This is a genomic window from Flavobacterium bizetiae (assembly GCF_902804475.1).
Lineage (GTDB): Bacteria > Bacteroidota > Bacteroidia > Flavobacteriales > Flavobacteriaceae > Flavobacterium > Flavobacterium bizetiae.
The window spans coordinates 1-57,671 of the sequence record NZ_CADCSU010000065.1; the positions used below are offsets into that span (position 1 = coordinate 1).

36 protein-coding genes (1 of these 36 running past the window's edge) are annotated in these 57,671 nt (G+C 36.2%); 33 read left to right on the forward strand and 3 right to left on the reverse strand.

Translation table 11 applies throughout. The annotated features are described in order from the left end of the window. Positions 1-224 precede the first annotated feature (224 nt). The 15 genes from rhaT (at position 225) to FLACOL7796_RS06900 (ending at position 25,089) form a co-directional block, all read left to right on the forward strand. The gene (rhaT, locus tag FLACOL7796_RS06830) at positions 225-1,274 is read left to right on the forward strand and encodes an L-rhamnose/proton symporter RhaT (protein WP_173970065.1); all 1,050 of its coding nucleotides are present in this window, start codon (positions 225-227) and stop codon (positions 1,272-1,274) included. A gap of 24 nt (positions 1,275-1,298) precedes the next feature. After that, entirely contained in the window at positions 1,299-3,440 is a 2,142-nt protein-coding gene (locus FLACOL7796_RS06835; protein ID WP_173970066.1) for a bifunctional aldolase/short-chain dehydrogenase, read from the forward strand. A gap of 284 nt (positions 3,441-3,724) precedes the next feature. Continuing rightward, the gene (locus FLACOL7796_RS06840; protein ID WP_173970067.1) at positions 3,725-4,999 is read left to right on the forward strand and encodes a TIM barrel protein; all 1,275 of its coding nucleotides are present in this window, start codon (positions 3,725-3,727) and stop codon (positions 4,997-4,999) included. Positions 5,000-5,119: 120 nt separating this feature from the next. Continuing rightward, complete coding sequence (locus FLACOL7796_RS06845) at positions 5,120-6,481, forward strand: FGGY-family carbohydrate kinase (RefSeq protein WP_173970068.1); 1,362 nt, start codon at positions 5,120-5,122, stop codon at positions 6,479-6,481. Between the two features lie 214 nt (positions 6,482-6,695). Beyond that, on the forward strand, positions 6,696-7,436 hold the full coding sequence (locus FLACOL7796_RS06850) for a (Fe-S)-binding protein (RefSeq protein WP_173970069.1): 741 nt from the start codon (positions 6,696-6,698) through the stop codon (positions 7,434-7,436). Between the two features lie 106 nt (positions 7,437-7,542). Continuing rightward, a complete protein-coding gene (locus FLACOL7796_RS06855; protein ID WP_173970070.1) occupies positions 7,543-8,943 on the forward strand; it encodes a lactate utilization protein B in 1,401 nt (466 codons plus the stop codon). Then, positions 8,936-9,523, forward strand: coding sequence for a LutC/YkgG family protein (locus tag FLACOL7796_RS06860; protein ID WP_173970071.1), 588 nt, complete (start codon positions 8,936-8,938; stop codon positions 9,521-9,523). Before FLACOL7796_RS06855 ends, FLACOL7796_RS06860 begins: the two co-directional genes overlap by 8 nt. Before the next feature lie 361 nt (positions 9,524-9,884). After that, positions 9,885-12,626 carry a substrate-binding domain-containing protein gene (locus FLACOL7796_RS06865; protein ID WP_173970072.1) on the forward strand — a complete coding sequence of 914 codons (2,742 nt, stop codon included), beginning with the start codon at positions 9,885-9,887 and terminating at the stop codon, positions 12,624-12,626. Between the two features lie 772 nt (positions 12,627-13,398). Then, positions 13,399-14,757, forward strand: a complete 1,359-nt coding sequence (locus tag FLACOL7796_RS06870) for a sugar porter family MFS transporter (protein ID WP_173970073.1) — start codon at positions 13,399-13,401, stop codon at positions 14,755-14,757. Further along, positions 14,720-16,327 (forward strand): glycoside hydrolase family 32 protein, encoded by a 1,608-nt coding sequence (locus FLACOL7796_RS06875; RefSeq protein ID WP_232067309.1) that lies wholly within the window; start codon positions 14,720-14,722, stop codon positions 16,325-16,327. The genes FLACOL7796_RS06870 and FLACOL7796_RS06875 overlap by 38 nt, the downstream gene beginning before the upstream one ends. Positions 16,328-16,351: 24 nt before the next feature. After that, entirely contained in the window at positions 16,352-19,456 is a 3,105-nt protein-coding gene (locus tag FLACOL7796_RS06880; RefSeq protein ID WP_173970074.1) for a SusC/RagA family TonB-linked outer membrane protein, read from the forward strand. Between the two features lie 21 nt (positions 19,457-19,477). Further along, on the forward strand, positions 19,478-21,169 hold the full coding sequence (locus tag FLACOL7796_RS06885; protein ID WP_173970075.1) for a RagB/SusD family nutrient uptake outer membrane protein: 1,692 nt from the start codon (positions 19,478-19,480) through the stop codon (positions 21,167-21,169). Positions 21,170-21,189: 20 nt separating this feature from the next. Next, the gene (locus FLACOL7796_RS06890; protein WP_173970076.1) at positions 21,190-22,587 is read left to right on the forward strand and encodes a DUF4960 domain-containing protein; all 1,398 of its coding nucleotides are present in this window, start codon (positions 21,190-21,192) and stop codon (positions 22,585-22,587) included. 22 nt (positions 22,588-22,609) lie between these two features. Beyond that, positions 22,610-24,163: a glycoside hydrolase family 32 protein gene (locus FLACOL7796_RS06895; RefSeq protein ID WP_173970077.1), complete on the forward strand. Its 1,554-nt coding sequence runs from the start codon at positions 22,610-22,612 to the stop codon at positions 24,161-24,163. A 23-nt stretch (positions 24,164-24,186) separates the two neighbouring features. Then, positions 24,187-25,089 carry a carbohydrate kinase family protein gene (locus FLACOL7796_RS06900; protein WP_173970078.1) on the forward strand — a complete coding sequence of 301 codons (903 nt, stop codon included), beginning with the start codon at positions 24,187-24,189 and terminating at the stop codon, positions 25,087-25,089. Between the two features lie 85 nt (positions 25,090-25,174). Here the strand turns inward: FLACOL7796_RS06900 and FLACOL7796_RS06905 are convergent, their stop codons facing one another. Continuing rightward, positions 25,175-25,573: a winged helix-turn-helix transcriptional regulator gene (locus FLACOL7796_RS06905; RefSeq protein ID WP_173970079.1), complete on the reverse strand. Its 399-nt coding sequence runs from the start codon at positions 25,571-25,573 to the stop codon at positions 25,175-25,177. Between the two features lie 207 nt (positions 25,574-25,780). Here FLACOL7796_RS06905 and FLACOL7796_RS06910 point away from each other — a divergent pair, with 207 nt between their 5' ends. From FLACOL7796_RS06910 to FLACOL7796_RS06975, 14 genes are all read left to right on the forward strand, one after another. Next, positions 25,781-26,959, forward strand: a complete 1,179-nt coding sequence (locus tag FLACOL7796_RS06910) for an MFS transporter (RefSeq protein ID WP_173970080.1) — start codon at positions 25,781-25,783, stop codon at positions 26,957-26,959. Between the two features lie 388 nt (positions 26,960-27,347). After that, a complete protein-coding gene (locus FLACOL7796_RS06915) occupies positions 27,348-29,903 on the forward strand; it encodes an adenosylcobalamin-dependent ribonucleoside-diphosphate reductase (RefSeq protein ID WP_173970081.1) in 2,556 nt (851 codons plus the stop codon). Between the two features lie 391 nt (positions 29,904-30,294). Next, complete coding sequence (locus FLACOL7796_RS06920; protein ID WP_232067310.1) at positions 30,295-34,335, forward strand: hybrid sensor histidine kinase/response regulator transcription factor; 4,041 nt, start codon at positions 30,295-30,297, stop codon at positions 34,333-34,335. 1,043 nt (positions 34,336-35,378) lie between these two features. Further along, entirely contained in the window at positions 35,379-36,776 is a 1,398-nt protein-coding gene (locus FLACOL7796_RS06925; protein ID WP_173970082.1) for a hypothetical protein, read from the forward strand. Positions 36,777-36,822: 46 nt separating this feature from the next. After that, positions 36,823-39,855, forward strand: a complete 3,033-nt coding sequence (locus FLACOL7796_RS06930) for a SusC/RagA family TonB-linked outer membrane protein (protein WP_173970083.1) — start codon at positions 36,823-36,825, stop codon at positions 39,853-39,855. A gap of 11 nt (positions 39,856-39,866) precedes the next feature. Continuing rightward, positions 39,867-41,468: a RagB/SusD family nutrient uptake outer membrane protein gene (locus FLACOL7796_RS06935; RefSeq protein ID WP_173970084.1), complete on the forward strand. Its 1,602-nt coding sequence runs from the start codon at positions 39,867-39,869 to the stop codon at positions 41,466-41,468. A 1-nt stretch (position 41,469) separates the two neighbouring features. Then, positions 41,470-43,107, forward strand: coding sequence for a glycoside hydrolase (locus FLACOL7796_RS06940; RefSeq protein ID WP_173970085.1), 1,638 nt, complete (start codon positions 41,470-41,472; stop codon positions 43,105-43,107). Between the two features lie 271 nt (positions 43,108-43,378). Next, positions 43,379-44,965, forward strand: coding sequence for a glycoside hydrolase (locus FLACOL7796_RS06945; RefSeq protein ID WP_173970086.1), 1,587 nt, complete (start codon positions 43,379-43,381; stop codon positions 44,963-44,965). 123 nt (positions 44,966-45,088) lie between these two features. Beyond that, positions 45,089-47,509, forward strand: a complete 2,421-nt coding sequence (locus FLACOL7796_RS06950; RefSeq protein ID WP_173970087.1) for a sugar-binding domain-containing protein — start codon at positions 45,089-45,091, stop codon at positions 47,507-47,509. Between the two features lie 305 nt (positions 47,510-47,814). Further along, entirely contained in the window at positions 47,815-49,185 is a 1,371-nt protein-coding gene (locus FLACOL7796_RS06955) for a glycoside hydrolase family 27 protein (protein WP_173970088.1), read from the forward strand. Further along, on the forward strand, positions 49,185-51,119 hold the full coding sequence (locus FLACOL7796_RS06960; RefSeq protein ID WP_173970089.1) for a family 43 glycosylhydrolase: 1,935 nt from the start codon (positions 49,185-49,187) through the stop codon (positions 51,117-51,119). Before FLACOL7796_RS06955 ends, FLACOL7796_RS06960 begins: the two co-directional genes overlap by 1 nt. A gap of 348 nt (positions 51,120-51,467) precedes the next feature. Then, on the forward strand, positions 51,468-51,881 hold the full coding sequence (locus tag FLACOL7796_RS06965) for a hypothetical protein (protein WP_173970090.1): 414 nt from the start codon (positions 51,468-51,470) through the stop codon (positions 51,879-51,881). A 222-nt stretch (positions 51,882-52,103) separates the two neighbouring features. Further along, entirely contained in the window at positions 52,104-52,490 is a 387-nt protein-coding gene (locus tag FLACOL7796_RS06970) for a helix-turn-helix transcriptional regulator (protein ID WP_173970091.1), read from the forward strand. A 165-nt stretch (positions 52,491-52,655) separates the two neighbouring features. Beyond that, on the forward strand, positions 52,656-52,988 hold the full coding sequence (locus tag FLACOL7796_RS06975; RefSeq protein ID WP_191408326.1) for a carboxypeptidase-like regulatory domain-containing protein: 333 nt from the start codon (positions 52,656-52,658) through the stop codon (positions 52,986-52,988). A gap of 92 nt (positions 52,989-53,080) precedes the next feature. On the opposite strand, the gene FLACOL7796_RS06980 is transcribed toward FLACOL7796_RS06975, so the two are convergent. Beyond that, positions 53,081-53,413, reverse strand: coding sequence for a YegP family protein (locus FLACOL7796_RS06980; RefSeq protein WP_173970093.1), 333 nt, complete (start codon positions 53,411-53,413; stop codon positions 53,081-53,083). A 277-nt stretch (positions 53,414-53,690) separates the two neighbouring features. Here FLACOL7796_RS06980 and FLACOL7796_RS06985 point away from each other — a divergent pair, with 277 nt between their 5' ends. Continuing rightward, positions 53,691-54,173: a copper resistance protein NlpE N-terminal domain-containing protein gene (locus FLACOL7796_RS06985; protein ID WP_173970094.1), complete on the forward strand. Its 483-nt coding sequence runs from the start codon at positions 53,691-53,693 to the stop codon at positions 54,171-54,173. A 72-nt stretch (positions 54,174-54,245) separates the two neighbouring features. On the opposite strand, the gene FLACOL7796_RS06990 is transcribed toward FLACOL7796_RS06985, so the two are convergent. Further along, positions 54,246-55,001 carry a DUF1349 domain-containing protein gene (locus FLACOL7796_RS06990; RefSeq protein WP_173970095.1) on the reverse strand — a complete coding sequence of 252 codons (756 nt, stop codon included), beginning with the start codon at positions 54,999-55,001 and terminating at the stop codon, positions 54,246-54,248. Positions 55,002-55,104: 103 nt separating this feature from the next. Between FLACOL7796_RS06990 and FLACOL7796_RS06995 the strand changes: the two genes are divergently transcribed. From FLACOL7796_RS06995 to FLACOL7796_RS07005, 3 genes are all read left to right on the forward strand, one after another. After that, positions 55,105-55,878: a response regulator transcription factor gene (locus FLACOL7796_RS06995; protein ID WP_173970096.1), complete on the forward strand. Its 774-nt coding sequence runs from the start codon at positions 55,105-55,107 to the stop codon at positions 55,876-55,878. 100 nt (positions 55,879-55,978) lie between these two features. Then, positions 55,979-57,109 carry an XdhC family protein gene (locus tag FLACOL7796_RS07000; RefSeq protein WP_173970097.1) on the forward strand — a complete coding sequence of 377 codons (1,131 nt, stop codon included), beginning with the start codon at positions 55,979-55,981 and terminating at the stop codon, positions 57,107-57,109. Beyond that, positions 57,106-57,671: the 5' portion of a nucleotidyltransferase family protein gene (locus tag FLACOL7796_RS07005; protein WP_173970098.1), read on the forward strand. 43 nt of this gene lie beyond the right edge of the window; the window shows 566 of its 609 coding nt (coding positions 1-566); it begins with the start codon at positions 57,106-57,108; its stop codon lies beyond the right edge, outside the window. Before FLACOL7796_RS07000 ends, FLACOL7796_RS07005 begins: the two co-directional genes overlap by 4 nt.

Consider the following 57,671-nt stretch of genomic DNA (forward strand, 5'->3'; position numbering starts at 1 on the left):
TTTATTTAAGTCAAATTGAGGATATAATAATTACGAAATCGATTGCTAAAATAGAAATTTTAAATTTATATTTCCAATAATATCGGGCAGTTGTTTGTAATAATCTTCAGTTTTAACATAAATAACAAAACTATAAAGGATAGTACAGGACAGTTTTCTTTTTTACATTCTATTATTTTACAAAACCAAATTAACTATCAAATTAACCAAAAACAAAATTATTAATGGAATCATTATTAGGAATCATTTTTCATTCTATCGGAGGATTTTCTTCAGGTAGTTTTTATATGCCATTTAAAAAAGTAAAAGATTGGGCTTGGGAAAGCTACTGGATTGTAGGAGGATTTTTTTCCTGGCTCATCGTACCGCCAATCGCTGCATACTTAACGATTCCGAATTTTGTTGACATCATTGTAACAGCTTCGCCAACCATAAAAGCATTCACCTTTTTAATGGGATTGATTTGGGGAGTAGGAGGATTAACATACGGTTTGGGAGTTCGCTATTTAGGAATGTCTTTAGGAAATTCTATAATTCTCGGATTTTGCTCTGCTTTTGGCGCCCTAGTTCCCTCTATTTATTATGATTTGAATCCTACAGAAGGTAAAATTTCGTTTACCGATATGTTGTCAAACCCAGGCGGACGTCTTGTTTTGGCAGGAGTTTTAGTTTGCCTTATCGGAATCGCTATTTCGGGAAAAGCAGGAATCTTAAAAGAAAAAGATTTCGCAACAGGACACGAAGACAAAGACAAGGATTTTAGTTTAGTAAAAGGGCTAATTATAGCTGTTATTTCAGGGATTCTGAGTTCGTTTTTTAATTATGGAATTGAAGCAGGAAAACCAATGGCCGAAACCGCGGTAAATTACGGTTGCAATCCATTATTTCAAAACAATGTCACTTATATCGTTTTGATGTGGGGAGGTTTAACGACCAATTTTATCTGGTGTATGTACCTGAATTTCAAAAATAAAACTTTCTCAGATTATACGAATACCAAAACGCCCATTACCAAAAACATCCTTTTTTCAGGTATTGCCGGAACGATGTGGTTTTTACAATTTTTCTTTTACGGAATGGGAGAAAGCAAATTAGGAAACGGAGCAAGTTCATGGATTTTACACATGGCAACCATTATCCTGACAGCGAATTTCTGGGGATTTTACCTCAAAGAATGGTCTGGAGTTTCTAAAAGAACCCTTAAAACTTTTGGTTGGGGGATTGCACTGATCATGCTGTCAATTGTTTTAGTTGGAATTGGAAATTCATTATAAACACACAAAAATAACATAACAACAATGTCGAATATAAATATAAATAATATGACTTTTAAGCATGTAAGCTATCTTTGGGATGACGCTAAGGCAGCAGCATTGGCAGGAGATGAAGTAGCGCTTTTCATTTATCGATCTAATTTATTAGGAGCCGATTTAAGATTGACAAACTATGGCGGTGGGAACACTTCGGTAAAAATTACGGACAAAGATCCGCTAACCGGAGAAACCTCTGAAGTAATGTGGATTAAAGGCTCTGGTGGAGACATTGGTACATTGACAAAATCAGGTTGTGCGGCACTTTATTTAGACCGACTTCGTAATCTTGAAAATGTATACAGAGGCATTGAATTCGAAGACGAAATGGTAGAATTATTCAATCATTGTATTTTTGATCTGGCATCAAAAGCGCCTTCTATAGATACGCCTTTACATGGTTTTTTACCCTTCAAACATATTGATCACCTGCATCCTGATGCTGCAATTGCAATCGCTGCAGCAAAAGACGGAGCTAAAATTACCGAAGAATTATTTAACGGCGAAATTGGCTGGGTAGGTTGGCAGCGTCCCGGTTTTGACCTTGGGCTTCAGTTAAGAAGCTGTTTGGAAGAAGCAGAGAAAAAAGGCAAAAAACTGCGCGGTATCATGTTAGGATCTCACGGTTTATTTACCTGGGGAGATACAGCTTACGAAAGTTACGTGAATACGCTTGAAGTAATCGAGAAATGTGCCGAATATTTAGAAAATAACTACGGAAAAAAACGCCCTGTTTTTGGAGGAAAAAAAATAGAAAGTTTACCGGAAGCGGATCGTAAATTAAAAGCAGCAAAAGTAGCTCCGATTTTAAGAGGATTCTGTTCTTCAGAACGTCAGATGATTGGACATTATACTGATGATGCAAGGGTTTTAGAGTTCATTAATTCTAATGATTTGTCAAAGTTGGCGCCACTTGGAACCTCTTGTCCGGATCACTTCTTGCGTACCAAAATCAGTCCTTTGGTTTTGACCTTAGAACCCAACGAAGATTTATCAGATATTGATGCGATCAAAGCCAAACTAACACCTGCTTTTGAGGCGTATCGTGCCATGTACAAAGAATATTATAATACGTGCAAAAAGTCGAATTCGCCAGCCATGCGTGATCCGAATCCGGTGGTGATTTTATATCCTGGAGTGGGTATGTTTACGTTTGCCAAAGACAAAACAATGGCACGTTTAGCATCAGAATATTATATCAATGCAGTAAATGTAATGAAAGGAGCGGAAGCCGTTTCAGAATATACTTCGCTGCCACATCAGGAAGCTTTTGATATCGAGTATTGGTTGCTTGAAGAAGCAAAACTACAACGTATGCCAAAGCCTAAAGCATTGTCAGGAAGAGTCGCTGTAATTACAGGTTCTGCTGGCGGAATTGGTAAAGCAATTGCTAAAAAGTTTGCTCAGGAAGGTGCTTGTGTGGTCATCAATGATATCAACGAAGAGCGTTTAGAACAAGCCACAACTGAGTTTATTACTTTATTTGGTAAAGATGCCGTAGCAAGTACATTACTAAATGTAACTGACGAAAAAAGTACAGAAAAAGCATTAGACCAGGCTTCATTAGCTTTTGGAGGTGCTGATATTATAGTCAACAATGCAGGAATTAGTATTTCTAAATCCATTGCAGAACACACCCTTGAAGAATGGGACAGATTGTATGATATTTTGGTAAAAGGACAATTTATTGTCTCTAAAGCCGGAATCGAAGTAATGCGCAAACAAGGTTTTGGCGGAGACATTGTAAATATCGTTTCTAAAAATGCCGTTGTAGCGGGTCCAAATAATCCGGGTTACGGTTCGGCAAAAGCAGCTCAGGCGCATTTAACACGTTTGATGGCTGCCGAATTAGGCGCAGATAAAATCCGCGTAAATACGGTAAATCCTGATGCCGTAATTTCAGATTCTAATATCTGGTCTGGCGGTTGGGCAGAAGGGCGTGCAAAAGCGTACGGTATTACCGTGGCCGAATTACCGGCTTATTACGCAAAACGTACCTTATTGAATGAAATTATATTGCCTGATGATATTGCAAATGCTTGTTTTGCTTTTGTTGGCGGTTTACTTGATAAATCTACAGGAAATGCGTTAAATGTAGACGGCGGGGTATCAATGGGCTTTTACAGATAGATAGTTTAAGTTTTTAAGTTTGTTTAAAGCAAAAGTGGTTTTTTGTGGTCTAACGTTCGATAACATTCGAACGTTAGATTTTTTTAGAAAATTACAACCTGAGTAAAACAAAATAGCATAAAAAAGTAACGTTAAACCAGAGTTTACTGCATACAATTTAACCGTTAGATTGTAATTTGAAACACCTTATTTATAACAAAAAACGATGTTTCTGTGTACTAAAAAGCAATTACAATCAAAGTGTTAATGTATATATTGTAATCTCTATTAAAAGATAAAATACTATGTTAATCGAATCCTATAAAATAGCATCTCACAACGAAGACTTATTAAAAAAACATCAAAATAAATTTGCTTTTACCGCATCAGAAATTGGTCATACAGAATCTATTATTCAAAAACTAATCGATTTTCAAATTGCGATTCCATCTTGGGCTTTAGGAACAGGAGGAACAAGATTCGGACGTTTTGCAGGAGGTGGAGAACCACGCTCGATCGAAGAAAAAATCGAAGATGTAGGATTGCTTCATGCTTTAAACAATGCTTCAGGTGCGATTTCATTGCATATTCCTTGGGATATTCCACAAGATTATAAAGCAATCAAAAGCCTTGCCGCACAACACAATTTAAGATTTGATGCCATGAACTCAAATACTTTTCAGGATCAGGCAGGTCAAACAGATTCGTATAAATTTGGTTCATTACAAAACGTAAATAAAGCCGTTCGTAAACAAGCCATTGCACACAATATTGAAGTAATTCAGCACGGAATCGAATTAGGATCAGAATCTCTAACAATTTGGCTGGCCGATGGATCTTCTTTTCCGGGACAATTAAACTTTAGAAAAGCCTACCAAAATACCTTAGAAAGCTTAGAAGAAATCTACGATGCATTACCTTCAAACTGGAAATTATTTTTAGAATACAAATGTGCCGAACCTAATTTTTATTCTACAACAGTAGCAGATTGGGGACAATCGTATTCTTATGTAAAAAAATTAGGAGACAAAGCGCAAACCTTGGTCGATCTGGGACATCATTTGCCAAATGCTAATATTGAACAAATTGTTGCCTTATTATTAATGGAAGAAAAACTAGGCGGTTTCCACTTTAATGATTCAAAATACGGAGACGACGATTTAACTGCCGGAGCTTTAAAACCATATCAATTATTCTTGATTTTTAATGAATTAGTGGATGGAATGGATGCTCGCGGAATGAATCACGCCAAAGATTTAGGCTGGATGATCGATGCATCGCATAACATAAAAGATCCGTTAGAAGATTTACTACAATCTGTAGAAGCCATCATGATTGCGTATGCACAAGCACTTTTGGTAGACAGAAAAGCATTAGAAATTGCACAGCAGGAAAATGATGTTGTAAAAGCGCAGGAAATCCTTCAGGACGCTTTCCGTACAGATGTTCGCGCATTAGTTGCTGAGGCTCGTTTGCGTTCTGGTGCAGCATTAAATCCGGTAGAATTGTATCGTAGTCTTGCCATTAGACAAAATCTGATAGGAGAAAGAGGTTTAAAAACCATGGCGACAGGACTATAATAATTATGAGTTATGAATGATGAGTTATAATGTAAAAGCAAAAGAATAAGCATAATAGTCATAACTTCTAAGGTAAAAATCATAACTCATAATTAAAAACTCATAACTCATAATTTAAAAATGAATGTAGTTGCAATTTTTGACATTGGTAAAACAAACAAGAAGGTATTTTTATTTGATGAAAATTATAAAATTGTTTGGGAAAAATCAGTAAATCTTGAAGAAACAGTCGACGAAGATGGTTTTCCCTGCGAAGATATTCAGGTTCTTAAAAACTGGATATTCGAACGATTAGCAGAAATAAAAAGCCTGACAGATTACATTTTAAAAGCCATTAATTTTAGTACCTATGGCGCCAGTTTTGTCTATATTGATGAAAACGGAAAAGTTTTAACTCCTCTGTATAATTACTTAAAAGAGTATCCGCAGGAATTAAAAAATGACTTTTATAATAAATACAAAGGAAAAGAAGTTTTTGCAGTAAAAACAGCTTCTCCTGTGTTGGGAAGTCTGAATTCAGGAATGCAAATTTACAGGCTTAAAGAAGAAAATCCGGAATTATTCGATCAGGTAAAATACTGTTTGCATCTGCCGCAATATTTGAGTTTTCTTTTAACGAATGAAGCTTACGCCGATATTACCAGTATTGGATGTCATACTAATCTTTGGAATTTTAAGAAAATGAAGTATCATAAATGGCTTAAAAATGAAGCTATTTTAGATAAAATCCCACCGTTGCATTACGGAAAAGATATCATAAAAAAAGACGGCGAACTGGCCATTGGTGTTGGTTTGCATGATAGTTCATCTGCGATTATTCCGTACACTATCAATTTTACAGAACCTTTTGTTTTATTGTCTACAGGAACCTGGAGTATTTCTTTAAATCCGTTTAATACCAAACCATTAACCTTTGAAGAATTACAACACGATTGCTTGTGTTACATGCAATACACAGAGAAACCTGTAAAAGCAGCGCGTCTTTTTTCGGGCAATGAACACGAAGTACAAACCAAAAGATTAGCAGAACATTTTAAGGTGCCTGTTGATACTTATAAACAGGTTTATTTCGATAAAAAAATAGTGTCGAATTTACGAGCGTTAAACTTTCAGATTATTTATCCAAAGAAATATGATTTTGATATTCTAAAAGAATGTCCGTTTCAAAAAAGGGATTTAAGTAACTTTAAAAGTTACGAAATCGCTTATCATCAATTGATGCTCGATTTGGTAGAACAGCAGTTTTTTTCGACTAATTTGGTAATTCACAATAGTCCCGTAAAAAAGATTTTTGTGGATGGAGGATTTAGCAAAAATTCTATTTTCATGAATTTATTGGCCGAAGCTTATCCGGATATCGAAGTTTTTGCCGCTTCAATGGCGCAGGCAAGTGCTTTGGGCGCTGCATTGGCGATTCATCAAAACTGGAATCCTAAACCAATTCAGAATGATTTGATTGATTTGAAGTTTTATAAGCACTAGGTTTGGAATTAAAGATTTAGAATTAGAAATTTTAAATCTGCGTTAAATTGCGCTAAATCTTTGTAAAACAAAATACACACAGAAAACATAAACTTTGTGTGTAAAAAAGAGCATAAAAAGGGATACATTTTTTTAAATTCGCATTATGAGGTTTGATGATTTCAATTATCGTTCGAATTTGTAACAAAATATCTCAGTGTTAAAAAAACAACATATGAAAATCGGATTATTTATACCGTGTTATGTCGATCAGTTTTATCCAAAAGTGGGTATTGCAACCTATGAACTTTTGCAGAAATTAGGTTGCGAAGTTCATTTTCCGATGGGACAAACCTGCTGTGGTCAGCCGATGGCCAATAGCGGATACCAATATTTAACTAAAGGCTGCGATGCTAATTTTATCGCCAACTTTGCTGAATTTGATTATATCGTTTGCCCTTCCGGAAGTTGTGTTTTGCATGTAAAAGAACATTTGCATGACCAAAAACAAGAGGAATTGGCAGCAGAAATGCGCAAGAAAGTATTTGAACTCACCGAATTTATAACCGATATTCTTAAGGTAGATTCTATCGACGGAAATTTTCCGTATCGGGTAGGAATGCACGTAAGTTGTCACGGTCAGCGTGGATTAAAGCTTTCGCAGATGACCGAATTAAACGCGCCATTTTTTTCTAAACCAGAGCAATTATTGCACAATATAAAAGGTTTAGATTTGGTTGCTTTATCCAGAAAAGATGAATGTTGTGGTTTTGGAGGAACATTTTGTGTGACCGAAGAAGCTGTTTCTGTAAAAATTGGACAGGACCGAATAAGAGATCATGAAAACCATCATGTAGATTATATTACGGGTGGAGATATGTCTTGTTTGATGCATTTGGAAGGAATTCTGAAAAGACAAAAAAGCCCGATTAAAACGATTCATATTGCCGAAATATTAAATTCGATGGAAAACTAAGTGATTTTAAAATTAAACTTAATTTTCTTTTTACAATTAAGATATTAAGTTCATAAAGCCTGGTTTAAATTGCTTAATGTCTTAATAGTGAAATAAATAAGAAAAGATGTCTTCAGAAAAAACAATAGAACATAGCCAAGCTGCAGCACGTTTTAATAAAGATGTAGAACGGGTAAACTGGCACGACCAGACACTTTGGTTTGTTCGTGAAAAACGGGATAAATCTGCACATCAGATTCCGGATTGGGAATTGCTTCGCGAAACGGCTTCAAAAATCAAAAACAATGTGCTTTCTAATATTCACGATTATTTAATTGAATTTGAGGCAAATGCTCAAAAGAACGGCATCAAAGTACATTGGGCAGCCGATGCGAAAGAACATAACGAAATAGTGCATTCGATCATGGCAAAACATGATGTAAAGCAAATGGTGAAGTCAAAATCGATGCTTACAGAAGAATGCCATTTGAATGATTATCTGGCCGAAAAAGGCATTGAAGTAATCGATTCAGATTTGGGAGAATATATTGTACAGCTTCGTAAAGAACCGCCAAGTCATATTGTTTTACCGGCAATTCACCTTAAAAAAGAGGATGTAAGCGAAACTTTTCATGAGCATTTAGGAACGGAAAAAGGAAATATAGACCCTCAGTATCTAACCGAATCAGCTCGTTTGAGTTTAAGAAATACTTTCTTAACTAGAAAAGTGGCTTTAACCGGAGTGAATTTTGCGATTGCAGAAACAGGCGAATTTGTAGTTTGTACCAATGAAGGAAATGCAGATATGGGCGCACATTTGGCCGATGTTCACATTGCCTGCATGGGATTCGAAAAACTGATTCCACAGCGCAAACATTTAGGGGTTTTCCTGAGATTATTAGCCAGAAGTGCCACAGGGCAGCCAATTACTACTTTTTCAAGTCATTTTAAAAAACCAAGAGACGGAAAAGAAATTCATATCGTGATTGTCGATAACGGCAGAAGCACACAGTTAGGAAGAGAAGATTTTAGAAATTCTCTTAAATGCATTCGTTGTGGTGCGTGTATGAACACATGTCCGGTTTACAGACGAAGTGGTGGACATAGTTATCATAATGCCGTTGCAGGACCAATAGGTTCTATTTTGGCACCCAATTTAGACATGAGTAAAAATGCCGACTTACCTTTTGCAAGTACACTTTGTGGTTCTTGCACCAATGTTTGTCCGGTAAAAATCGATATACACGACCAGTTGTACAAATGGCGTCAGGTTTTGGTGAAAGAAGGCCATACGCCAAAAGCAAAAACCGTTGCAATGAAAACGATGGCAACTGTTTTAGCCAATCCAACTATTTTTAATATTGCCGGAAAATCAGGGCGTTTTGTAATGAAAAATGTTCCGGGATTGGTCAATAATAAAATGAACAAATGGTACGATCAGCGCGAAATGCCAGCCGTTCCCGAAGAATCTTTTAGAGAATGGTACAAGAAAAATTCAAGAGAAGCAAAAGCAAAAGACAATGAGTAGTAAAGCAGATATTTTAAATAAAATAAAGCAAAATCAACCCGCTGTAGTAACTGATTTGCCTGACTTGAATCTTTTAAGCTCAGAGAATCCTGATGTGCTTGCTACTTATAAAACAGTATTGAAAAACATTGGCGGAGATCCTGTAGAAGTGACTAATTATGCCGAAATCATTGCATACATAAAAGCAAATTACAATCTGCAAAAACGCTTGATCACGACACTTCCGCAACTCGTTGAGATTGCAAGTTTAGACTGGACAAACGATGATCCGCATTCGCTTCAGGACGTAGAATTAAACGTTATAAAAGCCCATTTTGGCGTAGCCGAAAATAGTGCACTTTGGGTGACAGATGATGTACTAGGGCAAAGAGTTTCGCCTTTTATCGCGCAATATCTGGCCATTATCGTTCATAAAAAAGATATTATCGCCAGCATGCATCAGGCTTATGATCGCATTGGCAATCAGGAATATGGTTTCGGGACTTTTATTGCAGGACCATCCAAAACGGCTGATATCGAACAATCCTTGGTTTTAGGAGCTCACGGCGCAAGAGGATTAATTGTTTTTTTATTGGATTAAATTATAAAAAAAAAAGTCTGCTTGATCTGCAAAATCTGCGAGAAAAAAAATCAACACAAAGTTTATTTATAATCCACCAAGGTAAACCCACAAAGCAATTATAGCCAGCCACAACAAGAAATTATTTACAGTTTATAAAATAGAAACTTAAAGAGGATTCAATATCCTCTTTTTTTTATTCACAGAGACCTGATAAGATTTGTGTACATCAAATAAAAGTTTAATTTTACCCTATTATATATATTGCCTTCTCGCTTGTCAGTACAAAATAATCCTTCCTAATTATTTTGACAGGTTGTTGGTCTAAGAAGGTATTTGTTTTTTTGAAAACTCATTTTCATTTACATAAACTCATAATTTCATGTATTCACTTGTAAAATATATTTTGCTGCTTTTTTTAGCATCATTAAGTTTAGTTTCCTGTAATAAAAAACAAGGAGATAAAATAAAGGTAGGATTTTCTCAGGCCATGACAACAGATGATTGGCGCAAGCAAATGACCAGTTCAATGAAAATTGAAGCATCGTTACGCCCTGAAGTCGATTTAAAAATTAGCGATGCCAATAACAATGTTGCCAGACAAATTGAAGACATCGAAAAATTTATTGCCAATAAAGTAGATGTAATTATTGTTTCGCCAATTCAGTCAAAACCTTTAACGGCCGTAGTCGAAAAATCGATAAAGGCTGGAATTCCCGTTTTGGTAGTCGATCGCAAAATCGATGGAGAGAATTATACTGCTTATCTTGGCGCAGATAATATCGAAATAGGCAGAATTGCCGCCAGATATATTATTTCGCACAGCAAAGCTTCAGGAAAAATTGTTGAAATTACAGGTGCAAACGGTTCATCGCCCGCTTATGAACGCAGTCTTGGATTTGATCAGATTATAAAAGGAAATAAACGTTTTACTGTAGTAAGCATCATTCACGGTAACTGGGAAAAAGAATCCGTTAGCGCACCGCTAAAAAGCATCCTTTTGCAAAATCCCGACATTGAGTACATTTTTGCCCATAATGACCGCATGGCATTAAGCGCCTGGGAAACGGCAAAAACAGTGGGTCTGGAAAATAAAATAAAATTTTTGGGAGTCGACGGATTAAATTCTGTTAATGGCGGGATCGAATTGGTAAAAAGCGGCGTTTTAGACGGTACGATTTTATATCCGACAGGAGGAAATGAAGCATTAAAACTGGCTTTAAAAATGTACAATAAAGAGCCCATTTCTAAAAATAACATTCTGAACACCATTGTGATCGATCATAATAACGCTGAAATTATTGAAAACCAAATGGATAAAGTTGATCAGCAGCAAGCAGTTATAGAGTCGCAGCAAGGAGCGATAAAAGTGCAGGAAAGAGAATATGCCTCGCAGAATAATCTGGTGAGGTTATTGAGTTTTTTTCTTGTAATTATTTTAAGCCTTACGATTTACAGTATTTACTCGACAATTTCTATTTCGAAAAAGAAAAAACAACTCGAACGTATTAATCAAACCGTTATAGACCAAAACAATGAAATTCAGGAAATGGCAAAAGTGGCCGAAAAAAGCAACGAAGCCAAGCTGAATTTCTTTACAGGACTTTCGCACGAATTTAAAACGCCCATAACGCTAATTATGAGTTATGTAGAATCCTTAATTGAAAATGAAAAAATTAAAGGAACAGCCCTGATTGATGAAGTAAAACTAATCCATAAAAACTCCAACAGATTACTGCGATTAATAAACCAGTTACTGGATTTTAGAAAAATTGAAGAACAAAAATTTACTTTAAGAGCCTCAAATACTAAGATCTACGATTTTACTAACGAAATAATGACCAATTTTCGAGGAGAAGCAATTCGTAGAAACATAGATTTTCAGCTTATTTGTAAAAACAAAAATCTCGAATTGTTTATCGATAAAGGATTGATGGATAAAGTCTACTTTAATTTGCTTTCCAATGCTTTTAAATTCACGCCTGATAACGGAAAAATTACAATTTCGATTATCGAAAATCAGGACAATACCGTTAAAATTAGCTGCAAAGATTCCGGAATAGGAATTCCTGAAAATGAATTGTCTAATGTGTTTAATCCGTTTTTTAAAGCCTCAAACAATAACAAAAACAGTTCAGGAATCGGACTTCATTTGTCTAAAGAATTTGTGCTTTTACATCACGGAACCATCGAACTAAAATCAAAACAGGGAAGTGAGTTTGTCATTACTTTACTCAAAGGAAACAGTCATTTACAACCTTCTGAAATCGTAAACAATGCCGAAAACTTAAACATAACGCCCAATTTAATAACAGACAATCTCGATATAGAACCGGATTTAAGTGAAGTACATATCATTTCTGATGCAGAAAAACATTCAATTTTGGTTATAGAAGACAATAATGATCTGGTTAGTTTTCTAAAAGCTAAATTATCGAATGAATATATTGTTCATACCTCTGACGGAAGCGATGCGATTGAAAAAGCAATGGAAATAGTGCCTGATATCATCATTTGTGACATTAATCTCGTCGATAAAGACGGGTATGAAATTAGCAAAGAATTAAAAAAAGACCTGCGTTCGTCTCATATTCCCATTATTATTCTAACGGCGCAAAGCAACAAAGAATCTGTTTTAAAAGGATTGCAAAGCGGAGTAGACCAGTACCTTACCAAACCCTTTAGTCTTTCGATCCTGAAACAATCTATTTCGAGTTTGCTTTTCAACAGAGAAAAACTTCGTTATTATTATACCAATAACATTTATCGTATCGAACCTGAATCAAAATTTGGCAATCAGGAACAAACGTTCATTACTAAAATGAATGATATTATTAAGATGAACGTTGAAAATCCTAAATTCTCTGTCGAAGATCTGGCAGACAAACTAAGCGTTTCAAGAGTGCAATTGTATCGAAAAGTAAAAGCGATTTTAGGCATTAATATTAGCGATCATATCAATAATGTCAAATTAGAGAAAGCCGCAGAGCTTTTAAAATCAAATGAAATGAATATTTCTGAAATTGCTTATTCACTAGGATTCTCTTCTCCGAATTATTTTTCTACCGCTTTTAAAAACAAATTTGGAATTTCTCCAAAAGAATATAAAAATGATAAGTATTAATAGCAATCAAATGTTGAGATGTGCCTTTAGGCACTAAAGGTTGGAAGAAAATTAGTTTCCAGATATATTGGCGTGCCGTAGGTACGCGACAAAACGATAACTATGGTGTAGTGAGAGAAATTAGCAGATTTTTTTTCAGGAGCTAATCCCGCACCCGAGCCTGAAAGAGCGAACTGGCGAAGCAATCCGTTCCAATCTTTTGTGGCGAACTCCGCCACAAAAGGATTTCCTCTTCTATCGGGGCTAGGACAGTCATTTTCATAACAAGATTTTCATCTAATTTGTCATTTCGGCGAAGTCTGGGGATTATAAACCTGTTAGCATAACACATTTTAATTGCCTCCAGCTTAAGCTGGAGGAGAGAGAATAGATTTTAGAGGGGCTTTAGTCAAATCTTCCATTATCTGGGTTAAAGTGATTCTTAACTTTATTTTATATCTTCAACGAAATCACAGCAAATTCAAAAGACAAAACTTAAATAAAATGTAAAATTCTCTTTACTTATAGCTTTTTTAACAACTTGCAACCTCAGAACCTTTGTTACTTTACACCTTTTCTCAAAATTCTATGTATCATTTTTATATTAAATGTAACAAAATCGAAACTACAAGGTTTTCGTAAATAAAATTAAATAAGTGTAAAGAGTTGTAAATTAGTGATTTGGGTATAAAGTATCAAACTATCAATAATTATAGAATTAAATTGTAACATCATTAAAAATAAGTTGTTTTTTTTGCGGATATCTTAGCAACAAGTTTTTAATACATCTACAATGAATAAGATATTGATTTGGTCTATTACTGCTGCACTGGCAGGTTTTCTATTCGGTTTTGATACCGTAGTTATTTCAGGAGCTGATAAACAATTACAGCTGCTCTGGCATTCATCTGATGCTTTTCACGGATCTGTTGTTATGGCAATGGCATTATGGGGAACAGTTATTGGAGCTATTTTTGGAGGAATTCCTACCAATAAAATAGGCCGTAAAAAAACATTATTCTGGATCGGAATCCTGTATTTTATTTCTGCCATTGGTGCTGCCTTTGCAAACGATCCTTATGTTTTTGCTGCTTTCAGGTTTATTGGCGGTTTAGGAGTTGGCGCATCTACCATTGCAGCTCCGGCTTATGTCTCTGAAATTGCTCCGGCAGACAAACGCGGACGATTAGTAGCTTTGTATCAGTTTAATATTGTACTGGGAATTCTGATCGCCTTTATTTCAAATTACTTTTTAAAAGACATTGGCGAAAATGCCTGGCGTTGGATGGTTGGAGTTCAGGCCATTCCGTCATTTATCTATATATTATTTATATTGACCATTCCCGAAAGTCCAAGATGGTTGTTGTCTAAAAACCGTGACGAAGAAGCCCGTAAAGTTCTTTTTAAAATTGATCCAACGGCTGAGCTTAAAGACATCATGGACGATTCGAGAGAAAACGGAGTAACCAAACATGAAAATATTTTCATGAAAAAATACCGTTTCCCGCTTATATTGGCTTTTTTAATTGCATTTTTCAATCAGTTTTCAGGGATCAATGCCTTTTTATATTACGCACCAAGAATTTTTGAAGAAGCAGGTTTAGGACAAAATACCGCTTTGCTAAGCAGTATAGGAATCGGAATAACCAATCTTATATTTACTTTAATTGGAGTAGCATTAATTGACAAATTAGGAAGAAAGTTGTTAATGTACATTGGTTCAATTGGGTATATTATTTCATTAGGATTGGTTTCTGCTTCCTTTTATTACAATTGGGGAGGATTATCAGTACCCACTTTCCTTTTCTTATTTATCGCATCGCATGCCATTGGCCAGGGAGCCGTAATCTGGGTTTTCATTTCAGAAATTTTCCCTAACCATATTCGTGCCTCAGGGCAGGCTTTTGGAAGTTCGGTACACTGGGTTTTAGCGGCAATTATTCCGTCTTTAATCCCAATGCTGTTTTCAGAAATCGGACCCGAAGTAGTATTCTTAATTTTTGCATTGATGATGGTACTGCAATTACTTTTTGTGATTTTTATAATGCCTGAAACTAAAGGAATCTCTTTAGAAGTATTAAGTGAGAATTTAACCAAAAAAAATATCAAAAAACATGACATCAAAGAAACATCTACCGCTGGCATTATATAGTGCTGTATTATTATCAATAGGAGGTTGTAAACCGTATTCGGCTGCTGCACAAACTACAGCATCTACAGTATCAGTTGCTACAGAAGAAAAAATGTACCGTCCTAATTTTCATTTTACACCCAAAAATGGCTGGATGAATGACCCTAACGGAATGTTCTATGCTGATGGATATTATCATTTGTACTATCAGCATTATCCTGAAAAAAGTGTCTGGGGACCAATGCACTGGGGACATGCCATTAGTAAAGATTTAATCAAATGGGAAGAACAGCCCATCGCACTTTATCCGGAGAAAGACAAATACATTTTTTCAGGAAGCGCTGTGGTTGATACGCAGAATACTTCAGGATTAGGTACCGGAAAAAAAGCCCCAATTGTAGCGATTTATACACTGCACGATATGACCAAAGAAAAAGGAGGTCAGATAGACGTAGAACAGCAGGATATTGCTTATTCAAATGATAATGGTTTTACATGGCAGAAATTTGAGGAAGGAAATCCTGTTGTGAAAAATCCCGGAATTCGTGATTTTCGTGATCCAAAAGTCAATTGGGATGAAACCCATAAACAATGGATCATGGTATTGGCAGCACAAGATCGCGCTCAGTTTTACAGTTCGAAGGATTTAAAAAACTGGAAATATTTATCAGAATTCGGAAAAAATATTGGCGCTCACGGAGGCGTTTGGGAATGTCCTGATTTCTTTCAGATAAAAGTAAAAGGAATTAATGAAACCAAGTGGGTTTTAATTCAGAATTTAAATCCGGGCGGAGCCAATGGCGGTTCGGGAACGCAATATTTTGTTGGCGATTTCGACGGAACAACCTTTACACTTGAATCTAATTTTGCTAAAAAAGTAGAGACAGAAAGAGCAGCCTGGCTGGATTACGGAAAAGATAATTACGCAGGCGTGACCTGGAATAATGTTCCTGCTGCAGATGGGAGGCGATTATTTATAGGATGGATGTCGAACTGGGAATACGCTCAGGAAGTGCCAACACAATCCTGGAGAAGTGCCACGACAATTGCACGTGAACTTGAGATCATCAAAAAAGGAAACGATTATATTTTGATTAATAATCCTGTCAAAGAGATCAATAAATATATTGGTAAAACAATCAAAGTAAAAAGCCTGAAAGGAAAAGGAAAACTGGCAATTGCTGAAGCCGGCAAAATTGATTTTACAAAAGCAATTGTCAATTTTAATATCAAAAACCTTAAACAGGATACCTACACTTTTACGCTTGCTAATGCAAATGGAGAAGCACTGACTTTCGGGATCGATAATACAAATCATTATTTATTTTTGGATCGTTCAAAATCAGGAAAAATTGATTTCTCAGATAAGTTTGCATCAACAATTACCAAAGCAGCTTTAGAGGGAAGTCAAAAAGAAGGTGTTTTTAAAATCATTCTGGACAAAACATCGATTGAAATATTTTACAATAATGGAGAAAAAGTAATTACCGAGATCTTTTTCCCAAACCAGCCCTATACCACACTTTCTGTTTCTTCAAACAATGGAGTTGAGCTGAGCAACGTAGAAATTAACCAATTAAATATAAACTAACCTTAAAAAACAAAACCACTAACTATGAAAACCAAACTCATTTATTTTCTATTTTTCTTTTTTCCTATGCTGGTGATGACCGCACAGGAAACAGGAATTAAAGGAACGGTAATTTCGTCAGATGACGGAATGCCACTTCCCGGTGCAACTGTGTTGATCTCCGGAACCAATACCAGCACAGTAACAGATTTTGATGGAAATTTCTCTTTCCAGAATGTAGCTGGCGATGCAAAAATTGTCGTTTCTTTTATCGGCTTTGCATCGCAATCGATTGAAGTAAAAGGACAAAAAACATTCAATATTATTTTAAAAGTCGATAACAATCAGCTGAATGAAGTTGTTGTAACGGGATATTCTAAACAAAAGAAAACAGATATTACCGGTGCCGTTGCCGTTGTTAATATGAAGGAAGTCATGAAACAACCGGAACCGAACCCTATAAAAGCGCTGCAGGGAAGAGTAGCCGGAGTTAAAGTTTCGTCTGATGGTTCGCCAAGTGGAGGAAACACAAAAGTTGTGATTCGTGGTGTAGGAACTTTAAACAACACGGATCCTCTTTATGTTATTGACGGAATGCCAACAAAATCCGGAATGCACGAACTAAACTCGAACGATATTGAAACAATTCAGGTTTTAAAAGACGCTTCTGCCGCCAGTATTTATGGTTCGCGAGCTTCAAATGGTGTAATTATCATTACCACCAAAAAAGGAAAAGAAGGTAAGATGAGAATCAATTTCAGCACTTATACTTCTCTTTCAGATTATTCAAGAAAACTTGATGTATTGAATGCCAATCAATTTGGTCAGGCTTTATGGCAGGCCAATATCAACGACGGATTAAATCCAAACAATAATAATTTACGCTATCAGTTCGATTGGTCTGTAAATAATAACAAACCACAATTAAACAAAGTATTGGTTCCTGAATATTTAGATGCCAATCAAACCCTGAAAGCTTCGAATACAGATTGGTACGATGCCATTTCGCAAACCGGAATCGCAAACTCATACGATTTATCAGTTTCTAATGCTTCAGATAAAGGAAGTTATGTTTTTTCTTTGGGATATTATGGAAATGAAGGTGTGGTAAAAACGACTGATTTTCAGAGAATTTCTGCCAGAATGAACGGTTCGTATAAATATTTTGATGGCAAACTGGTTATTGGCGAAAACTTCTCAATGACCCGTACCAACGAAGTTACAGATCCCGGAGTTCTGGATCCTGCGTTACGTGCGCTGCCAATAATTCCGGTACATACTGTAGATGGAAAAGGCTGGGGAGGACCAGTGGGAGGAATGAACGACCGACAAAATCCCGTGCGACTTTTAGAATATAACAAAGACAATAAATACGATTATTTACGTCTTTTCGGGAATATGTATGCTGATTTAGAAGTGATCAAAAATCTGCATATCAAGAGTAGTTTTGGTATCGATTACGGATCTTATAAAAAGCGTACACTACAGAGAAGTTACAAGTCAGGTTATTTGCAAAACGATCAGACATCTGTAACAATTGATCAGTCGCTAAGCGACAAATGGACCTGGACAAACACGGCAATTTATAGCCTGAATTTCGGAAAAAGTAATCTGAATTTAATGGCAGGAACAGAAATGTATAAAGATGTTTATGATACCACAACTTTACGTAAAAATGATTTCCTGATTGAAACTCCGGATTATATGTATCCTGATGCTGGAACAGGAGAATCGTTTACCAGCGGAACATCAACAACATATTCATTGCTATCTTTCTTTGGAAAAGTAGATTATGAATTTGATAATCGTTATTTGCTTTCGGGTACAATTCGTCGTGACGGATCGTCTCGTTTTGGAAAAAACAATCAATACGGAACCTTTCCGGCAGTTTCGGCAGGATGGAGAATCAGTAATGAAGATTTCATTAAAAACAACGCACCGGTTGTATCTGATTTAAAATTAAGAGCAGGCTGGGGGCAAACCGGAAATCAGGAAATTAGCAACACCGCAGTGTATAGTCTTTATTTAGCAAGTTATGCTGGCGGAAGTCCAACATGGGCCACTTCGTTTGGTACTGCGTATGATATTGCAGGAAACGGAAACGGTTTACTTCCGTCAGGTTTTATTGCCACCCAGTCAGGAAATGATGATTTAAAATGGGAAACCACTACACAAACCAACATAGGTTTAGACTTTGGATTATTCAAACAAAAATTAAGCGGTTCTGTAGATTATTACATCAAAAAAACAGATGATATTTTAGTATTGCCACCTTATTTAGGAGTAATTGGTGAAGGAGGAAATCGCTGGGTAAACGGCGCTTCGATGCAAAACGAAGGATGGGAATTTACTTTAGGGTATCATGACGAAACCTCTTTTGGATTAAAATATGATATCTCAGCAAATGTATCGACCAACAAAAACAAGATCACAAAATTGCCGGATGAAGTACGCAATAACTACGGAGGAGACGGACTTAACGATAATATCCTAGGACGTCCGATTAATTCGATGTACGGTTATGTTACTGACGGATTGTTTAAAAATCAGGACGAAGTAGACAACTCGGCCACTCAGGAAGGGAAAGGCCTTGGAAGAATACGTTATAAAGATTTAAACGGAGACGGTGTTATTACAGATAAAGACCGTACCTGGATAGGAAATCCAAACCCGGGACTATTATACGGATTTAATTTAGGCTTAGGATATAAAAATTGGGATTTCACCACTTTCTGGGAAGGAGCAAGTGATGTCGATGTGATTAATAATACCAAATACCAAACTGATTTCTGGAGCGTAGATGACGTAGGTTCGAACAAAGGAACCCGTTTATTAAATGCGTGGTCATTAGACAATCCTAATTCTACAATTCCGGCATTGACAACGGTAGACAGAAATGCCGAATCAAGATTTTCGACTTATTATGTAGAAAACGGAAACTATCTAAAACTTCGCGTTTTGCAATTGGGCTATAGCTTACCAAAAGATTTATTGAAAAAAATGAATTTCGATAGCTTTAGATTCTACATCAGCGGACAAAATTTACTGATCATTGATGCTAAGAATTTTACGGGTGTAGATCCTGAAAACGCAGGATTTGGATATCCGCAGCCCACCACTTTTACCGCTGGTCTTAATTTTACTTTATAATTAAAGCTTAAATCAAAAAAAATGAAAAAATTACTATATATAACAGGGTTTTTAGTACTTGGAATATTGGGTTCCTGTTCTGATTTTCTGGAGAATGATCCTCGCGGAGTACTTTCAGAAGAAGATATTGTTACGCCACAATCGGTTGAAGGATTTATGAATGCTGCCTATGCGCAATTAGGCAATGACCATTACGATTCACCGTACAGTTTATGGCCTTTTGGAAATGTTCGCTCAGATGATGCTTACAAAGGCGGTAGCGGAACAAACGATATTCAGGATTTTCACTTTTTTGAAGTATCCAATAATATCAGACCTGATTTTGCCGAATTAGACAACTTCTGGTATATCAGTTATGTTGGAGTTTCAAGAGCAAACAAAGCTTTAAAAGCATTGGAAAAAATTTCAGAAGCAGATTATCCGCTGAAAAAAACACGCATGGCCGAAATGCGTTTCTTAAGAGGACATTTTTATTTTATGCTGAAAATTATGTTCAGAAGCGTTCCTTATATCACAGAAGACATTCCGGTAGAAAACTATAAAACCATTTCAAACAAAGTGCTTTCAAACGAGGAACTTTGGAACAAAATTGCCGAAGATTTTCAGGCTGCCGCCGATGCTTTACCGGAAACACAGCCGCAAGTAGGACGTGCGACTCAAAAAGCAGCTTACGCGTATTTAGCAAAAACACGTTTGTATCAGGCGTACACGCAAGACGAAACTTATAAAGTTACCGGAATCAATCAGCAGCACATGCAGGAAGTAATTGCCGCAACAGATAAAGTAATTGGCAAAGCAAGTTTAGAACCAGATTTTGCCAATAACTTTTTGCCGGGACCTTTTGAAAATGGTGCCGAATCTATTTTCTCTATTCAGTTTTCAGACAATGACGGAACTTTATACGGAAGATTGAATTTTTCAGATGTGCTTTCAACTCCACAAGGTTTAGGATGTTGCGATTTTCATAAACCAAGTCAGAACTTAGTAAATGCGTTTAAAACAGGAACAAATGGTTTGCCGGAATTTGATACCTATAACGATCAGGATTTTGATTATAAAAATAGAGATGCCAACACGGTCGATCCTAGATTATACCATACTGTTGCAATGCCCGGCTTGCCATACAAATACGATCCTGAATTTTTGTATGTAGAAGCCTGGGTAAGATCTCCGGGAACCTATGGTTATTTTGCCTCATTAAAAGAAAATGTAGCGCCAAGCTGTAGCTGTGTTGTTAATATTGATCCGTTTTATGGAAATTCAAAAAACAGAATACAAATTCGTTATGCCGATGTGATTTTAATGCGCGCCGAAGCCCTGATTGAATTAGGAAGACAATCAGAAGCTTTGCTATTAATCAATCAAATCAGAGAACGTGCAGCGCAAAGTACAGGAAGACTTCCGTATGCAAAAAACTTTAAAATCAATACGTATGTAGACGGAAGCAATTGCAACTGGACACAGGATTTTGCCCGTAAAGCATTGCGTTGGGAACGTCGTTTAGAATTGGCTATGGAAGGAAACCGTTTCTTTGATTTAGTACGTTGGGGTGTTACAGATGAAGTAATGAATGCATTTTACAGCAAAGAAAAAATGAAACGCACCTATTATCAGGATGCCTTTTTTGATGCTCATAAAGAAGAGTATTGCCCGATTCCGTTAAAGCAAATTAATTTCAGTCAGGGATTGTACAAACAAAATCCAGGTTATTAATCTATTCTAAGACCATCAATATGAGAAAACTTATCAATAAATACTGGGTCAAAATGGCGGCAGTATTAGCAATTGTTTTGGTGATTACAGCCTGCGAAAATAGTTTTGAAAATGGAGGTTTTGATATCAATTCCCCATCTAATGTTACTGCTTTTAAAATAAACGGAGTAGCGGGAACCATCGATCAGGTTACCGGAAAAATCAGTGTTACAATGCCTTACGGATCAGACATTACAGCTGTAAAACCTGAAATTGTTCTGGCAGAAGGCGCAACATCAAATCTGGATTTAAATACGCCTGTTAATTTTACAAATCCTGTAAAATTCAGAGTTGTAAATGGTAATTTATATAAAGATTATACCGTAACGGCCGTAGTTTTAAGTCCCATTAAAAGCTTTACTATTAATGGAGTTGGGGCAACTGTAAACGATGCGAGCAAAACCATTACAATGACGCTGCCTGAAAATACCAACCTGAAAGCACTTCAGCCTGTCATCGAATTAACAGAAGGCGTTTCGATTTCACCGGTTTCAGGAACTACAATAGATTTTACCAATGCGGTAACTTTTATAATCACTTCAAACGGTAAAAGTGTTACTTATACAGCCAATGTAGGTGTTCCCGTAGCCGGTTTGGTAGTTGCTTTTGTAGGAACAGCAGTAACAAGATCCGCCATTACTAATATGGATGAAGTTACGGCCTCAAACTGGTTATTTGACAATTTCCCGGGCGCCAAATACATTTCGTTCGAAAGCATTTTAAACGGAGCTGATCTAAGTGAAATTAATGTTATCTGGTGGCATTTTGATAGCGCCGCAAACTTACCTGCAGTAGCTTATAATCCGGCGGTAACCACAGCGTTGAAAAATTTCAGATCCAACGGAGGTAATTTACTTTTAACCTCTTTTGCATCGCAATATGTTGACGCTTTAGGAATTGTTCCGTCAGGAAAAGGACCTAATAATGTTTTCGGAGATTTTCCTCCAAACGGATTTGTTGATGCAAATTCATGGGGAATGTCGTTTAAAGGTCACGAAAGTCATCCAATATTTCAGGGATTATCCACTTTTGAAAGCGGAAAAGCCAATTTACTGCAAGGCGGAACTTTCAGGCTAAATCATACCGCATGGTGGTTTTTACCGGAATGGGGAGGTTATGGAAACGGAGAAGGATGGAGAAACCAAACCGGAGGAACCAACCTGGCGAGTGAAGCTTGGGATGATTCGCTAGACGGAAGAGTTACAATAGCAGAATTTCCAAACACAGCAACAAATAAAAATGTAATTGTGATTTCGATGGGAGCTTATGATTGGTACAATGAAGCCAATAGCTCAGGAGTACCAAGTCAGTCTAATGAGTTTATTACCAATATTAAACTTTTGACACAAAACAGTATTAATTATTTAGCTAAAAAATAAGCTATTTTCAATTCCAAAAAAAATGAAATACAGCAATATAATAACCACAGTTTGTATCTTCTTTTCGCTTGTCTCTTGCAGTCAGGACGATCATTATATAGGAGGTTCAATTTCAGGAGGTAATAGCGAGATAGCAAGTATTTTTCCTGTTCCACCTTCGCAATGGATGGGGGCTAATGATCCGTATTACAGCGCGGGTTATACAGGAGATATCATGCCTTTTTTCGACAACGGAAAATTTCATATTTACTTTCTGCACGACGCACAAAATAAACCTGCCGGAAAAGGATTTCATGATATTCATGAATATTTAAGTACAGATTTGGCTCATTTTACCTACGAAGGTCAAACGATACCATTTGGCACAACTGCTGATCCTGATTTTGCCATTGGCACAGGATCAGTTGTAAAAGTGGGTAATATTTATTACTTTTATTATACAGGGCATAACGAAACGCCCGCTTTTATACAGTCAAACGCCAGAGAAAGCGTTTTGTGCGCAACAAGTTCTGATTTAAAAAACTGGAAAAAAGTACCTTCATTTAAAATCACAGCACCAGCTGGATATTACAATTACGATTTTAGAGATCCGCATGTATTTTACAACGACGAACTTAAAAAATATTCGATGTTGGTAAGTACACAAACAGAACCGGGCCGAAAAGCAGTTTTGCTGCATTTTACAAGTGCTGATCCCGTTTCAGGAAAGTGGGATGTTCAGGCGCCAATTTACACCACAACACCGCAGGAAAATTACCTGATGATGGAATGTGCCGATATTTTTAAAATGGGAAGTTACTGGTATTTGGTTTTTTCTGAAAATTGGAGCGCTAACAAAGGAACACATTATAAAATGTCGACTTCTATCAACGGACCGTGGACAACGCCGGAAATTGACAGGATCGATGGGGAATATTTTTATGCCGGAAAAACAGCTTCTGACGGAAATAAAAGATATGTTTTTGGATGGAATGCCAGAAAAACACCTGAAAATGATTTAGGAAATAAAGACTGGGCAGGAAATATGGTAATTCATGAGCTGACACAAAAGGCTGATGGAACCTTAGGAACTCAGTCGCCGCAAAAGGTTAAGGATTTATTTTCTAAAAAAATAACACCTGAAATTGATGCAACTTCAGGAGATGTAACGACAACATCAGGAAACTATACCTTGTCAGGGGCAACAAATAAAGCTTTAGTAACGTTTAAAACTATAGGTAAAAAAGTAAAGATAAAAGCAGAGGTCACTTTATCGGGTACAAATGGTACTTCGGGATTTGTTTTTCATACCAACGAAAGCGGGGCTTATTACAAGATTGTTTTGGATATTGCAAAAGCTAAAATTTCAGGATATAATTCAGCGTCGCAGGAAGTGACCGCAATACCATTTAAGTTGCAAACCAATACAAAATACGAAGTTGAAATAATTGCAGAAGGAAGTGTAGTGGTAATGTACATCAACGGAAAAGTGGCTTTAACAAATAGAATCTACGGAAGAGACAAAAATAAATGGGGGTTAATTGCTGAAGGACAAAATAGTAGTATTTCGAATCTTCAGATTATACAACCGGAATAACATTAATATAAAATAGTTTTAGAATGAATAACGGAAAAAACCTTAAAGCTGTAGCCTACGGAGAAGTACTTTGGGATGTTTTTGATAACGAAAAAAAGATTGGCGGAGCGCCTCTTAATGTAGCTTTACGTATGAAAACATTAGGGTGCGATGTCGCCATGATTAGCTGCGTGGGAAATGATACCGACGGAGAAGCAATTATCAGTCAGGTTAAAAGTCTCGGACTTGAAACCGATGCGATTATGCAGTCTCAAAATTTCCCAACCGGATTGGTGAATGTAACATTAAACGAGCGTGGTTCTGCAACTTACGAAATCAATTACCCATCAGCCTGGGATAAAATTGTATTAAACGATTTTGCTAAAAAAATAGTTGCCGATGCTGATGTTTTAATTTACGGAAGTTTGGTTTGCAGAGACGAAGTATCAAGAAAATCCCTTGAAGAACTCTTACAGACAAAAGTATATAAGGTTTTTGATGTGAATTTAAGAAAGCCACATTACTCGTATGAAATTTTAGAACAATTAATGCATTCCGCTAATTTTATAAAATTTAATGATGAAGAATTACTGGAAATTGCCGAAGCTATGCATTCACCTTTTACCGGTTTAGAAGAGAACATGCACTTTATGGCAGAAAAAACAAATGTTACCGCAATGTGTGTCACCAAAGGCAAACACGGTGCATTATTAATGTGGGAAGGAAAACTGTATGAAAACGGAGGTTATCCTGTCGAAGTAGCCGATACAGTAGGAGCAGGTGACTCCTTTCTGGCCGCATTAACCACTTCTTTACTTACCGGAAAAGAACCGCAGACAGCCATAGATTTTGCCTGTGCAATTGGAGCTTTGGTAGCAGAAGCACCTGGCGCTAATCCTGAAATTTCGAATTCTAAAATTGAAAATTTAATGACTAAAGTTTCATAATTTTTTAGTCTTTTAATTGTTTTTTGAAGAACATTAAAAATAAAAACCACTCCTTATTTGGAGTGGTTTTTTGCTTAAAAATGATTTATATTATTTCGGTTAGTTTTTCTGTTTCTACGACACTTTTTTGCGACATAGTTTCTTTATGTTTTCCTCCCCATTTACTAAGTTGTTCCCAAATAGGTATTAATTTTTGACTGATCTCAGTAAGCTCATATTCTACTCTGGGCGGTACTTCGGCATAAACAGTTCTTTTTACCATTCCATCACGTTCCAGTTCGCGTAATTGCAAGGTCAGCATACGCTCTGTAATGTTGCAAATTTGGTCTCTTAATTCTCCAAATCTAAGTTTTCCATTTTCAAGCTTGCAAAGTATTAATAGTTTCCAGCGACCACCAATAAGGCAAACAGCATAAGTAAGATCGCAGGTTGCAAAATAATTTCTATTTTCTGAATTGGTAGATGTTTCTTTTCTTTTTGCCATTACTTACTTTTTTGTTAGTACCACACAATTGGATGTGTATAGTGCAAAAATAGGGCACTCATAGTAATTTTACAATTCTAATTCAAAATTTTTAAAATATGTTTAAATACTCGTCGTTACTTATTAGGGCAATAGCACTCACCGAAATACCCAGTCAGGGACAAACCATCAAAAATGCCATTTATTCATCACTAAATTTAGATAGTAATGAAGTTAAATAAACAAATTGCATACGTGGGATGTCTTGGAATGATTGGGATCATCACAACAGAATTTGGGATTATTGGTATTTTACCCCAAATTGCTTTATATTATAAAATAACGATAGACAAAGCAGCTTATCTTTTAAGTGCATTTGCATTGGTTATTGCATGTACAGGTCCATTTATTACTTTGTTGCTTTCTTCAGGTTTTGATCGAAAAAAAATAATGCTCACCACTATTTTTATCTTTTTGTTTTCGACTGTTGTTTCGGCATTTTCTCCGCCTTTTTGGCTTTTAATGATTGTTCGAATGTTGCCGGCATTTTTACAGCCCGTTTACATAGCAACCGCAATTTCGGCAGCGGTAGCTTCAGGAAAAAAGAGTGAGGAAAATCAATTAATGGGGATTGTTCTTGGCGGAATTGCATTGGCAATGGTTACAACCGTACCTTTTGCAACCTATTTATCCAGTCTTTTTAGCTGGCAGTCTTCATTTTATGTTCAGACAATAGTAAGTGCTGTGGCCTTAATTGCTATTTTTAAAATAATGCCATCCAGAGATGTACCCGAAAAAAAATCATACGGAAGTCAGATTAAGATTTTAAAAGATAGTTCCTTTATTTTAAGTACAGCAATGAACTTTTTTATGATTGCATCCTGGTTTTCTACCTACAGTTATTTTGCTGATTATTTAGGACGAACTAGAAAGTTAGACATGGCAACGGTTAGTTATATGCTACTTTTATTTGGTGTTGTTGGAGTTTTTTCTAATTGGCTTTCCGGGAAAATGCTAACGAAAAGTATCACCAAAACAGTAGCTTTTTTCCTCTCAGGAACCGTGATTATTCCTTTAATATTGATGTATTCAGGAGATAATATCTGGATTACTATAATTGTAATCATAATTTGGGGATTTTTTTATGCACCTTGTTTTTTAAACGCTTCAGCGTATATGATTTCAGCAGCACCAAAATCGTTAGAATTTGCGAATAGTCTGGCTACTTCTTTTGGTAATTTGGGCGTATTTCTAGGTACAGCTGCCGGAGGTTGGATAATTTCTCACAGTACAATTAACAATATTCCTTGGGCTGGAATGTTTTTTGGATTTTTAGCATTAATAATGGTTGCATGGAGAAGTATTTTAGAAAAGAGTAAAAGGAAATTGATGATAATTGATCTTTAAAACACTAAATAAAAAAGTCTTCAGGTAAATTTCCTGAAGTTTTTTTTTAGTATTAATAGCAGCATAAAACGATTATAAAAATCAGAAGTTTTAAAAACCCTTAATTAAAAATCAATCATTGAAAATAAGTAAGAAAAATTATCGTTTTGTATTTTTATTTAACGCATTTTCGTGATTATTATCATTCAATGATTATTGTCATGTTTTCTCTTTTTTATGGTCTAAAAATGTATTTATTTGTTAACTTTTCGATGTTTATAAATTTTTAATGTATTTATAATCAAATAAATAATAGTTGTTTTTTGGGAACTTTTTTGCTTTGATTTTTTTTAGAGTTTATTTGGTTCTAATTTTACCACTCACAAAAAATGTCAAAAATATCATAATCATGGATGAAATCACAGCTACAAAAAACAACACTACTATTTATAGTCAGGATGAAGCAATTCAGGCTTCTTTAGAATATTTTAAAGGAGATAGTCTGGCCGCAACAGTTTGGGTAAGCAAGTATGCTCTTAAAGATTCTCAAGGTAATATTTTTGAAAAATCCCCCAACGATATGCACCATCGTATCGCGTCAGAAATAGCGCGAATCGAAAGCCGATATGCAAATCCTATGAGCGAAAGAGAAGTTTTTGACCTGATCAAAGACTTTAAATATCTCGTGCCTCAGGGAAGTCCAATGACGGGAATCGGAAATCCGTTTCAGGTTGCATCATTATCCAATTGTTTTGTGATTGGTAATGATAATTCAGATTCCTATGGCGGAATCATGAAAACTGATCAGGAACAAGTACAGCTTATGAAACGAAGAGGCGGAGTAGGGCACGATTTGTCTCACGTACGTCCAAAAGGTTCTCCGGTTAAAAACTCAGCGTTGACCTCTACAGGATTAGTTCCTTTTATGGAGCGTTATTCAAATTCAACCCGCGAAGTTGCTCAGGATGGCCGTCGTGGCGCTTTGATGCTTTCTGTTTCTGTAAATCACCCTGATGCCGCTGATTTTATTGATGCTAAAATGGAGCAGGGAAAAGTTACCGGAGCCAATGTTTCTGTACGAATAGACGATTTGTTTATGAATGCCGTAAAAGCCGATGCTTTATACGAACAGAAATATCCCATTTTTAGCGATAAACCTTTATATTCTAAAGTGATAAAAGCAAAAGAACTTTGGGATAAAATCATTCACAATGCATGGAAATCAGCAGAACCGGGAATTTTATTCTGGGATACCATTATCAACGAATCTTTGCCGGATTGTTATGCTGATTTGGGCTACAAAACCTTATCGACAAACCCTTGTGGCGAAATCCCGCTTTGTGCCTATGATTCCTGCCGTTTGTTAGCCATAAACCTGTTATCTTATGTAAATAATCCGTTTACAGAAAATGCTACTTTTGATTTTGAACTATTCAAAAAACATGTTGCTGCCGCTCAAAGAATGATGGATGATATCATTGATCTTGAATTAGAGAAAATTGATGCGATTTTAGAAAAAATCAGTCAGGATCCGGAAAGCGATGAAGTAAAATTGGTCGAAAAAAATCTTTGGTTAAATATCAAGCATAAAGCCAATGAAGGACGTCGTACCGGAATTGGAATCACTGCTGAAGGCGATATGCTGGCCGCACTAGGATTGCGTTACGGAAGCGAAGAAGGCGTTTTATTTGCCGAAAAAATACACCAAACGCTTGCCATAGAAGCCTACCGCGGATCAGTAAATCTGGCCAAAGAACGCGGAATGTTTGCTATTTATGATGCTAAAAGAGAAAAAAATAACCCATTTTTACTTCGATTAAAAAAAGCCGACAATGAATTGTATCAGGAAATGCAAAAATACGGACGTCGTAATATTGCATTATTAACCATCGCACCAACCGGAACGACCAGTTTAATGACCCAAACAACATCAGGTATTGAGCCTGTTTTTCTTCCGGTTTATAAACGCCGCAGAAAAGTAAATCCAAATGATAAAGACGCAAGAGTTGATTTTGTTGATGAGTTAGGTGATAGTTGGGAAGAATACGTTGTGTTTCATCACCGATTTAAAGAATGGATGCTGACTAACGGATATGATACTTCTAAAAACTACAGTCAGCAAGAAATTGATCTGTTGGTAGAGAAATCGCCTTATTACAAAGCGACCAGTAATGATATCGATTGGTTAAATAAAGTAAAAATGCAGGGGAAAATCCAGAAATGGGTCGATCACTCTATTTCTGTAACCATTAATGTACCCAATGATACACCTGAAGAAATGGTGAATAAATTGTACATGGAAGCCTGGGAAGCCGGCTGTAAAGGTGTTACCGTATATCGTGATGGTTCGCGTTCAGGTGTTTTAATTTCGAATACAGAAAAAAAGGAAGAAGTTGCAGAAACTCCGTCAAGTACTTTTACCACCAAACGTCCACAGGTTTTAGAAGCTGATGTCGTTCGTTTTCAGAACAGTAAAGACAAATGGATAGCTTTTATCGGATTATTAGATGGCAAACCGTATGAAATTTTTACCGGTTTAGTAGATGATGAAGATGGAATTTTGATTCCGCGTTGGGTATCTGAAGGCTTGATTATCAAGAATAAAAACGAAGATGGAAATACCCGTTATGACTTTCAATACAAAAATACAAGAGGGTATAAAACCACTATTGAAGGACTTTCGCATAAATTCAATCCGGAATACTGGAATTACGCCAAACTAATTTCAAGTACTCTGAGACACGGAATGCCAATTGATAAAGTGGTAGATTTAATTAGCAGTTTACAACTAGATAGCGAATCTATAAATACCTGGAAAAATGGTGTAACGCGTGCCCTGAAACGCTACATTGTAGACGGAACCGAAGTACGCGGACAAAAATGCAGCAATTGCAACTCAGAGAACCTTATTTATCAGGAAGGCTGCCTTACTTGTAGTGATTGCGGTTCATCTAAATGCGGCTAGAATTTAGCACAAAGTATATTTTGCCATGAAGGCGCTAAGACACTAAGTTTTTGTTTCACGCAGATTTAAAAGATTTAAGCAGATTTAAAAAATCTTTTTAATCCTTTAATCTGTGGCTATAAATTAAAAAAAGCAAAAGAAAAGTTTAGTGCCTTTGTGTCTTAGTGGCATTAACTTTTTAAGCGCTAACCAATTAAAAATCTTTATGTCTTACTGCATTCATGGCATTAACTTTTTTCACGTAGGGATTAGTTTATTAAAAATCAATAATAGGGTAAAATCCTATAAACATTGGGCTGAAAGTGATTTTTGTAACATTGTTTTTATGAAATATCTATAAAATTAGCTTATAATTGTACTATTTACACAAAATCTAAAAACATTTTTTATTTTGAAGTATTTAGCGCTACTTTTCATCCTATTATTTGGTTTTTCTCCGCTGATGTATTCGCAGGACAATCCTGTAAAATTTCTTGATATCTCTGATGGATTGTCTAATAATTCGATTACCACCATTTTTCAGGATAGCGATGGATATATGTGGTTTGGTACCTACGACGGACTCAATCGTTACGATGGGTATAATTTTAAAGTATTCCGAAACCGAATCAACGATAAAAAATCATTGTTGTTCAATACCATTTACAATATTGAGGGAGATTCCAAAAAAAATATTTGGGTAGGAGGTTCCAACGGAATTTGTATTTACAATAAAACCACTGCAACATTTCATGCTGTACAATATGCCGTTTCGGGTAAAAAGCCTGAAACCCTGAAAGATATTATTCACCAGATGCGATCCGTTTCTGATGATTTGGTTTTAGTGGCTTCTCAAAATTTAGGTTTAATTGCGTTCGAAAAAGGTTCTTTTACAGGGAAACATATTGCGTTAAACGTTCCCGGAAACAGAATCACCGTTAATAATTATGACGCGATTGCCATTCAGGACGATAAAAAAAACAATCATTCGTGGGTGTATATCAGGAATGTAGGTGTGTGCAGTTATAGTTATGCTTCTAAAAATCTAAAAGTTGTTTTTCCTCTGTCGATAGAAGTCAAAGCAATGAAACTGGCCGCCGATGGGAATTTATTACTAGGAACAGATGAAGGTTTGTTTCTCTTCAATACCAAGTCAGGTTCGTTGTCTGAAAATTATTTTACGACCAAAAGCAGTGTTACAGACCTTCTTTTAGATAAAAAAAATGAGATATGGATCACCACAGACGGTTCCGGAATTTATAAAGTCGTTGGTAACAGCAAAAAAGCCATTCCGGCAAATGCGATAAAAGAAAATCAGGTTGCTAAAAGTAATTCGGTTTGGAGTTTATACGAAGATAAATCCGGCAACAAATGGTTTGGTTCCCTTCGTGGCGGAATCAGTATGCTCAGCAATACGCCCAAATACTTTAAAAGCATCAAATACAATTCAAAAGATCTTGTAGAGAATTTTATCCTGTCTTTTTGTGAAGACGAAAAAAACAATGTCTGGGTGGGTACAGACGGCGCCGGACTAAAATATTGGAACCGCAAAAATAATTCCTATACCAATTACAGCAACAAACTTTCAAGCAAATTTATCACTGGAATTCTGCGCGATAATAACAACGAAATCTGGCTTTCGACCTGGGCCGGAGGCGTAAATAAAATTAATCCCAAAAACAATACCGTTACACCATATACCTGTTATAACCCGTACACGAAACAAATAGAGAAAAACATTTGGTTTGTCTACAAAGATTCAAAAGCCAATATCTGGGCAAGCGGTACCAATGAAGGCGCTTTGTATTTTCTTGACAGAGCAAAAAACAGCTTCACACTTTTTGATCCTTCGGTTACAAATTTGCAATGCATGACCGAAACCAGCGACGGAAAGCTTTGGGCAGGAAATTATACCTCATTATTTTCTATTGAAAAAAATACCCGAAAAATCAATAAAATTACGATCGGAAATCCCGTAAGATGCATCCACGAAGACAAGGATAAAAACCTTTGGTTAGGAACTCAGGAAGGCGGATTATTGTTATTTGATCGAAAAACAAACACTTTCAAACGATTAACCACAGACGATGGTTTGCCTTCAAATACCGTTTTACGATTGCTCGAAGATAACGAAGGAAACCTCTGGATGAGTACCTATAATGGTATTTGCAGATACGATAAAAAACGAAAAACATTCCGTAATTTCTCTGTAAATGATGGTTTACAAAGCAATCAGTTTAGTTTTAATGCCGGACTAAAATTATCTACGGGAGAATTTTTGTTTGGAGGAATAAACGGTTTCAATGCCTTTTTCCCCGAAGCCATAAAAGGATTCAATCAAAAGAATAACTTATTGTTATCTGATTTTTACGTTAACAATTTGCCTATCGAAGAAAGTCAAAACGAATTAGAATGGGATGGCGGAAAAATAAAACAAGTAAGCCTGCCTTACGATCAAACCACTTTATCACTCGAGTTTGTTGCTTTAGATTATAATAATGCCGACAAAATAAATTATGCGTATTATTTAGAAGGCTGGGATGAGCAATGGAATTATGTGGGTCAGGCCCGAAAAGCCAATTATGCCCGTTTGACTGAAGGGAAATACATTTTTAAAGTAAAAACCACCAATTTTAAAGGAGGCTGGAACAAAGAAGTAAGCCTGATTACCATTGAAGTTTTGCCACCGTGGTACAGAACCTGGTGGGCGTATTTATTGTATGTACTGGCAGGTATCGGCGCTATTTTTGCCTATTTACAATACAGTAAAAACAAAGAAAAACTCAAATATAAAGTCAAAATTGCTGAGTTAGAAAGCAAGAAAGAAAAAGAAGTTGCCGAGAAGCAATCGTCAATGTTTACCTATATCTCGCATGAATTTAGAACACCGCTTTCGCTGATTATAAATCCGTTGAAAAAAGCAGTTCAGAAAGAAAGCGTACAAAACGGATCTTCGGGAAGTGATTTGGCCATTGCGCATCGCAACGCCAGAAGGCTTTTAAGTCTGGTCGATCAGTTATTGCTTTTCAGGAAAGCCGAAAATGATGCCGATTCACTCAGATTATCGCCTATCAATGTCAATAATCTTTGCAACGAAGTCTACCAATGTTTTGTCAACCAGGCAAAAGACAAAAGCATTCGGTATAACTTTCTAATTCCGGATCATGAAATTGTCATTATTGGCGATTACGAGAAAATCGAAATTTCGTTGTTCAATCTCATGTCAAATGCGTTCAAATACACACCAATTGGCGGAGAAATCAATCTTAAACTAACAGAAAACGATGAAGAAGTTCAGTTAGAAATTTCAGATAGCGGAGACGGAATCGATACAAAAGATATTGATGTCATATTCGAGAAATTCAAACAGGTAAAATCTAAAGTATCCATAGGAACCGGTTTCGGAATCGGACTTTATATTGTAAAATATTTTGTAGACAAACACAAAGGAACCGTAAGCTGTACCAGTGAAATAGGCAAAGGAAGTACCTTTAAGCTAACTTTTCTAAAAGGAGACAGTCATTTTGATAATGTCGAAATTACAAACGAAATCCCGCAAAGAAGCCAGTTGTTTGATGAACTTATTATAGACGACAGCGAAGAAAATCAGGCTTTGAATGCTTCGGTTTCAGAAAGCGATTTCCAAAAAATTATGCTGACTGATAAACGCACCGTTCTGATTATTGATGATAATGCCGAAATAAGAGCCTATCTGATCAAATTATTCTCAGAATCTTATATCGTATACAGCGCAGAGAATGGCGAAGAAGGTTTAAAACTAACCAAAAAACACATGCCGGATTTGGTCATCAGCGACATTACCATGGAGGAAATGGATGGTCTGGAACTGTGCCGAAAAATTAAAGAAAATAACGCCTTATCTCATATTCCGGTCATTCTATTAACGGCTTCAAAAAATCCTGAAACACATCTTCAGGGTATCAATGACGGAGCAGATGATTATATTACCAAACCATTTGATGATGATATATTGGTCGCGCGTGTAGATTCGTTATTGCGTAACCGTAACAATTTGCGAACCTATTTCCTCGACAGCATTACCCTTAAAGAGAACACTCAAAAAGTGCCGCAGGAATACCAGGAAATCCTTAAAAAATGCATCGATATTGTAGAAGCCAACATTCATAAAAGAGATTTTACAATAAAAAACTTTGCCCTGGAAATGGGAATGAGTCATCGAACATTGTACACCAAAATTAAAATTATTTCCGGGCAGACATTAAATGCATTTATACGTTCGGTAAGAATCAGGCGGGCGGCAATGCTTATGCTTACAGAAGATATCAATATTACGCAGGCAAGTGCCGAAGTAGGTTTTGAAGATCCTAAGTATTTCAGACAGCAATTTGTAAAACTCTTCGGGATGACACCTTCAGAATACATCAAAAAATACAAGAGCTCATTTAACTCAGATCTTAATGTTATTAAATAGATTTTAGACTTGGTAATTATTCAGATGTCTCAAGTTCAGTTTGTCATTTCGACCGAAGGGAGACTTGAGCGATAGCTAACAGGCGAAGCAAATCACAATAGTAACTCGATAAAGATTGACGATTTTCTTCGCGGAGTTTCTAGTTTGATCCTTCGTTCAGGATGACAAACTACACCATAACATTGTTATGAAAATGATTGTCCTAGCCCCGATAGAAGAGGAAATACTTTTGTGCCGGTGTTCGGCACAAAAGATTACTTCGTCAGTTCGCTATCGCTCGGGTGGAACGGATAGCGGGATTAGCTCCTGAAAAATATTTTTATCCTATAAATCTAAATAACAAATCAAGTGTGTATTCTTTGTGAAGTATTCTTAAATAGAAAACGCAAACGTTTTAGCCGGAAAAGAGTGTTTTATTTGGTAATTACATATAATTCAAAAATAGACTGGTATTTTTTAATACTCCTTAAATTTTAATCCAAAATAATAGTTAATTGCAATTTTGACCTCCTTTTTTTTCCATTTTACCCCTCCTTGAAAGTCTCTATAATACATTTCTTTGCACTTATAGTAATCTGTTAGTTGAATTACTGTGTATACTATAAGTGTTTATTTTACGATAAGTTTTTGATCTATTTAAAGAATTGAGCCTTCTTTAAAAATAAGGTAGTAAGAGTTGGTTTTACATGTTACTTATCAAACCCGCAGTAAAAGCTGCGGGGTAAAATAAAGAGTTTTTCAATTAGAAAATTAGATAATGATTACAGTTTCCAAATTTTCGAATTAAATAAAGCACAGTTTTCAATTATCAAATTATCTAATTGACAAATTTTCTAATTATCACATTTACTAATTGACCAATTTTCTAACTATAAACAATTAACCAAACTCACCAATATGAAAACAATCCTATAATGAAATTTGTTCTGTTGTTTTTCCCCTAAAAAAATAGCGGCAACAATATCCTCACCAATTAACCTACACGATTTATTTCGATTATCACTTTACAATAAACTAACTAACCTAACCTTAAAAATCAAAAAATGAAAAAAAATGTATTTTTATTTTTTCTTGCTGTTTTTGCTGTCCTTTTTACCGGATGTCAAAATAACGAATCTGATTTTCCAAGCTCTGACAATCCTACTGTTGTAGTATCAACAAAAGAAATTTACGGAGCACCGAGCAGGAAATTTGAAATTAAAGCCGCTCTGGCTGACGATTTGGGATTAAAAAGCGTGAGAATTCAAATTCCGGAATTATCACTAGACAAAGTCATTGCTTTTGCAACAGATCCTTTACTTAAATCATACGACTTAAGTTATTTTTTCGAAGTTCCATCCAATAGAGGAACCTCTGAAGCTTTCAAAATAAAACTAACCATTACTGATGTTTCAGGAAACGCAATCGACGAAGATATCAACTTACGTCTTGACGGAGAATTTACTGCGCCATCAATAACAATGATTACTCCAAAAGAAGGAGCAGTTATTTTATTGTCGACAAGTAATCAGATGCCCGTAAATTTTGTGGTGAACGACGATTCAGGAATCGATTATATTCAAATTCAGTGTGCTGCATTGGGTATCGACGAAACAGTTCAATTAACAGGATCACCACAATCGTACACTTTCAATAAAACCTATACATTACCGGTAACGGCGGATAATTATGTTTTAACGATTACAGCAAAAGATAAATTTGTGATCCCAAATACCGGAACATTAAATGTAAATGTTGTGGCTACCAATGAGTATCCGGCCATTTATTTATGCGATCAGCCAAAAGGTACCAACCTTACAACAGACGCAGTGGGAGTTCCGATGTACTTTCATGATAAAAACGGACAAGATTTCGAGTTTAAATATTATGCTGATAAAGACAATAAAGAGATTTATTTCTTAGGACAGGAATCAGATTTTGCTCCACATTGTTTTGGTTTAAATACTTCGGGAGAATTAGTAGATGACGTGGCTTCAACACCAATTATCTTACCTACAAAAGGATATTATGTAATCAAAGTAAATCCGAATACTTTAAAATATACTGCAACTAAATACACGCCTTCAAGCAAAGTTTGGACAGATGTGGCTAATGGATTATGGCATGACGAAGAAGTAAAAAGAAAACCTTTTGTGAGCGTTTGCGGATCCGGAATTCAAGGTGCTGACTGGGATACCTGGACGGCTTGGGTTCAGACAGGATTGCATTTAGCCAATAATCCAAACAATCCTTACCAATTGGTAGGAGAGTATACTTTGACAGGACAAATGGAAGCCACTTTTACAGGTCAATGGTGGAGCCCATCATGGAGATTAATCAAAAACGGTGTTGCTACAATGTCGCCTGGAGAAAACGGAAATGCTAAATATCCAGCAGCTCCCGGAGTGTATAAAGTAGTTCTTGATACCGAATTGGAAAGACTTTTTGTTACAAAAAAATAGTTGTTATAATCTCACTTATAGCATTTAATAAAAAAAATATCTTAAGATGAAATATAAATTTATATGGTTGTTTATCACCATGTTGTGCAGTGCTGCAACATTTGGTCAAATAACAGTAAAAGGAACTGTTAAGGATAAAGGCAATGTGCCCATTCCGGGAGTGAACTTAATGATTAAAGGAAGTACGAGTACAGCCGCTACAGATTTTGATGGAAATTTTGCGATTTCGGTTCCAAACAAAAATGCACAGATCGAGTTTTCGTTCATTGGCTTTGCCAATAAAACAGTTACGGTGGGAGATCAAACCCTTATCAATATTATTCTGGAAGAATCAAGTCAGGTATTAGACGAGATTGTAGTGGTAGGTTATGCCGCTGTAAAAAAGAGTGATGTAACGAGTTCAATTTCTTCTATAAAAGGAAAAGAATTGCAAACCATGACTGTTGGTAACGTTGCAGAATCTTTGCAGGGTAAAGTAGCCGGAGTTCAGGTTACAGGTCAGGGTGGTCCTGGCGCTCAGCCAAGGGTTTTAATTCGTGGTATTTCTACGGTAAACTTAAACACAGATCCGCTTTATGTAGTTGACGGAATCCCAATGGGAACGAGCATCAACTTTTTAAGCAATAACGAGATCGAATCTATGGAGGTTTTAAAAGATGCTTCTGCGAGTGCAATTTACGGTTCTCGTGCTTCGAATGGAGTTATCTTAATTACGACTAAAAAAGGTAAAAGCGGTCAGACAAGATTCAATTTTGATTTAAGTTCAGGGATTCAGATGATGAATAACCCTTATAATATGGCAGATGCTGTAGGTTATGCTACGATTATGAACAAAGCCTACAACAACTCAGGTTATGCAGATTATTTGCCAAATCCGTCGCAATATCAAGGGAAAACAACAGATTGGTGGAAAGCAGGAATAAAATCCGGAGCGCCTGTAACAAATGCTTCTTTGGGAGTAAGCGGAGGTTCTGACAAACATACCTATTCTATTAGTTTAAACTACTATAACTCAGAATCTATTTATGAAGTAGGTGGATGGGAAAGAATCACGATGAGAATCAATAACGATTTTAAATTTTCGGATAAATTTTCTGCCGGAATTACTTTAAATCCTCGTTATGAAACTTACGGAGCTCCAGGAAACTGGTCTGATTTTGATAAAATTGATCCTATTACGCCTGTTTACAAACCAGCAGATCAATTGACAGGATTAGAAAACGAATACAGCATTTTTGCACGCTCTCCTTCATACGTTTGGAATCCTGTTGCCTCTGTAAAACGTTATGATGATTTTACAGATCAGTACAACTTAAATACAAACGGGTATTTACAATATACGCCAATAAAAGGTTTAGTAATTCGTACTCAGGCTTCTGTAGAAGTAGGAGATAAAGTAAGAAGCAAATTTACACCGGATTTCATCATCGATGCTGCACACGAAAAAGCAGAGATCAACACGATCGAAAGATGGAATACAACAAATGTGGACTGGACATGGCAAAATACCATTACCTATTCAAGAGCATTTGCAGAAAAGCATAATTTCTCTTTAATGGTAGGTAATACGATGGAAGAGTACAATGGTAAAGACCTTTGGGGTTACGGAGAAGGCGTGCCTAATAATACTGATGCCATGAGAGAATTAAATGCTGCAACCAAAAACCGTAATAGCGGTGGTAACAGCTGGTCAAGTTCTTTGATGTCGTATATCTCTCGTTTTTCTTATAACTATGATAGTAAATATTACTTTACTGGAACATTCAGACGTGACGGATCTTCGAAATTCATGACGAATAACAAATGGGCCAATTTCCCATCGGCATCTGTTTCATGGAGAATTCTTAACGAAGGATTTATGGAGTCTACAAAAGATGTTTTAAGCGATTTAAGATTTAGAGCAGGTTGGGGTAAAGTAGGAAATCAGGGTTTACCAACAGCAGTTTATCAATCAAACATTGGGCAAGGATTTTATCCTATTGGCGATGTAGTGGGCGATACTTCATTCCCTTCATCAATGGCAAATAAAGACATTAAATGGGAAACAGTAGAAGATATGAGTTTTGGACTTGATTTTGGTTTATGGAAAAACAAATTATCAGGATCTCTTGAATATTATCAAAAGAAAACCAAGGATATGTTGTTCCTGAAACAATTTCCAACTTATAGTGGTTTTCCTGACAATTCAAAAATCTGGTCAAACGTAGGTTCTATGCAATCGAGCGGTATTGATTTATTGGTTTCTTATAAAGATAAAAAAGGGGATTTCTCTTATGGCGTAGATGTAACTTTTACAACGGTAAACGTAGAAATGCTTTCACTATCATCTGAAGGAGAAAGACTTTACGGATCAGGAAACAGAACTCTAACCATAAAAGGAGAAGAGCCTGGATTCTTTTACGGATATGTAGCCGATGGTTTATTTCAAAATCAGACACAATTAAATTCGCATACAGATGAGCACGGAACAAAATTACAACCGTATGCTCAGGTGGGCGATGTTCGTTTTAAAGATGTAAACGGTGATGGAAAAATAGACGAAAAAGACCGTACAAAAATTGGTTCTCCATGGGCGGATTACAACGTAGGTCTGAACTTGAATTTTGCTTACAAACAATTTGATTTGGTAGCCAATTTTTATTCAAGTATTGGAAATGAAATCGTAAACGAAAACATTTCGGATTTATACAATGGTGCAAGCTTAACCAACAAAGTAAGCGGATTAGAGCAAATGGCTTGGCATGGCGAAGGAACTTCAAACCGTGTTCCTCGTTTGTCTAAAGATGATAACAACGAAAACTTTACCAAATTCTCTTCTTTATATGTTGAAGATGGTTCGTTTGTACGTATGAAAAACCTTCAGGTTGGATATTCATTCTACAACAAATTTGGTTTAGACAAATTGAGAATCTCATTATCAGGACAAAATTTATGGACATGGACCAAGTACGATGGTGTTGATCCTGAAGTTGCAGGAGGAGATCCTGACAAAGGCGACAGAGTAAAAGGAGCAGGTTTTGGAGGATGGAACTATCCGGTTCAGCCAACTATTTTGATGGGGCTTAATGTAGCATTTTAATAAAAAACGACATGAAAAAAACGATATTATCAATACTAGCTTTTTCTCTAATTGCAGTTTCATGCAGCGATTTTATTGAAAAAGACGAAAGAGGTAAACAAACCTTAGAAAACTACTTTCAAACTGCGCAGGAATGTGAGAATTATGCTAATGAACTAACACAGCGATTATTGCTTGCCAAAGACTGGTGGGTACTAACAGCGCCAAGAGTAACCAACGAAATGGCTACTGATGATGCCTGGATGGGTAATACAGGTCAGGATAACAGTGCACACAGACCAGCTTCGCAATACCTGATTACACCTGATAATATGGGAGATATGAATGGTGCTTATACCGCTCATTATTATACCATTCAATCCGCCAATATTGGATTAGAGAAAATGGCAGCATCGCCAATTTCTGATGCGCTGAAAAATCAATATATGGGAGAATCTTTATTCGTTCGTGCTTATTGCTATTACGAATTGGTGAATCTTTATGGAGCAGTTCCTTTATATACAAAAGTATTAGGAACTTCAGATCTAAATTTACAACGCAGTCCTGTTGCAGCTGTTTATGCGCAAATTGAAGCCGATCTTAAAGAATCTGCTGCAAAATTAGAAAGTGCTCCTGTAGCCAGAAACGGAAGAATCAACAAATGGGCAGCTTATGCATTATTGGCGCGTGTTTCTTTGTTTCAGGAAAAATGGGCTGAAGCCAAATTATACTCAAACAAAGTCATTACAGAAGGACCTTTTGCTCTTGAAGCAGATTTCTTAAACATCTGGAATGTAAACAACCATAACGGAGTAGAATCGATTCTAGAGGCACAAACTTCATCTGTTCAGGATAAAAATCTTGGTGCTGCTTTACCAACTTTGGCAGGAGCAAGAGGTGAAGACAAGAAAAACTTCCCAAGTAATGATGCCGGAGACGTTTTAGACGGTTGGGGATGGTGTATGCCAACCAGCGATTTAGAGAATGCTTATCTGTCAGAGAATGATGTAATCCGTCGCAGAAGTACCATTACAAAATGGGGAGAAGCGGCTTACGGAGACGAGGTTTTGAATCCAACGCACAAATTCAGTTTAAACGATAATAAATCAGGACGTATTTGTCGTAAATATTACATCCCGATTGCAACACGTCGTGCATTAGATAAAAAAGATGGTCACTTACCATTGAATATTCCGTTGATTCGTTTGGCCGAAATGTATCTTACAAGAGCAGAAGCCAACTATCATACTGGTGGAGACGCTTTAGGGGATATCAATATTATCAGAGCCCGTGTAAAATTAGATCCAAAAACAGGATTATCAGGACCAACGCTTTTAAGACAAATCTACAAAGAGCGTCGTTTAGAATTGGCTTTCGAAGGATTGCGTTTGTATGATATTCGTCGTGAAAAAGATCCAAATACAGGAAGACCGGTAATTGAATCTCTAATGGGAGCAAACGGAACTTTTGTTCAGTACAACCTGAATTCTACAGATCCGTACGAAACTACCAATTTAAGAGAACCTCAGGATAAAGGAATCAATTTTAATCCTGCGAAACACTTATTGTGGCCAATACCACAAATCGAAATTGACTTAAGTGGCGGATTAATCACTCAAAATCCTAATTACTAAGATGAGATTAATCAACAACAATAAAGTAAGTCTGCTATGTGCAGGCTTACTTTTCGCAAACTCTTTTATGGTAAGTTGCGATTCTGAAAACAACGGAAATTCAGATTCAGAAACTGGTACTGCAGAGCTAAGTATCAATCTGGATGCGAATCTTCAAACGATGGAAGGCTTTGGAGCCTCTGATGCCTGGCAAAGTAATTTTATAGGTAAAAATTGGCCTTCGGATAAAAAAAATAAAATCGCCGATTTACTTTTCAGTAAAGAGTTAGATACAGACGGAAATCCTAAAGGAATCGGATTATCATTATGGCGTTTCAACCTTGGTTCAGGAAGTGCTGAACAAGGCGATGCAAGTGATATTACAGATGAATGGAGACGTACAGAATGTTTTACCACAGATGGAGTTACGTACAACATGAACAAACAAGCAGGTCAGGTTTGGTTTATGAAAGCAGCAAAAGAGCGTGGTTTAGAGAAATTACTGGCTTTCGCCAATAGTGCTCCGGTTTACTTAACACAAAACGGAAAAGCGCACGCAAGCATCAAAGAATTTTATAATATAAAAGACAGCAAATGGTCAGAATTGGCTGATTTCTGGACAACATCTTTAGATAAATTAAAAAAAGAACACGGTTTAACCATCGATTATGTGTCTCCCTTTAATGAGCCACAATACGAATGGGACGGTTCAGGACAAGAAGGTTCTCCGGCAACCAATGCTAATATTTACAGTTTTGTAAATGTTTTGTCGCCAAAATTACAATCAAAAGGGCTTGAAGCTAAGATCGTAGTGGGAGAAGGAGGATCTTATGAGCCTTTGTATAAAACAATTTCAGGTAAAGAAAACAGATCTAACCAAATCGATTATTTCTTTGGAGTGAATTCGGCCAAAAGTATTGCAGGATTAAGCAATGTAAAAAAGACCATTTCGGCGCACAGTTATTGGCAGGCGTGGCCTTTGACAGAGTTGGTACATTCAAGACAATTGGCGGCAGCAAGAACGCAATCAGTAGCGGGACTGAGCCTTTGGTCATCAGAATATTGTGTTTTAGAAAGCCCGGGAACTTCTGAATTACCAGGCGGAGCAGGTGCCGGAAGAGATTTAGGAATGCAATTGGCACTCTGGACAGCCCGTATCATTAGTACCGATATTGCTGTTGGTGGCGTTTCGTCCTGGCAATGGTGGACGGCTATTAGTCGCGGAGATTACAAAGACGGTTTAATTCACGTTGATGATGGTTCAAGCAACGGAGCCGGAAATGCTGATTATTGCAAAAACGACGGTTATATAAGAGATTCCAAAACACTTTGGGCGTTAGGAAACTTCTCTTTTTTCGTAAAGCCAGGTATGGTGAGAGTTCAGATTCCTAGTGTTGATAATTCCACTTCCGTGAATGGTGTAATGGTAACTGCGTATAAAGATGCAGCAACAAAAAAACTGGTAGTAGTAGCAGTAAACGTTGGCAAATCGGCGAAAGACTATAAACTGAATCTTTCAGGCGGCGCTTTAACAGATAATAAATTAACACCTTACACGACTTCTGAAACTTTGAGTTTGAAAAAAGGAATCGCTGTTGAAGCTTCTGGTTTTGAAATTCCGGCCAAGTCAGTTGTGACTTATGTAGGGACATATAAGTAAGAGGTTCTAAGGTGCTGAGGTACTAAGTTACTAAGGTTTTTAGCAGATTGTGGTTGACCACGCAAAACTTTGTCAAAGTTTTAAACTTTGACAAAGTTGATAGCTGCAAAGTAATAACCCCGGTTTTGTCATCCTGAGGGACGAAGGATCTCCGTAAGTAACTCTACAATCAAAGGCGATAATCTTTGTCGAGCTACTTGTGAAGATTTCTCCTCCGTCGAAATGACAAGATTGTGAAAAAACTAGATTAAAAATTACAAAGAATAAAATAATGAGAAAAGTATACATCTCGCTTTTATTGGTCGCGAGTTCGCTGTCGTTTGCACAGCGAACCGTAACCATTAGCACTGATAATGTAGTACAAACCATGGACGGTTTTGGAGGCTCTGATGCCTGGAGATGCCAGTTTGTGGGTAAAAATTGGCCGGAACAAAAAAAGAATGCTATTGCAGATTTACTTTTTAGCAAAGAAATCGATGCACAGGGAAATCCAAAAGGAATCGGACTTTCGATCTGGAGGTTTAATCTTGGTGCGGGAAGTACAGAACAAGGTGAAAAAAGTAAAGTTTCGGACGAATGGAGAAGAAGCGAATCTTTTTTGCAGGCAGATGGTACTTATGATTTTAATAAACAAGAAGGACAAAGATGGTTCCTGCAGGCGGCAAAAAAACGTGGTGTCGAAAAATTCCTGATTTTCACTAATAGTCCGCCGGTTTATATGACCAGAAACGGATTATCTTTTGCTTCTCAAAAGAATAAACTGAATCTACAAGATGGTGCAATTCCAAAATTTGCCGATTTTCTAGTTCAAAGTATTCAGGGGTTGGAAAAGAAAGAAGGAATTAAATTCGATTATGTAAGCCCGATCAACGAACCGCAATGGGAGTGGATGCCTAAAAGCGGCGATACCAACAGTCAGGAAGGAACTCCGGCTACAAACAAAGAAATTTACGATCTGACGAAATCACTTTCGGAAAAACTGAAAGCCCATAAAATGAGCACAGAAATCGTAATTGCCGAAGCCGCTCAAATTGATTATTTATATGAAAATGTAAATAGCGAAGACCGCGACAAGCAAATAGATTATTTCTTTGGAAAAACAAAAACAAACGTTTCAAAATTCCCAAACGTAAAAAATGTTATTTTAGGACATAGTTATTTTACGACCTGGCCAATTGAAAGACAAGTATTAAGCAGAAAATTAATTGCTGCCAACATCAAACAAAATCCGGGATTAAAATACTGGCAATCGGAATATTGTATTTTAGAAAATCCGGGAGAAGCTGAAATACCGGGAGGTTCAGGCGGAGGAAGGGATTTAGGAATGCAGACTGCTTTGTTTGTCGGGCGTTTAATTCATAATGACATTGCAGTTGCCAATGCCGCTTCATGGCAATGGTGGACATCGATTACCCGTGTCGATTACAAAGACGGTTTGATCTATCTTGATGACGGAAAAAGCACCGGAGGAACAGCACCGGATTACGTAAAGAATGACGGAGAATTTCACGATTCGAAACTACTTTGGGCTTTAGGAAATTACTCTTTGTTTGTACGTCCGGGAATGCTTAGAGTGGATGTTCCCAACCAAAATGATCTCGAAGCAGCAAACGATGTCATGTTGACTGCTTACAAAGATGTAGCCAACAAAAAGCTAATTGTAGTGGCCGTAAACTGCGGAAAATCAGCGCAGCAATACAAATTCAATTTATCTAAAGGAACAGTAAAAAACAATGATTTTACGCCTTATGTGACTTCAGATACTTCGAATTTAAAAAGAGCAAATAATCAAAAAATTGACAATCTGGAAATTCCCGCAAAATCGATAGTGACGTTTGTTGGGGAGCTTGAGTATTAGTTTTCAGTCGCAGTTTACAGTCACAGTTCAACCTGAAACAAAAAAATAACAAATTTACAATAACAAAAAGCTAAGTCCCGAGGCTTCGGGATAGATTCTTAGCCACTTAGAACCTTTAAAAAAATGTTTACAAAAAAGATCTTACTACCCGTATTACTCTTCTCGTGTTTGTCTGCATTCAGTCAGATCTCGTTTGGAGATTCAAAGAAAATCAATGACAATTGGAAATTCAATCTTCAGGATACTCCTGAGGCTCAAAAACAAACTTACGATGATAGCAAATGGCAATCGGTAAATGTTCCGCATGACTGGAGCGTAAAAGGACAATTGAGCCCAACATTGGCAAGTTGCACTGGTTTCCTGCCTGGCGGAATTGGCTGGTATCGTAAATCAGTTACGATTCCTCAGAATAAAAAAGGAGAAAAAGTGTATTTGTATTTTGAAGGCGTTTACAACAGAAGCGAAGTTTTCATCAACGGACATTCATTAGGGAAACGTCCAAACGGTTATATTTCTTTTGCTTATGATGCGACTCAGTATGTCAATTATGGTGGAGAAAATATCATTTCGGTTCGTGTAGATCATAGTCAGAGTGCCGATTCAAGATGGTATACAGGTTCAGGAATTTACCGTGATGTCTGGTTGGTATATTCAAATCCGGTTCATATTGCACAATGGGGAGTTTACGCTTATCCGGAAGTAAAAAAAGGAACAGGAACGCTAAATGTTGAGGTTGAAGTTGAAAATGGTTCAGCTGCAAAATCAAGTCTTACGGTTGTAAACGAATTGATCTCAAAAGATGGAAAATCGGTTGGAAAATCTTCTTCAAAAGTAGAAGTGGCCGCGAATAAAAACGGAAAGATATCGACTACAATAAATGTGAAAAATCCACAATTATGGGATTTAGAGAATCCAAATTTATACCAGCTTAAAACCACCGTTTTTAAAGACGGAAAACAAATTGATGAAACGGTAACCAAAACCGGTTTCAGAGACTTTAAATTCGATCCCAACAATGGTTTTGCATTAAACGGAAAATGGATGAAAATGAAAGGGGTTTGTTTGCATCATGATGCAGGTGTTTTAGGTTCTGCAGTGCCAAGAGAAGTTTGGGAAACAAGACTTAAAACATTAAAAGAAATTGGTGTAAATGCAATCCGTACAAGTCACAATCCGCAAGCGCCTGTTTTTTATGAACTTTGCGACGAGTTAGGTTTATTGGTTTTAAATGAAGCGTATGACGAATGGGAATTTCCTAAACGTAAATGGCTGGAAGGCTGGAATTACGGAACTCCGGGATTCGAAGGAACCTTTGATATTTTTGCCGATTTTGCCGAAAAAGATTTAGAAGATTTTGTACGTCGTGACAGAAACCATCTATCGGTTTTTGCATGGAGTATTGGTAACGAAGTAGATTATCCAAATGATCCTTATTCTCACCCGGTTTTAGACAAAGGAAAAGAAGGTTTTGGACAAGCGAATTACGGAGGTTATAAAAAAGATGCACCAGATGCAATGCGTCTTGGAGCCATTGCTAAACGTTTGGTTGCGGCAGTAAAAAAATACGATAAATCACGTCCTACAACTGCTGGTTTAGCCGGAGTTGCCATGTCTAATGAAACCGAATATCCGGGCGCTTTAGACATTACAGGATACAATTATACCGAAAGTAAATACCAGTCAGACCACGAGAAATATCCAAACAGAGTTATTTTCGGGAGTGAAAATGTTCACGATATGGAACCTTGGCTGGCGGTTAAAAACAACAAACATATTTTCGGACAATTCTTGTGGACAGGAATCGATTATTTAGGTGAATCAGGAAGATGGCCTTCAAGAGGTTTTTATTCAGGATTAGTAGATTTTGCCGGAGTAATCAAACCTAGAGGATATTTCCGTCAGTCGTTATGGTCAGATAAACCAATGACCTATATCGGGACTTATCCGTTAAAAGATGTAAAAGACGTTTCTAAAGATGCCTGGGCAATCTGGAATTACACTCAAGGTGAAAAAATTCGCGTAGTAGTGTATACCAATGCTGCAAAAGCACGTTTAGAACTGAACGGAAAAGTAGTGGGAGAAACGAAAGCTTACGACGAAAAAACCGGAATTATTTATTGGGATATTCCGTTTGCTTCAGGAAAATTAGAAGCAATTGGTTTAAGCAAAGACGATAAAGAAGTGAGCAGATATGCTATTTCGACAACTCAGCAACCAGTTGAATTGACAATTGCGGAGAAAGATATCACCATTACCAAAGACAAAGGAGTAGCTAAAATTATGGTTCAGGTGAAAGATCAAAATGGTTTACCTGTAATGCTTTCAGACAATGAAGTTACCTGTACCATTAGCGGACCTGGAATTTTATTAGGATTGGAAGCAGGAAACAACAGCGACATGACCGATTATACAGATAATGTACAAAGAGTTTTTCACGGTCATATTGCAGCCTATATTCAGGCAACAGGAGAAGCGAAGCTTATAAAAGTGACATTTACAAGTCAATGGTTGAAACCGGTTGACGTTACGATTAACGTGAAGTAAGAAAATCGGAAACAGAGATTAGACAGGTTTTAATCCCGAGTATTCGGGACTATCTGGTCTGATGGAATATTTAATTTTTTAGTCCCAGCGGGACGAGATATTTATAGATATATCGCTCCGCAGGAGCTAATAAAACAGATTAAAAATCATTGTAATCTTTTTAATCTGTGGCAAAATAAATTGACACCTAAAGATTGTCAACAGAGACCTGACAAGTTTTAAAACCGGTCAGGTCTAATTTTTAATACAGATATAAAAAAGTTTATTATATTTAAAGTGTAATATTTACATTTATTTAAAATAAAATGAAGATAAAAAATACAATTGCTCTGGCAATAGGCGTTGTTTTAGCATCAGTTGCTACGAATGCACAAACAACAACTTTCAAAAAAGACGAATTCAAACAATGGGCACAAACGCCGCCAATGGGATGGAATAGCTGGGATTGCTACGGTTCTACAGTAGAAGAACACGAAGTAAAAGCCAACGCCGATTATATGGTAAAAAACCTGAAAAAATTTGGCTGGGAATATGTGGTTGTAGACATTAGATGGTTTGTAGAAAATGACAAAGCAGGAGGATACAATCAAACAGATCCGCGTTATGTAATCGATCAATACGGAAGATATTTGCCGGCTTTAAATCGTTTTCCATCTGCAAAAGACGGACAAGGATTTAAACCTTTGGCGGATTACATCCATAAAAAAGGATTAAAATTCGGGATTCATATTATGCGCGGCATCCCTAAAAAAGCCGTTGAAGACAAATTGCCAATAAAAGGTACAAACGCAATTACAGCTGATCAGATTTACTCAACAGCATTACAATGCGAATGGTTAAAGGACAATTATACCGTTGTTGCAGACAAACCCGGAGCACAGGAATATTACGATTCGTTATTTGAATTGTATGCACAATGGGGCGTAGATTTTATTAAAATCGATGATTTATCAAGACCTTACCACGAAGGAGAAATTAACTTAATAAGAAATGCGATCGATAAATGTGGACGTAAAATTGTATTGAGCACTTCGCCGGGCGAAACACCAATCGAAGCCGCACCGCACGTAACGACTCACGCCAATATGTGGAGAATGGTAGATGATGTTTGGGACACATGGCCACACATTACACACTTAATGAAAGTAAGCGAAAAATGGTATCCGTACATTGCGCCAGGAACATGGCCAGATTGCGATATGATTCCGCTTGGACGTATTTCTTTAAGAGGAGAACGTGGCGAAGACAGAATGTCGCGATTAACAAAAGACGAACAATATACTTTAATTACTTTCTTTAATATTTTTAAATCCCCGTTGTTTTTTGGTGGAGATTTACCAAGTAATGATGCCTTTACTCTGTCATTATTAACCAATAAAGAAGTGGTAAAAATGCACAACGAAAGCACCGATGTAAAACAACTTTTCCAGAAAGACGGTAAAATCGCGGTAACCTCAAAAAATCCGAAAGACGGAAGTGTTTATCTGGCATTGTTTAACATTTCGGATACGGCAACAGAAACGATTTCAGTAGATTTATCAGATCTTGGAATTTCAGGTTCAGCTCAGGTAACTAATTTATGGACAGGCGAGAAATCAGCCGTTTCATCAACAGCAATTTCATCAACTTTAAAACCGCATAGTTCAGTGTTGTATCAATTAAAAGCAAAAAAATAATGAGAAAAACACATTTTAGTCTTGTATTATTTTTAATGCTATTTTCTTCTTTACAAGCCCAGAATACCCCAAAAGGAACCCTGCCAGTAATTGCCGATAAAGATTTAACCGCTTATTTGTTTGTGTACTTTACCGGAAATACTGTCGAAGAAGAAGCTGTGCGATATGCAATAAGCGCCGATGGTTATCATTATTACCATTTAAATAATAACAAACCAGTGATCGATAGTAAAACAATCAGTTCAACCGGAGGAGTTCGTGATCCGCATATTTTGCGTGGCGATGATGGCAAAACATTTTATATGGTTTTAACCGATATGACTTCGTCTAAAGGCTGGGACAGTAATCGCGCCATGATTTTACTTAAAAGTACCGATTTGGTAAAATGGGAAAGCAACGTAGTAAACATTCAAACTACTTTTCCTGGAAATGAAAACCTGAAACGTGTTTGGGCACCACAAACTATTTATGATGCTAAAGCAGGAAAATATTTAGTGTACTTTAGTTTGCAATATGCAGGAGGTCCGGATAAAATTTATTACGCTTACGCCAATAAGGATTTCACGGCTCTTGAAAGCGCTCCAAAATTATTGTTTGTACCAAAATCAGAGCGAGCTTGTATTGATGGCGATATTATAGAAAAAGATGGCGTTTATCATCTTTTCTATAAAACCGAAGGAGGAAAAGCAGGAATCAAAGTGGCGACAACGACAGATTTAACTTCAGGAAAATGGATAGAAAATGACAATTATTTGCAACAAACCCAGGATGGAGTAGAAGGTTCAAGCGTTTTCAAACTCAACAATTCTGAGGATTATATCCTGATGTATGATGTCTATACCAAAGGAAAATATCAGTTTACCAAAACCAAAGATCTGGAGAATTTTACGGTAATTGATAATGATATTTCGATGGACTTTAATCCTCGTCACGGAACAATTTTGCCTATTACGCGTTCTGAATTAAAGAGATTAATGGCAAAATGGGGAACGCCTGAAAAATTTCCAAAAATAAACAATAATCCCGTTCTGGAAGGTTATTATGCTGATCCTGAGATTTTATATTCAAATAAAACCAAGAAATATTACATCTATCCAACAAGCGACGGATTCGATGGCTGGTCAGGTAATTATTTTAAAACCTTTTCATCAGATAATTTAACCGACTGGAAAGACGAAGGTATTATTGTAGATCTTAGAAAAGATGTAAGCTGGGCCAACAGAAATGCCTGGGCACCTTGTATTGTAGAGAAAAAGATAAAAGGAAAATACCAGTATTTCTATTATTTTACAGCAGCTCAAAAAGTGGGTGTTGCTTCATCAGACAATCCAACAGGGCCTTTTAAAGATAGCGGAAAAGCTTTAGTCAGCACAAGGCCGGAAGGCGTGAAAGACGGACAGGAAATTGACCCTGATGTTTTTACAGATCCTAAAACCGGTAAAAGTTATTTGTATTGGGGCAACGGATATATGGCTGTAGCCGAATTGAATGCCGATATGATTTCACTTAAAAAGGGAACTACTAAAATCATTCAGGTAGACAACACTTACAGAGAAGGAACTTATGTAATCTACCGAAACGGACAGTACTATTTCTTGTGGAGTGAAGACGATACCAGAAGCCCAAATTATAAAGTGAGATACGGAGTGGCGAAGTCGCCATTAGGACCAATAGAAATCCCGAAAAACAATATCGTCATACAAGGAAATCCAGCCGAGGGAATCTATGCAACAGGACATAATTCGGTTTTGCAAATTCCAAATAAAGACGAATGGTACATTGTTTACCACCGATTTTCATATCCAACAGGAATAAAAATGGGAGATGCGGGCGGTTTTCATCGTGAAGTTTGTATCGACAAGCTAGAGTTTAATCAGGATGGGACTATTAAACAAGTACTACCAACTCATTTGGGCATAAAGGCAATAAAATAATTTCACATATTAATTTTGGTCAGTAAGGACTATTTCTTTGGATAGAAATAGTCCTTATTTTTTTTATATCCGCTTCAAAAACAGGTAGGATACCAAAAAGTTTTTATAAACTAAATAGTAGCCAAAGAATAGCTAATTCGAAGTAAAAATTTACAATTTAGATTTAATTACAACTTTTAGTTATATTCTATAAGAGGGTTTGTAAGAAAAAAAAACGAGATAATGCGTAATATTGCGGAGAAGAATATTGTTTTAAAATAATTATACTAAATCGTTTTTTTAAACTGTTTCCCGTAATTCTTTACTACAATAAATACATGTTTTTTTTAAATAATCCCCCAAATTATTATGTTCTTTACCCTTACTCATGACCAAGTTCAATTCCAGTATGGATCTAATCGATGGCAGTACAGCTATAATGAGATTGTAGAACTTGGCTTACTCAAAAAAAAGAAGACTTACCTTCTTGAAAATTGCGCTTTTATTGCAGTAACAGCTTTGGCTTATTATTGCATGGTTTTCTCTAATTTATCTGAGTTGTACTACATAGGACCTACCTTATTAGTCTATACAATTCTTATTATTTTGAGATTTCACAATGACATCGAATTCGAATATTATGTCATTGTAAGAGATATTTATAAAAAAGAAACCAAGGTAAAAATCGATGGTTTAGATCGTTCTATAATAGGAAAGCAGATTGATCATTTTTTAAATCTCAATTTCAACCGATTATTACAGAAAACAAAAAAGAACCAATAAAACTAAAACAATGATAATATCAGGAATTTCCCTTTACGATTTAGTTTTAATGGCAGCGGCTATTCTATATGGTTTCTTTATTACAACTAAAAAAAAATGAACACACACTATTACATTAACCTACTATTGTGGTAGTATGAAATTAAACCTTAAAGTATAGCTGTAATACTAAAAGTTTAATAACGGTCAGTTTTAGCTATACAAAATACCCCCAATAAAATTATGACCACTTCGATAAAAAATAAAATAAAAAGCATTAGAGAATTAAAAAATTATACCCAGGAATATATGGCGGATCAACTAGGAGTTACACAGGCAGGTTATAGTAAAATTGAAAAAGGAAAAACCATTCTTTCCTATGTAAAGTTGGTCGAAATCGCCCGTATTCTCGAAGTTAGCGTAGAAGATGTTATTAGCTTTGACAGTCAGAGATATTTTAACAATGTCAATAAAGTTAGAGGCAACAACAACGGAAGTATTCAGATTAACTCAGATAATAGTGCCGCTCTTAAAGGGTTGTACGAAGATAAAATAAAGCTTCTGGAAAAATTATTACTTAAAACAGAAGAGGAACTATGCCGTTACAAAGATCGTTTCGGACAAATTTGAAGGTCCTGTGACTATCGTGTTGCTGTATCAATTTATTTTACCAAAGGGTGTATGAAATTTTCAGACACCCTTTTTTATTTCTTCAAAATTTAAAAAAAATCACTAAAAGTGGGTATTGTGTATTCTATAAAAGCAATATAATTTGGTGGGAATATTTTTTAAGAAATGAAATCAAAAATAAGCCTAATGCTTTTCGTATTGCTACTCTGTAGTTGCACTACCAATACTTTTTCCGGTTATGTCTACGATTATGATACAGAACATCCCATTAAAAATGTACAAATAGACAGCAACGGAAATCAAACTGAAACAGACAGTTCAGGGTATTTTAGCATACAGGTAAAACCCAATAAAATCTGTAAAATAGTATTAAGAAAAGAAGGTTACGCCACAAAAATAGTCAACCGAAAACCGGATTCTCTTGGCGTATTTTCAAAAAAGAACCTTAGGAATGTCAGGATTTATTTGTTCGACAAGGATAGCGATCTTTCTCATTAAAAGAGAAAGTTGTGAAGTTTAAAAAACTTAAGTATAGTCATAAAAAAAAACGGGGTCGCATAACCCCGTTTTTTCTATATTATAAAATTTTATTATACTGTTTGATCGTCTGTAGTTGCATCAGGAGCATTTTTCTTTACTGATTCAATTCCGTTTTCTCTTGCCGAAACACTTTCGTACATTTCGCTTGAGCCAATAATCTGACCATTGCTAGCCTTTAAATTAAAATACGGTTTTCCGTTACTCGATTCTTTTCTGTCAAAGCGACCATCATCCTGAGAATTGGTTTTTACAGATTCGATTCCGTTTGTACAAGCTGCTTTTGTAGTATAACCTTCGCTGGTTAAAATAGTCTGGCCATTACCTGCTTTTAAATTAAATTGGAATTCACCATTGGTTCTTTTAGTAATTACAAATTTTCCCATGTAGTTTTATTTTAGTTAAATATTATTTATTTGCTTTAGATAAAAATACAAAACTTGATCATATAAATCATACAAATACAAAAAATAATCATTGATTAACAGAAAATTATCAATAGAATAAAAGTCCTTGTGATTCATGATTTCAAAGTAAAATTTTATTGAAAAGAAATGCCTTAAAGGTTCTCTTTATTGATTTTTTGCTTTACAAATTAAAAGTATACAACATAATTAAATACAAATAAAATCTTATATTTACTTTTTTTATATCTATAATGTCATGAAAAAGTTAGTATTGTTGTTAGTTGTTACCTTTCTGTCAATGTCCTGTAATTCGAATAAAAAAGAAGAAAACATTCAGGGACCATTAGAAAACGTCGATAATGAAAGTACAGAAAGTGTAGTGGGACAGGTAATGGTATATGAAGGTATATTGCCTTGTGCAGATTGTGAGGGAATCGAAACAATCTTGAAAATTTATCAGGGTGATGGAACAATAGAAGGCCATACATTTGAATTAACAAGCATTTATAAGGGCAAAGAACCTAATAATAAGTTCGTAGTAACAGGAAATTATAATCTCGAGAGAGGATTAGAAAAAGATCCCGACGGAACAATTTATATCCTTAATTATGATAAGCCAGAAGCAAATCAGGTATTTTATGGCTATTCATCAAAAGATCCGGATACTATATATTTGCTCAATAATAAGCGCGAAAAAATAAAATCTAAGTTGAAGTATTTTTTAACGTTAAACGAATAGAAATATCTTTTTTTAGTTATAGAAAAGAGTTAAAGGTTTGCTGTAAACACTTTAACTCTTTTTATTTTTTAATTAATTCCCCAATCTAAAATCGGTAACACTTTTTTGATCCAGTGTAATCTCTTCAAAAATACTTTGTGTTCCTTTATCAACAGGACATTGTGTGCTAATTCCCATCCAGATTGTTTTAGGATAATTGTTTTTGTACAAACGAACCATTTGCCAGTTTTTTTTATCCAAAGAATAGTAGCTGGCCACCGTGCGCGTATCAGATGATATTTTCATGTAAATGGTTGGGTTTTTAACAACATCGTGATTGTTATCGTCCGAAGTTCCAATCGTGCGCACCGTTACCACACGGTGATTGCCGCGCTCGTCCTGTTCAAAACAAAACTTTTGATAGAAATTATCATTCACATAAATATATAAAACACCCGCATTGTACAATCCTTTCTCGGTAAACTCAGGCGTTACTTTGGCAATTAAAGTAAAAGGTTTTGTATTATCAACTTTCGAAAGCAGGATAGGAGCAGTATTGTTAGACAATTCACCATTAGGATCAGAAAAATAATCTTTCTTTTCGCCTGCGCGGAAAATTACTTTGCCATTCGCATCGGCTTTCGCCAAAGTATCAGCGCCATTAATAGATTTTGTAAAATGAATAGTAGGAAGTTTAATATCGCAGGGACTACCGTTTACAAAGGCAGAATCGATTTTTTTGTTGTTTGTTGAAGTTGCTTCTGATACTTCTTTTGAGTTATTGTTTCCGCAAGCCGATAACAAAGTCAATCCGGATAAAATGCAGAAAACATAAAATTTTGATTTCATAAAGTGCTTTTTTTTAAATAGAAAATTATATTTTAGTTCATCAAAAATACCATTGCTTACCAGAAGCCACAATACGTAAAATTAACCATTTTTAATTCCGTTTATGTCAAATGTATCCGTCGAGAATCAATTATCAGCCACTTTATTAGAACAAACATTTTCGATAGAAGAATGCAATGATATAGAAACATTCAAAAAATTGGTCGCAGGTTACGTAAGCCTGGATCAGTGCGTAGCAGTTTTATCCGATTTTCAGGCCGATTGCAGTTATATCTATGCCGGTAATTTCGGAAAAGTATTTGGTTTACCAGCCGAAAACTCCGTAATCGATTCTGCTTTCGAAGAATGTATTTTTACCAAAATCCATCCTGACGATTTAATCGAACGCCATATCTTAGAACTCAACTATTTTCAATATCTAAAAACATTACCTTATCAGGACAGTCATAAATACAGTACTTCAAGCAGGATTCGGACTCAAAATACATTAGAGAATTGTGCTTATATCAATCACAGGACTATTTATCTTAAAAGTTTCAGTAATGGAAGTGTTTGGCTCGCGTTATGTCTTTACGCACCATCAGCAGATATTCAGCCGCGATTAGGCATCGACGGGAAAATTGTAAATATCGAAACAGGAGAGATTATCGCAACCGAAGAATACAAACATTACCAGCAAACCCTGCTTTCAAAACGAGAACTCGAAATCCTGACATTGGTAGCAAAAGGAAGTAATAGTTCTCAGATTGCCAGTCAGTTGAATATTTCGGTTTACACCGTGCGTCGCCACAGACAAAACATCATCGAAAAAATGAAAGTAGCCAATACTACCGAAGCGGTAAAAACGGCTATGGTAATGGGAATCATTTCTATTTAAGGTCAAGATTAAAAATATTTTTTTTGAGTTAATACTTTAGAACCTTTAAATCTCTGGCAAAAAAATAATTCTCTATTTTTGTTTAGTAGGATTTATTAATATGAAAGAAATAAGCGAGATTCTAAAAGCACATTCCCAAGCCAAAGCTGCAGGAAAAAAGACAGCACTTGCCACCGTGGTAAAGGTCGAAGGTTCTTCGTACCGTCAGCCCGGAGCCCGTATGCTTGTTACCGAAGATGGTTTGCTTACAGGCGCCATTAGCGGAGGCTGTTTAGAAGGCGATGCCTTGCGAAAAGCGCTTCTTTCAATCCATCAGCAACAAAACAAACTCATTACTTATAATACAAGTAATGAAGATGATAGCGAAGTAGGTTTGCAATTGGGATGCAACGGAATTGTACATATCCTTTTTGAATATATTGATGATGAGGTCGTGAATAATCCTATCCAACTTTTGCAGCAATTGGAACTGCAACGTAAAGATGCTGTCGTAGCAACCGTTTTTTCATTAAAAAGACAAGCCACTCAAGCAGGAACAGTATTGTTTTACAGAGAAAATGAAGCACCCATCTACGGTAATAATACTTTATCTGATATTCTCGAAGATGCAAAAGAAGCGTTGAGTACCAAGACAACTTTAGTAAAAAAGCTTCTGGATGAACACGAGAATGAGGTTTTGGCAGATTATATCAATCCTCCCGTTTCTCTTATTATTGTTGGAGCAGGAAATGACGTTCAGCCATTGGTAAAAATGGCTTCTTTATTAGGTTGGGAAATTACCATTGGCGAAGGCCGTGCCACACATGCCACAAAAAAGAGATTTCCCGAAGCCAAACAGGTACTTGTTGTAAAACCGGAACAATTATTAGAAAATATAATAATCGATGAACAAAGTTACTTTGTCCTGATCACGCACAATTATAAATACGATCTGGCAGTTTTAAAACTTCTCGTAAATACCAATTGTAACTATATTGGAATTTTAGGTCCTAAAACAAAATTCAATCGTATGCTTGATGATCTGAATAATGAAGGAATACAGTTGACTAATGAAAAACTAAATAACATTTATGGTCCAATAGGACTTGATTTGGGAGCAGAAACATCTGAAGAAATTGCATTATCAATTGTGTCCGAAATTAAAGCAGTGATGAGCGGCAAGCAGGGGATTTCATTAAAATATAAAACAGAAAAAATACATAGCACAACCAATACATCTTGTTTAATATGAAAGCAATAACAGGAATTGTTGTTTTAGCAGCAGGAAGTTCTTCAAGATTAGGACAGCCCAAACAATTGCTTTTATATAAAAATACCTCACTTTTAAAAAACACCATTTCACAAGCTTCTCAAGTAGAAAATACTACAATCATAGTCGTTACTGGATCCAATCACGAATTGATCGAAAAAGAAATTTCCAATCCCGAAATAAAAACAAGCTATAATCCTGATTGGGAGTTGGGAATGTCCTCTTCTATAACAAAAGGTCTTAAAGAATCGTTACGCTTATATCCCGACATTCAAAAGATCATTTTTACCGTTTGTGATCAGCCCTTTATAACCAATATTGTCTTTGAGAATTTGATAAACGAACATCAAAAAACAGAAAAAGGAATTATAGCCTCTGCATATTCAGGAACCTTGGGAACTCCGGTACTTTTCCATAAAAAATATTTCAACGAATTGCTGGAACTAAAAGGGCAGGAAGGCGCAAAGAAAATCATCAATAAATTTTTAGATGATACCACTGCAATTCCTTTCGAAAATGGAGAGATCGATATTGATACTATGGA

Bases quoted from the DNA above. Each gene is read 5' to 3' on its own strand.
- rhaT (WP_173970065.1), top strand. From the start codon at position 225: ATGGAATCATTATTAGGAATCATTTTTCATTCTATCGGAGGATTTTCT.
- FLACOL7796_RS06835 (WP_173970066.1), top strand. From the start codon at position 1,299: ATGTCGAATATAAATATAAATAATATGACTTTTAAGCATGTAAGCTAT.
- FLACOL7796_RS06840 (WP_173970067.1), top strand. From the start codon at position 3,725: ATGTTAATCGAATCCTATAAAATAGCATCTCACAACGAAGACTTATTA.
- FLACOL7796_RS06845 (WP_173970068.1), top strand. From the start codon at position 5,120: ATGAATGTAGTTGCAATTTTTGACATTGGTAAAACAAACAAGAAGGTA.
- FLACOL7796_RS06850 (WP_173970069.1), top strand. From the start codon at position 6,696: ATGAAAATCGGATTATTTATACCGTGTTATGTCGATCAGTTTTATCCA.
- FLACOL7796_RS06855 (WP_173970070.1), top strand. From the start codon at position 7,543: ATGTCTTCAGAAAAAACAATAGAACATAGCCAAGCTGCAGCACGTTTT.
- FLACOL7796_RS06860 (WP_173970071.1), top strand. From the start codon at position 8,936: ATGAGTAGTAAAGCAGATATTTTAAATAAAATAAAGCAAAATCAACCC.
- FLACOL7796_RS06865 (WP_173970072.1), top strand. From the start codon at position 9,885: ATGTATTCACTTGTAAAATATATTTTGCTGCTTTTTTTAGCATCATTA.
- FLACOL7796_RS06870 (WP_173970073.1), top strand. From the start codon at position 13,399: ATGAATAAGATATTGATTTGGTCTATTACTGCTGCACTGGCAGGTTTT.
- FLACOL7796_RS06875 (WP_232067309.1), top strand. From the start codon at position 14,720: ATGACATCAAAGAAACATCTACCGCTGGCATTATATAGTGCTGTATTA.
- FLACOL7796_RS06880 (WP_173970074.1), top strand. From the start codon at position 16,352: ATGAAAACCAAACTCATTTATTTTCTATTTTTCTTTTTTCCTATGCTG.
- FLACOL7796_RS06885 (WP_173970075.1), top strand. From the start codon at position 19,478: ATGAAAAAATTACTATATATAACAGGGTTTTTAGTACTTGGAATATTG.
- FLACOL7796_RS06890 (WP_173970076.1), top strand. From the start codon at position 21,190: ATGAGAAAACTTATCAATAAATACTGGGTCAAAATGGCGGCAGTATTA.
- FLACOL7796_RS06895 (WP_173970077.1), top strand. From the start codon at position 22,610: ATGAAATACAGCAATATAATAACCACAGTTTGTATCTTCTTTTCGCTT.
- FLACOL7796_RS06900 (WP_173970078.1), top strand. From the start codon at position 24,187: ATGAATAACGGAAAAAACCTTAAAGCTGTAGCCTACGGAGAAGTACTT.
- FLACOL7796_RS06905 (WP_173970079.1), bottom strand. From the start codon at position 25,573: ATGGCAAAAAGAAAAGAAACATCTACCAATTCAGAAAATAGAAATTAT.
- FLACOL7796_RS06910 (WP_173970080.1), top strand. From the start codon at position 25,781: ATGAAGTTAAATAAACAAATTGCATACGTGGGATGTCTTGGAATGATT.
- FLACOL7796_RS06915 (WP_173970081.1), top strand. From the start codon at position 27,348: ATGGATGAAATCACAGCTACAAAAAACAACACTACTATTTATAGTCAG.
- FLACOL7796_RS06925 (WP_173970082.1), top strand. From the start codon at position 35,379: ATGAAAAAAAATGTATTTTTATTTTTTCTTGCTGTTTTTGCTGTCCTT.
- FLACOL7796_RS06930 (WP_173970083.1), top strand. From the start codon at position 36,823: ATGAAATATAAATTTATATGGTTGTTTATCACCATGTTGTGCAGTGCT.
- FLACOL7796_RS06935 (WP_173970084.1), top strand. From the start codon at position 39,867: ATGAAAAAAACGATATTATCAATACTAGCTTTTTCTCTAATTGCAGTT.
- FLACOL7796_RS06940 (WP_173970085.1), top strand. From the start codon at position 41,470: ATGAGATTAATCAACAACAATAAAGTAAGTCTGCTATGTGCAGGCTTA.
- FLACOL7796_RS06945 (WP_173970086.1), top strand. From the start codon at position 43,379: ATGAGAAAAGTATACATCTCGCTTTTATTGGTCGCGAGTTCGCTGTCG.
- FLACOL7796_RS06950 (WP_173970087.1), top strand. From the start codon at position 45,089: ATGTTTACAAAAAAGATCTTACTACCCGTATTACTCTTCTCGTGTTTG.
- FLACOL7796_RS06955 (WP_173970088.1), top strand. From the start codon at position 47,815: ATGAAGATAAAAAATACAATTGCTCTGGCAATAGGCGTTGTTTTAGCA.
- FLACOL7796_RS06960 (WP_173970089.1), top strand. From the start codon at position 49,185: ATGAGAAAAACACATTTTAGTCTTGTATTATTTTTAATGCTATTTTCT.
- FLACOL7796_RS06965 (WP_173970090.1), top strand. From the start codon at position 51,468: ATGTTCTTTACCCTTACTCATGACCAAGTTCAATTCCAGTATGGATCT.
- FLACOL7796_RS06970 (WP_173970091.1), top strand. From the start codon at position 52,104: ATGACCACTTCGATAAAAAATAAAATAAAAAGCATTAGAGAATTAAAA.
- FLACOL7796_RS06975 (WP_191408326.1), top strand. From the start codon at position 52,656: ATGAAATCAAAAATAAGCCTAATGCTTTTCGTATTGCTACTCTGTAGT.
- FLACOL7796_RS06980 (WP_173970093.1), bottom strand. From the start codon at position 53,413: ATGGGAAAATTTGTAATTACTAAAAGAACCAATGGTGAATTCCAATTT.
- FLACOL7796_RS06985 (WP_173970094.1), top strand. From the start codon at position 53,691: ATGAAAAAGTTAGTATTGTTGTTAGTTGTTACCTTTCTGTCAATGTCC.
- FLACOL7796_RS06990 (WP_173970095.1), bottom strand. From the start codon at position 55,001: ATGAAATCAAAATTTTATGTTTTCTGCATTTTATCCGGATTGACTTTG.
- FLACOL7796_RS06995 (WP_173970096.1), top strand. From the start codon at position 55,105: ATGTCAAATGTATCCGTCGAGAATCAATTATCAGCCACTTTATTAGAA.
- FLACOL7796_RS07000 (WP_173970097.1), top strand. From the start codon at position 55,979: ATGAAAGAAATAAGCGAGATTCTAAAAGCACATTCCCAAGCCAAAGCT.